General features: G+C 75.1%; 45 protein-coding genes, 2 tRNA genes and 2 pseudogenes (2 of these 49 only partly in view). 22 read left to right on the top strand and 27 right to left on the bottom strand.

Going from position 1 to position 57671, the window contains the following annotated elements; all coding sequences use genetic code 11:
• Both ACWPWW_RS15390 and ACWPWW_RS15385 read right to left on the bottom strand, forming a co-directional pair.
• A protein-coding gene (locus ACWPWW_RS15390) for an efflux RND transporter permease subunit (protein ID WP_454051216.1) crosses the window boundary here: on the bottom strand, positions 1-2000 show its 5' portion. It extends 1162 nt beyond the left edge of the window; 2000 of the gene's 3162 nt are visible here — the first part of the coding sequence; the start codon lies at positions 1998-2000; its stop codon lies off the left edge, out of view.
• Between the two features lie 132 nt (positions 2001-2132).
• On the bottom strand, positions 2133-3365 hold the full coding sequence (locus ACWPWW_RS15385; RefSeq protein ID WP_454051215.1) for an MFS transporter: 1233 nt from the start codon (positions 3363-3365) through the stop codon (positions 2133-2135).
• A gap of 101 nt (positions 3366-3466) precedes the next feature.
• Here ACWPWW_RS15385 and ACWPWW_RS15380 point away from each other — a divergent pair, with 101 nt between their 5' ends.
• Together ACWPWW_RS15380 and ACWPWW_RS15375 are read left to right on the top strand one after the other, a co-directional pair.
• The gene (locus ACWPWW_RS15380) at positions 3467-3925 is read left to right on the top strand and encodes a MarR family winged helix-turn-helix transcriptional regulator (RefSeq protein ID WP_454051214.1); all 459 of its coding nucleotides are present in this window, start codon (positions 3467-3469) and stop codon (positions 3923-3925) included.
• Between the two features lie 152 nt (positions 3926-4077).
• A complete protein-coding gene (locus ACWPWW_RS15375; RefSeq protein ID WP_454051213.1) occupies positions 4078-4980 on the top strand; it encodes a siderophore-interacting protein in 903 nt (300 codons plus the stop codon).
• 120 nt (positions 4981-5100) lie between these two features.
• Here ACWPWW_RS15375 and ACWPWW_RS15370 read toward each other — a convergent pair whose 3' ends face one another.
• From ACWPWW_RS15370 to ACWPWW_RS15360, 3 genes are all read right to left on the bottom strand, one after another.
• Complete coding sequence (locus ACWPWW_RS15370) at positions 5101-5394, bottom strand: sulfurtransferase TusA family protein (protein WP_454051212.1); 294 nt, start codon at positions 5392-5394, stop codon at positions 5101-5103.
• Positions 5395-5446: 52 nt separating this feature from the next.
• Positions 5447-6172, bottom strand: a complete 726-nt coding sequence (locus tag ACWPWW_RS15365; protein ID WP_454051211.1) for an ANTAR domain-containing protein — start codon at positions 6170-6172, stop codon at positions 5447-5449.
• 182 nt (positions 6173-6354) lie between these two features.
• Positions 6355-7506, bottom strand: coding sequence for a glutathione-independent formaldehyde dehydrogenase (locus ACWPWW_RS15360; protein ID WP_454051210.1), 1152 nt, complete (start codon positions 7504-7506; stop codon positions 6355-6357).
• 196 nt (positions 7507-7702) lie between these two features.
• Here ACWPWW_RS15360 and ACWPWW_RS15355 point away from each other — a divergent pair, with 196 nt between their 5' ends.
• The 3 genes from ACWPWW_RS15355 to ACWPWW_RS15345 all read left to right on the top strand — a co-directional run bounded on the left by ACWPWW_RS15355 (position 7703) and on the right by ACWPWW_RS15345 (position 10928).
• Positions 7703-8035, top strand: coding sequence for a DUF3140 domain-containing protein (locus ACWPWW_RS15355; RefSeq protein WP_454051209.1), 333 nt, complete (start codon positions 7703-7705; stop codon positions 8033-8035).
• 114 nt (positions 8036-8149) lie between these two features.
• Positions 8150-10198, top strand: a complete 2049-nt coding sequence (locus tag ACWPWW_RS15350) for a beta-galactosidase (RefSeq protein ID WP_454051208.1) — start codon at positions 8150-8152, stop codon at positions 10196-10198.
• Between the two features lie 79 nt (positions 10199-10277).
• The gene (locus ACWPWW_RS15345; RefSeq protein ID WP_454051207.1) at positions 10278-10928 is read left to right on the top strand and encodes a TetR/AcrR family transcriptional regulator; all 651 of its coding nucleotides are present in this window, start codon (positions 10278-10280) and stop codon (positions 10926-10928) included.
• Between the two features lie 59 nt (positions 10929-10987).
• Here the strand turns inward: ACWPWW_RS15345 and ACWPWW_RS15340 are convergent, their stop codons facing one another.
• On the bottom strand, positions 10988-12496 hold the full coding sequence (locus ACWPWW_RS15340) for an MDR family MFS transporter (RefSeq protein WP_454051206.1): 1509 nt from the start codon (positions 12494-12496) through the stop codon (positions 10988-10990).
• Between the two features lie 188 nt (positions 12497-12684).
• Here ACWPWW_RS15340 and ACWPWW_RS15335 point away from each other — a divergent pair, with 188 nt between their 5' ends.
• Positions 12685-13389, top strand: a complete 705-nt coding sequence (locus ACWPWW_RS15335; protein WP_454051205.1) for a GAF and ANTAR domain-containing protein — start codon at positions 12685-12687, stop codon at positions 13387-13389.
• A gap of 58 nt (positions 13390-13447) precedes the next feature.
• Entirely contained in the window at positions 13448-14188 is a 741-nt protein-coding gene (locus ACWPWW_RS15330) for an ANTAR domain-containing protein (RefSeq protein WP_454051204.1), read from the top strand.
• 10 nt (positions 14189-14198) lie between these two features.
• Here the strand turns inward: ACWPWW_RS15330 and ACWPWW_RS15325 are convergent, their stop codons facing one another.
• The 15 genes from ACWPWW_RS15325 to mfd form a co-directional block, all read right to left on the bottom strand.
• Positions 14199-14846 (bottom strand): ANTAR domain-containing protein, encoded by a 648-nt coding sequence (locus ACWPWW_RS15325; RefSeq protein WP_454051203.1) that lies wholly within the window; start codon positions 14844-14846, stop codon positions 14199-14201.
• A 109-nt stretch (positions 14847-14955) separates the two neighbouring features.
• Positions 14956-15027: transfer RNA gene (locus tag ACWPWW_RS15320), tRNA-Gly, on the bottom strand.
• A 104-nt stretch (positions 15028-15131) separates the two neighbouring features.
• Positions 15132-15205, bottom strand: a tRNA-Leu gene (locus ACWPWW_RS15315).
• A 152-nt stretch (positions 15206-15357) separates the two neighbouring features.
• Complete coding sequence (locus ACWPWW_RS15310) at positions 15358-16869, bottom strand: NAD(P)/FAD-dependent oxidoreductase (protein WP_454051202.1); 1512 nt, start codon at positions 16867-16869, stop codon at positions 15358-15360.
• Between the two features lie 80 nt (positions 16870-16949).
• The gene (locus ACWPWW_RS15305) at positions 16950-18104 is read right to left on the bottom strand and encodes an HAAS signaling domain-containing protein (protein ID WP_454051201.1); all 1155 of its coding nucleotides are present in this window, start codon (positions 18102-18104) and stop codon (positions 16950-16952) included.
• Positions 18101-18427 (bottom strand): PadR family transcriptional regulator, encoded by a 327-nt coding sequence (locus ACWPWW_RS15300; RefSeq protein ID WP_454051200.1) that lies wholly within the window; start codon positions 18425-18427, stop codon positions 18101-18103. Before ACWPWW_RS15300 ends, ACWPWW_RS15305 begins: the two co-directional genes overlap by 4 nt.
• A gap of 339 nt (positions 18428-18766) precedes the next feature.
• Complete coding sequence (locus ACWPWW_RS15295) at positions 18767-19732, bottom strand: Ppx/GppA phosphatase family protein (protein ID WP_454051199.1); 966 nt, start codon at positions 19730-19732, stop codon at positions 18767-18769.
• A 41-nt stretch (positions 19733-19773) separates the two neighbouring features.
• Positions 19774-20307 (bottom strand): DUF501 domain-containing protein, encoded by a 534-nt coding sequence (locus ACWPWW_RS15290; protein WP_454051839.1) that lies wholly within the window; start codon positions 20305-20307, stop codon positions 19774-19776.
• Between the two features lie 64 nt (positions 20308-20371).
• Complete coding sequence (locus tag ACWPWW_RS15285; RefSeq protein WP_454051198.1) at positions 20372-21262, bottom strand: septum formation initiator family protein; 891 nt, start codon at positions 21260-21262, stop codon at positions 20372-20374.
• A 164-nt stretch (positions 21263-21426) separates the two neighbouring features.
• On the bottom strand, positions 21427-22707 hold the full coding sequence (gene eno, locus ACWPWW_RS15280) for a phosphopyruvate hydratase (RefSeq protein WP_454051197.1): 1281 nt from the start codon (positions 22705-22707) through the stop codon (positions 21427-21429).
• Positions 22708-22807: 100 nt separating this feature from the next.
• Positions 22808-24190: a Re/Si-specific NAD(P)(+) transhydrogenase subunit beta gene (gene pntB / locus ACWPWW_RS15275; RefSeq protein WP_454051196.1), complete on the bottom strand. Its 1383-nt coding sequence runs from the start codon at positions 24188-24190 to the stop codon at positions 22808-22810.
• Between the two features lies 1 nt (position 24191).
• Positions 24192-25754, bottom strand: a complete 1563-nt coding sequence (locus ACWPWW_RS15270; RefSeq protein ID WP_454051195.1) for a Re/Si-specific NAD(P)(+) transhydrogenase subunit alpha — start codon at positions 25752-25754, stop codon at positions 24192-24194.
• Positions 25755-25977: 223 nt separating this feature from the next.
• Positions 25978-26691: a nucleoside triphosphate pyrophosphohydrolase gene (gene mazG / locus ACWPWW_RS15265; RefSeq protein WP_454051194.1), complete on the bottom strand. Its 714-nt coding sequence runs from the start codon at positions 26689-26691 to the stop codon at positions 25978-25980.
• Entirely contained in the window at positions 26646-27200 is a 555-nt protein-coding gene (locus ACWPWW_RS15260) for a hypothetical protein (protein ID WP_454051193.1), read from the bottom strand. Before ACWPWW_RS15260 ends, mazG begins: the two co-directional genes overlap by 46 nt.
• Before the next feature lie 58 nt (positions 27201-27258).
• Entirely contained in the window at positions 27259-30894 is a 3636-nt protein-coding gene (mfd, locus tag ACWPWW_RS15255; protein ID WP_454051192.1) for a transcription-repair coupling factor, read from the bottom strand.
• Positions 30895-31119: 225 nt separating this feature from the next.
• Here mfd and ACWPWW_RS15250 point away from each other — a divergent pair, with 225 nt between their 5' ends.
• Entirely contained in the window at positions 31120-32532 is a 1413-nt protein-coding gene (locus ACWPWW_RS15250) for an acyltransferase family protein (protein ID WP_454051191.1), read from the top strand.
• A gap of 15 nt (positions 32533-32547) precedes the next feature.
• On the opposite strand, the gene ACWPWW_RS15245 is transcribed toward ACWPWW_RS15250, so the two are convergent.
• The 4 genes from ACWPWW_RS15245 to ACWPWW_RS15230 form a co-directional block, all read right to left on the bottom strand.
• Positions 32548-33771, bottom strand: a complete 1224-nt coding sequence (locus ACWPWW_RS15245; protein ID WP_454051190.1) for a glycosyltransferase family 2 protein — start codon at positions 33769-33771, stop codon at positions 32548-32550.
• 180 nt (positions 33772-33951) lie between these two features.
• Entirely contained in the window at positions 33952-34470 is a 519-nt protein-coding gene (locus ACWPWW_RS15240) for an acyltransferase (protein WP_454051189.1), read from the bottom strand.
• A 1-nt stretch (position 34471) separates the two neighbouring features.
• The gene (locus ACWPWW_RS15235; protein ID WP_454051188.1) at positions 34472-35641 is read right to left on the bottom strand and encodes a glycosyltransferase family protein; all 1170 of its coding nucleotides are present in this window, start codon (positions 35639-35641) and stop codon (positions 34472-34474) included.
• The gene (locus ACWPWW_RS15230; RefSeq protein ID WP_454051187.1) at positions 35638-36498 is read right to left on the bottom strand and encodes a glycosyltransferase; all 861 of its coding nucleotides are present in this window, start codon (positions 36496-36498) and stop codon (positions 35638-35640) included. The genes ACWPWW_RS15235 and ACWPWW_RS15230 overlap by 4 nt, the downstream gene beginning before the upstream one ends.
• A 163-nt stretch (positions 36499-36661) precedes the next feature.
• Between ACWPWW_RS15230 and lhgO the strand changes: the two are divergent.
• Positions 36662-37783 (top strand): annotated as a pseudogene (gene lhgO / locus ACWPWW_RS15225) (L-2-hydroxyglutarate oxidase); the annotation flags it as partial.
• 696 nt (positions 37784-38479) lie between these two features.
• Here the strand turns inward: lhgO and ACWPWW_RS15220 are convergent.
• Positions 38480-39148: pseudogene (locus ACWPWW_RS15220) on the bottom strand (glycosyltransferase family 2 protein); the annotation flags it as partial.
• On the bottom strand, positions 39145-39993 hold the full coding sequence (locus tag ACWPWW_RS15215) for a polysaccharide deacetylase family protein (protein WP_454051186.1): 849 nt from the start codon (positions 39991-39993) through the stop codon (positions 39145-39147). The pseudogene ACWPWW_RS15220 and the gene ACWPWW_RS15215, both read right to left, overlap by 4 nt.
• Before the next feature lie 444 nt (positions 39994-40437).
• On the opposite strand from ACWPWW_RS15215, the gene rfbF reads away from it, so the two are divergent.
• The 13 genes from rfbF to ACWPWW_RS15150 all read left to right on the top strand — a co-directional run.
• The gene (gene rfbF, locus ACWPWW_RS15210) at positions 40438-41262 is read left to right on the top strand and encodes a glucose-1-phosphate cytidylyltransferase (protein WP_454051185.1); all 825 of its coding nucleotides are present in this window, start codon (positions 40438-40440) and stop codon (positions 41260-41262) included.
• Positions 41263-41266: 4 nt separating this feature from the next.
• Positions 41267-42295 (top strand): NAD-dependent epimerase/dehydratase family protein, encoded by a 1029-nt coding sequence (locus ACWPWW_RS15205; RefSeq protein WP_454051184.1) that lies wholly within the window; start codon positions 41267-41269, stop codon positions 42293-42295.
• Positions 42292-42834, top strand: a complete 543-nt coding sequence (gene rfbC / locus ACWPWW_RS15200) for a dTDP-4-dehydrorhamnose 3,5-epimerase (protein ID WP_454051183.1) — start codon at positions 42292-42294, stop codon at positions 42832-42834. The genes ACWPWW_RS15205 and rfbC overlap by 4 nt, the downstream gene beginning before the upstream one ends.
• Positions 42801-44114: an NAD(P)H-dependent oxidoreductase gene (locus tag ACWPWW_RS15195; RefSeq protein WP_454051182.1), complete on the top strand. Its 1314-nt coding sequence runs from the start codon at positions 42801-42803 to the stop codon at positions 44112-44114. The genes rfbC and ACWPWW_RS15195 overlap by 34 nt, the downstream gene beginning before the upstream one ends.
• 302 nt (positions 44115-44416) lie before the next feature.
• A complete protein-coding gene (locus ACWPWW_RS15190) occupies positions 44417-45586 on the top strand; it encodes a glycosyltransferase WbsX family protein (protein WP_454051181.1) in 1170 nt (389 codons plus the stop codon).
• A complete protein-coding gene (locus ACWPWW_RS15185) occupies positions 45579-46664 on the top strand; it encodes a glycosyltransferase family 4 protein (protein WP_454051180.1) in 1086 nt (361 codons plus the stop codon). Before ACWPWW_RS15190 ends, ACWPWW_RS15185 begins: the two co-directional genes overlap by 8 nt.
• A complete protein-coding gene (locus ACWPWW_RS15180) occupies positions 46661-47869 on the top strand; it encodes an ABC transporter ATP-binding protein (RefSeq protein ID WP_454051179.1) in 1209 nt (402 codons plus the stop codon). Before ACWPWW_RS15185 ends, ACWPWW_RS15180 begins: the two co-directional genes overlap by 4 nt.
• Positions 47870-47872: 3 nt before the next feature.
• Complete coding sequence (locus ACWPWW_RS15175) at positions 47873-48700, top strand: ABC transporter permease (RefSeq protein WP_454051178.1); 828 nt, start codon at positions 47873-47875, stop codon at positions 48698-48700.
• A 1-nt stretch (position 48701) separates the two neighbouring features.
• Positions 48702-51998, top strand: a complete 3297-nt coding sequence (locus ACWPWW_RS15170; RefSeq protein ID WP_454051177.1) for a galactose-binding domain-containing protein — start codon at positions 48702-48704, stop codon at positions 51996-51998.
• 32 nt (positions 51999-52030) lie between these two features.
• On the top strand, positions 52031-52918 hold the full coding sequence (locus tag ACWPWW_RS15165) for a glycosyltransferase family 2 protein (protein ID WP_454051176.1): 888 nt from the start codon (positions 52031-52033) through the stop codon (positions 52916-52918).
• Positions 52915-54117, top strand: coding sequence for a glycosyltransferase family 4 protein (locus ACWPWW_RS15160; protein ID WP_454051175.1), 1203 nt, complete (start codon positions 52915-52917; stop codon positions 54115-54117). Before ACWPWW_RS15165 ends, ACWPWW_RS15160 begins: the two co-directional genes overlap by 4 nt.
• Positions 54118-54169: 52 nt before the next feature.
• Positions 54170-56281 (top strand): glycosyltransferase, encoded by a 2112-nt coding sequence (locus tag ACWPWW_RS15155; protein ID WP_454051174.1) that lies wholly within the window; start codon positions 54170-54172, stop codon positions 56279-56281.
• A protein-coding gene (locus ACWPWW_RS15150) for an O-antigen ligase family protein (RefSeq protein ID WP_454051173.1) crosses the window boundary here: on the top strand, positions 56278-57671 show its 5' portion. It continues 142 nt past the right edge of the window; the window shows 1394 of its 1536 coding nt (coding positions 1-1394); its start codon is at positions 56278-56280; its stop codon lies off the right edge, out of view. The genes ACWPWW_RS15155 and ACWPWW_RS15150 overlap by 4 nt, the downstream gene beginning before the upstream one ends.

Here is a 57671-nt window from a genome sequence, read left to right as displayed (position 1 = left end):
TGCACGACCACGTCGACCGTCGAGCTGCCGTACGCGGCGTCGCCGCCGGACACGCTGAGCGTGCTGTCGTCGCCGGCGGTGACGTCGGAGCGGATCGCGTCCTGGAGGTCCGCGGCGTCCGCGTCGGCGTCGAGCGTGAGCGCGTACGTCGCCGAGGGGGCGCCGCCGCCGCCGAAGAACGCGGCCGCGCCGCCCGCGGACCCGACCGTGGTCTGCACGGTGGCGACGCCGCCGAGGTCGGCGAGCTGCTGCTCGACGCCCCGCGCGGCCTCGTCCTGCGCCGCCAGCGAGGTGCCCGCGGGGAACGTCTGCGTGACGGTGACGGTGTCCTGCCCCGTCGAGTCGAGGAAGTTGGTCTCGAGGCGCGGCGCGAGGGCCAGGGTCCCGCCGAGCACGGCGACCGCGATGCCGAGGGTCCACACCGGGTGCGCCAGCGCCGTGCGCAGGGTGGCCAGGTAGCCGCGCTGCATCCGGTTGCTGCGCTCGGCCTCCTCCGCGCGGGCCCGGTCGGCGCCGCCCTTCGGCGCGCGCAGGAACCAGTACGCCAGCACCGGGACGATCGTGAGGGCGACCAGCAGCGAGGCGGTCATCGCGATGGCCACGGTCAGCGCGAACGGCCGGAAGAGCTCGCCCACCATCCCGCCGACCAGGCCGATCGGCAGGAACACCGCCACGGTCGTGACCGTCGACGCGGTGATCGCGCCGGCCACCTCGCGGACGGCGGTGAGGACGGCCGTCAGCTTGTCCTCGCCGTACGACAGGTGCCGCTTGATGTTCTCGATGACGACGATCGAGTCGTCGACCACACGCCCGATGGCGACGGTCATCGCGCCGAGCGTGAGGATGTTGAGCGAGTAGCCGCTGACCTGCAGGCCGATGAACGTCACCAGCAGCGACAGCGGGATCGAGATCGCCGACACCAGGGTCGAGGCGATCGAGGCGAGGAAGACGAGGATCACGACCACGGCGAACAGCAGGCCGAGCCCGCCCTCGGTCGCCAGGCCCTCGATCGACTCCTCGATGAACGGCGCCTGGTCGAACACCACGGCCACCTGGCCGTCGCCGAGCACGGGCTCCAGCTCGTCCAGCGCCTCGGTCACCCCGTGCGAGACGTCGACCGTGTTGCCGTCCGGCGTCTTGGTGATCGCGATGCCGAGGGCCGCGTCGCCGTCCAGGCGGGAGTAGGACGTGGGCTCGGCGGCGCCCTCGGTCACCGTGGCGACGTCGCCGAGCGCGACCGCGGCACCGGTCGCGGAGGCCAGCGGCAGCGCGCGCAGGTCGTCGACCGAGGTCAGCGCGGCGCCGACCTGGACGGACAGCGTGCGGTCCCCGTCGTCGACGGTGCCGGCGGGCAGCGCCACGCCGTAGTCCTGCAGCAGCGTGGTGACCGCCGCCGGGGACACGCCCGCGGCGGTCGCGGCCGCCAGGTCCAGGTCGACGGTGACGAGGTCCTCGGTCGTGCCGGTGAGGGTGACGTCGCGGACGCCCTCGATCTCCTGCAGGCGCGGCAGCACCTGGTCGTTCAGGGTGGCGACGAACGCGGGGTCGACCGTCGCCCCGTCTCCCCCGGTCACGGCCAGCTGCACCACGGGCAGGTCGTCGATCGACCCGGTCACGACCATCGGCTCGACGTCGGCCGGGAGGGTCGACGCCGCGCGGTCGAGCGCGCGCTGCACGTCCTGCGCCGCGTCGCCGGTGTCCGTGCCGTACGTGAGCATCACCGTGGTCGTCGACAGGCCGGACGAGGCGGTCGACTCGACCTCCTCGACGCCGGCGACGCCGGACAGCGCGGCCTCGAGCGGCTCGGTCACCTGCTGCTCGACCAGGTCCGGCGAGGACCCCGGCGACGCCGCGACCACCGCGACCGTGGGGATCTGCAGCGACGGGATGAGCTCCTGCTTGAGGGAGCCGAGGCTCACGACGCCGAACACGGCGATGGCCGCGGTGACGAGCGCGATGACGGCGCGGTTGGCCAGCGACAGCCGGGTCAGACGGGACATGCGCGCTCCACGGTCGTGCCCGGGACGGCTCCGGGCGGTCAGGCACAGGACGACCGCGCCACCCGGCCGTCGTGGCCTGGAGCGCGGTCGTCGGGTCCAACGGGCGGTGCACCCGCACGGTTCCCAGCGGGCTCACACCTCGCCGACGGCCTCCTCCGGGGTGCCCTCGACGGCGCGTGCGGCGCGGTCCCACTGCCGCCAGGTCAGCCGCTCGCCGACGGCGTGCGCCATGCCCTGGCCCTTCCAGGCGAAGGCCACCACGCCGATCACCAGCACGCCGGCGCCGACCCAGTACGGGGCGGTCGCGCTCACGGGGTGCAGCAGCCCGGCGATGACCGGGGCGGGGGCCGCGAAGCCCCAGCGGACCAGGTTGAACGCCGCGGTGGTGGTGCGGCGCTCGGCGCCGCCGATGCCGAGGGCGAGATCGGTCAGGTTCGCGTTCGCGATGCCCATGCAGACACCGGCGACGACCAGCACGACCACGGCCTCCGCCGTACCCGCGCTGGTGGCGAGCAGCACCAGGGTCACGAGCAGGCCGGCGATCGCGATGCCGACGGTGGCGACGGCGCCGACGCGGTGCGCCAGCCGGTGGCCGACCACGAGGATGCCCACGGCCAGCCCGATGCCCCACGCGGTGAACACCAGGCCGAGCGGGACGACGTCCAGGCCCAGGAACACCGGGGTGTAGCCGAGGATGACGAAGAACACGAAGTTGTACGCGCCGGTGACGACGCACAGCGTGCGGAACGCCGGGCGGCGGTACGGCTGCCACACGTCGCGCAGCGTGAGCGGGGTCGGCGGGACCTCGGGGTCGCGGAGCCGGGTGATCGACATCGCCAGCGCGACGAGCATGAAGACGCCGCAGGCGGCGAACGGGACGCGCCACGAGATCTGGCCGAGCAGGCCGCCGATCAGCGGTCCGACGGCGAACCCGAGGCCGACGCAGGTCTCGAACAGCTCGACGACCCACTCGCGGTCGGAGGCCAGCGCGACCAGCAGCACCATCGCGGTGGCGAAGAACATCGCGTTGCCGAGGCCCCACAGCCCGCGGAGCACGGCGAGCTCGAGGATGGTGCCGGACAGCGCGGCGAGCACCGCGGCGACCGCCACCGTCGTGACGCCCGTGGCGAGCACCTTCCGGTAGCCGAACCGGCCGGTGGCGAGGACGGCGGGGATCATCCCGACCGCCATGACGATCAGGTAGGCCGTGAAGAGCAGCTCGATCTGCCAGGTGGAGGCGCCGATCTCCGCGCCGATCACGGGCAGGATCGGGTCGACGACGGCGATGCCCGCGATCGCGAAGAACGCGGTGAGCGCCGTGGCGTAGATGGCGGTGCGGTGCGGTTCGGGGTGCCGGCTGGCCATTCGGGTCCTTCCCGGGTTCGTGATGGTTTATCTGTATCATACACGCATATCTCCAGCCGGTCGTGGCAGACTGCGCAACCCGGACGAGGACGAGGTGAGGCATGCAGCAGGACGACGCCGTGCGGACGATCGAGGCCCAGGTGGCGATGCTCCTGCGCCTGTCCGACCGGACCCGCCGCTCCGCGAGCCGCGCGCGCGGCGAGCTCGAGCGCTCCGCCTACCTGGTGCTGGGGGTGCTCGCGGAGGAGGGGGCCACCAGCGTCAACGCCATCGCCGACGCGCTGCGGCTCGACCCCTCGACGGTCACCCGCCAGGTGCTCGCGATGGAGCAGGCCGGGCACGTCCTGCGCAGCACCCACCCGGGCGACGGCCGGGTCACCCTGGTGGAGCCGACCGAGGCCGGGATCGCCGCGCTCGCCGAGACCCGGGAGGTCCGCGCGCGGCTGTACGGCGAGATCCTCGACGCGTGGCCCCGCGAGGACCTGCGGCAGCTCGCCCGCCTGCTGACCCGGCTCAACGCCGACGTCGACACCTGGGGCCGGGCCACCACCGGCCGCTGACCCGGCGTGTGAGGACGGTCACGAACCGCGTGACGCGTCCCGCCGCGACCACCTACGCTCGACCCCGGCGCCACCGGCCACGCCCCCAGGGCCGGTCGCCGCTCCACGCCGCTCCGCCCGGCACCTCGTCTCCATCGGAAGGTGCTTCCCGCGTGAACTCGCTCCCCACCACCCCGGCACCGCGCCGCCCGCGCGCGACCGGTCTGCTCGCCACCGTGCTGCGCACGGAGCGCCTGACCCCGGCGATGGTGCGCCTCACCCTCGGCGGGCCCGGCGTCGCCGGCTACGTCCCGTCGCCGCACGCCGACTCCTACGTCAAGCTCGTGCTCCTGCCCGGGGCCGGCGCCACCGCGTCCGGCGCCGACGTGCTCGCCGGCTGGACCACGCCCGACGGCCGGGTCGACCTCGAGGCCGCGCGCGCCGCCCTGCCCGCCGACGCCCAGCCGCGGATGCGCACCTACACCGTGCGGGCGTTCGACGACCTCGAGCTCACCCTGACCGTCGACGTGGTCGTGCACGGCGCGGCCGGCATCGCCGGGCCGTGGGCGGCCGCTGCGCGGCCCGGTGACGAGGTGGTCGTCGTCGGCCCCGGCGGCGGGTACTCCCCCGACCTCACCGCCGACCACCACCTGCTCGTCGGCGACGCGTCCGCCCTGCCCGCCGTCGCCGCGTCGCTCGAGCGGCTCGGCGACGCGGCCTCCGGGTACGCGGTCCTCGAGGTGCACGACCGCGCCGAGGAGGTCGCGCTGCACGTGCCCGACGGCGTCGCGCTGCGCTGGGTGCACGCCGGCGACGCCGCGCCCGGCGCCCGGCTGGTCGAGGCCGTCCGCGCCTGGGCGTGGCCCGCCGGCCGCGTGCACGCGTTCGTCCACGGCGAGGCCGGGTCCGTCCGCGAGCTGCGCCGCTACCTCCGCATCGAGCGGGGGCTGCCCACGGCGGACCTGTCGATCTCCGGCTACTGGCGGCTCGGCGCCGACGACGAGGGCTGGCGCGCGGGCAAGCGCGACTGGCTCCGCGGCATCGAGGACGCCGAGGCCGCCGCCGGCCTGGACTGACCCGCGGCCGGCGGCGCCCCGGCCCCGAGGTCGTCATCCGTGCACCATGTCGTCAGTCCTGCGGGACGACCTCGTGCGGTGATGACGACCTCGCCCGGCGGCGCCGGGTGCGCGGCGGGCTCAGCCCGCGACGTGCCAGGGGCGGTCGGGGTCCGTGGGGCGGGGGTCCGCCGTGACCTCGATCGCGTAGGTGGCCGGTGGCGGGCCGTCGGGCACCGCGCCGAGGTAGCGGTGGCCGGTCATCCGGCACCACGCGGGCAGGTCGATCGGCGCCACGGGGTCGGAGGTCGTCAGGTGCACGACGGTGCCCGCCGGGAGGTCGCGCGCCCGGGCGCGCAGCAGCACCAGCAGCCGCGCGCACCCCAGGTCGCCGCCGTCGACGCGCACCACGGGCGACGGATGCGGGTTCGGCACGAGCCGACAGTAGCCCGTGCCCGCACCCGGCGAACGGGCCCGGCGCGCCCGGTCAGACGACGCCGGTGAGCCCCTCGCGCGCCGAGGGCAGCCCGGGACCCGTCGGGCTCTCCAGCATCGCGCCGGCGATCAGCCCGGAGGCGACCTCCCGCGCGTCCCGGTCGAGCGAGGCGTGCTTGACGTACGCGATCGCCTCCGACGCGTCGCACCCGCGCTGCGCCATGACGACGCCGATGGCCCGGTCGATCAGCGGCTGCGTGCGGCTGCACGCCAGCAGGTCGTCCATGGTCTGCGCCAGCGCGATCACCTCGTCGCGGGCGGCGACCACGGAGGCCAGCCCCTCGGCGAGCCCGGTGGCCCGCACGACGACCTCGTCCCAGGGCTGCGTCGCCGCGGCGTACAGGGCCAGGTAGACGGTGACGTCCCGGTGCGTGCCGGCGACGAACCCGGCGGAGCGGAAGCCCTGGACGGCGCAGGAGTGCGTCCAGACGGGCCACCGGCGCTCGGCCGTCGTGTCCGGCACGACGACCGGGGCCCCGGCCTCGCGCACCAGGTAGCGCGGCCCCTGGCGGTGCCGGTCCTGGGTGCCGTCGCAGCGCGCGACCGCGACGGAGCCGGCGGACAGCCAGCGGTCGACGCCGCGGACCGTGGCGGTCGCGCACGCCTGGGCCTGGACGCCGAGCGTGCGACCGGCGTGCGTGGTGAGGGTGTGGATCAGCGCGTCGAGGGAGGCGTCCGCGTCGATGCGGACGGTCTCGTCGCCGGCCGGCACGTGCATGGGTGGTCCTGACGTCGTGCGGCGCTGCGCGGCCCTGCACAGGCAGGCATCGTCCCCCGCTCCCGGCACGTGCGCCAGGGGTGCGGGGCGACGCCCCGGACGCCGCGCGCGCAGCCGCAGGCCACGCGGCCGGGTCCGGCCCGCGCGGGCCGGACCCCGACCGTGTGCCGAGACGTCGTGTCTCAGGCGGCGGCCGAGCCGGGGCGCAGCAGCACCTTGGTCCAGCCGTCCTCGCGGTTGTCGAACCGCTCGTAGCCCTCGGCGGCCTGCTCCAGGGGCAGCTCGTGCGACACGATGAACGACGGCGTCGCCCGGCCCGCGACGATGAGGTCGCGCAGCTGGCGGTTGTAGCGCATCACCGGTGCCTGGCCGGTGCCCATGCGCTGGCCCTTGGTGAAGAACGTGCCGTAGTCGAACCCGATCCGGCCCTTCTTCGCGCCCTCGTCCGCCGCGCCGGGGTCCTCGGGCATGTAGACGCCGACGACGCCGATGCCCCCGGTCGCCCGGACCACGGCGACCAGGTTGTCGAGCACGAGCTCCGGGTGCTCCTGACCGGACGGGTCGTGCGCCTGGTAGCCGACGGCCTCGACGCCGCAGTCGGTGCCGCGCCCGTCCGTGGCGTCCATGATCTGCTCGACGGGGTCGCCGGCGGAGAAGTCGACGCCGACGGCGCCGATGCTCTCGGCGAGCCGCAGCCGGTCGGGCTCCTTGTCGACGACGAACACGCGCGAGGCGCCCCGGATCAGGGCGCTGTGCGCGGCCATCAGGCCCACGGGGCCGGCGCCGAAGACCGCGACGTCGTCCCCGGGCTGCAGGCCCGCCAGCTCGGTGCCGTGCCAGCCGGTCGGGAAGATGTCGCTGAGCATCGTGAAGTCGTTCTCGTGCTCGGTGCCCTCGGGGAGCTTCAGCAGGTTCACGTCGCCGTACGGGACCCGCAGGTGCTCGGCCTGGCCGCCGTCGTACGGGCCCATGTTCGCGTAGCCGTACGCGGCGCCGACCATGCCCTCGACCGGGTTGGTCCGCAGGCAGAACGACGTCCACCCCTGCAGGCAGTTCCGGCAGGTGCCGCAGGCGATGTTGAACGGCACGCTGACCCGGTCGCCCACCCGGATCCGGGTGACGGCGGGGCCGACCTCCTCGACGACGCCCATGTTCTCGTGGCCGAGGACCTTGCCCTCCTCGACGCTGGTGCGGCCCTCGTACATGTGCAGGTCCGAGCCGCAGATGTTGGTCGTCGTGATGCGGACGAGGACGTCGGTCGGCTCCTCGATCCGCGCGTCCGGGACCTCGGTGACCTCGACCTGGTTCGGTCCGCGGTAGACGACAGCACGCATGGTGACCCTCCTCCGGCGGCGCGGGTGGCCGCCTCCGACGCCGCGGGCTGGGTGCACGGCAGGTGCTGCGATCCTCCGCCGGGCCCGGGTCCCCGGCATCTCGGGCCGGCTGGGGGTGCCGCCGCGCCGGGCCCGTCCTAGCGTGGAGGTCCGGCGTCGGCACCCGGCGCCGGGACGCGATCCCCGAGGAGGCACCGTGGCACACGCCGAGATCGACGACGAGCTGTGGCAGGAGTTCCACGACGTCGTGAACATGACGTCCCGCGAGCTGCAGGACTGGCTGATGACCCGCGACGCGGGCACCGACACCGAGCCGCTGCCCGACGAGGCCGGCCCGGACCGGTCGCAGGGCGTGCTGGCGATCCTGGGCAAGCGGCGGACGGACCTGACGCCGGACGACGCGCAGGTGATGCGGTCCGTCGTCGACACCGTCCGCTCGCTGCGCGGCGAGGAGCCGGAGCCGACCGCGGGCGACGCGGCGTGGCGCCACCGGCTGATGTCGGTGGGGCACGACCCGCTCAAGCCCTGACCCCGGTTCCGCTACCTACCGGACGGTAGGTAGAGTGGCGGCCGGTCCGACGGCGGACCGGCCGGACCCGCGCCGCGCGGCGCCGCCCGGCTTCGCGCGACGAAGGGTGAACCGGTGGACGAGCTGCTGTTCGGTGCGGCGTACTACGACGAGTACATGCCGACCGACCGCATCGAGACCGACGTCGAGATGATGAAGGCGGCGCACATCACCGTCGTCCGCATCGCCGAGTCGACCTGGAGCACGCTGGAGCCGCAGCCCGGCGTCTTCGACTTCACGCACGTGGACCGCGCGCTCGACGCCTTCGAGGCGGCGGGCATCCACGTCATCGTCGGCACCCCGACGTACGCGGTGCCCGCGTGGCTGGTGGCCTCGCACCCCGACGTGCTCGCGACGACGCGCGCGGGCGAGGGGCGCTACGGCGCGCGGCAGATCATGGACATCGCCAACCCGGCGTACCGGTTCTACGGCGAGCGCGTGATCCGGCGGCTGATGGAGCGCACCGCGCACCGCCCGGGCGTCATCGGCTTCCAGGTCGACAACGAGACCAAGTACTACGACGCTGCCTCGCGCGACGTGCAGCGCGCGTTCGTGAAGTACCTGCGCGCCGAGTTCCACGACGACCTCGACGCGATGAACCGCGCGTTCGGGCTGGACTACTGGTCCAACCGCGTGGACGCCTGGGAGGACTTCCCCGACGTCCGCGGCACGATCAACGGCTCGCTCGGCGCGGCGTTCGACACGTTCCGCCGCCGGCTGGTCGAGGAGTTCCTCGGCTGGCAGGCGGGCATCGTGCGCGAGTACGCCCGCGAGGACCAGTTCGTCACGCAGAACTTCGACTTCGACTGGACGCCCGGGTGGTCCTACGGCCTGCAGCCGTCGGTCGACCACTTCCGCGCCGCCGCGACCGTCGACGTCGCCGGCGTGGACATCTACCACCCGACCCAGTCCCGCCTGACGGGCAAGGAGATCGCCTTCGGCGGCGACATGACCCGCTCGATCAAGGGCGGTGCCAACTACCTGGTGCTCGAGACCCAGGCGCAGGGCCAGCTGGCCTGGCTCCCCTACCCCGGCCAGCTGCGCCTGCAGGCGTACAGCCACCTGGCCAGCGGCGCCGACGGCGTCATGTACTGGCACTGGCACTCGATCCACCACTCCTTCGAGACGTACTGGAAGGGCCTGCTCAGCCACGACCTGCAGAGCAACCCCACCTACGAGGAGGCCGGCGTCTTCGGCGGGGAGATCGCGCGGGTCGGCTCGTCGCTGATCCACCTGCGCAAGCAGAACCGCGTCGCGGTCATGGTGAGCAACGAGGCCCTGACGGCGCTGCAGTGGTTCACCCTCGAGACCGGGTTCGTCGACGGCGTGTTCGGCAGCTCCATCGGCTACAACGACGTGCTGCGCTGGGTCTACGACGCCCTGTTCGAGCTGAACGTCGAGGTCGACTTCGTCTCCGCCGAGGACACCGGCCTGGGCCGGTACGACCTGCTGGTCGTCCCCGCGCTGTACGCCGCGCCGCAGGCCACGGTCGACCGGCTCGACGCGTTCGTGCGGGCAGGCGGGCACCTGGTGACGACGTTCCGCACGGCGGTCGCCGACGAGCACGTGCAGGTCTGGCACGACACCGCACCGCACGGTCTGGTCGAGGTCACCGGCGCGTCGTACAACCAGTTCACCGTCCCGGACGGCGTCGGCCTGACCCTGCACGGCGACCTCGCCGACGCCCCCGGGGCGGCTGCCGGTGCCGAGGCCGGCGCGCTCCGGTTCATGGAGCTGCTCACCCCGGACGGCGCCGAGGTGCTGGCCGGGTACGACCACCCCGCGTGGGGGCGGTACGCCGCGATCACCCGGCACCGCACGGGCGACGGCTCGGTGCTGCACATCGGCACGATGACATCGTCCGAGCTGGTCCGGGCCGTGCTCGCCGTCGCCGTGCGCGACGCCGGGCTGGCCGGCTGGCCGCAGGACCTGGCCGGCACGGTCAGCGTCCGCCGCGGCACGAACGCCCGGGGCCACGCCGTGACGTACCTGCTGAACTACTCGGCCGCGCCGGTCACGGTGCCGGCGCCCGTGGCGGGCCGCTCGGTGCTCGACGACCGCGACGTCGCCGCCGGCACGGAGCTGACCGTCGGCCCGTGGGACCTGGTGGTCCTGGAGTCCTGACCGGCCTGCCCCGGCGCGCCACCCGCGGGCGCGCCGGGAGGCTAGGGTCGCCCGAGGACGAGCGACGGAAGCAGGGCACGTGAGCACGACGCAGGGCGGGAGCCCGGCCACCCGCAAGCGGGTGCGGCTGTCCCCGGAGGAGCGCCGGGAGCAGATCATCGAGGCCGCGACGGTGCTGGTGGCGCGGCACGGGTTCTACGGGGTCTCGCTGCAGGACGTGGCGCAGGCGGTCGGCATCACGCAGGCCGGCCTGCTGCACCACGTGGGCAGCAAGGAGGGCCTGCTGCGGCTGCTCGTCGAGCAGGCCTACGACCCGCGCGGCACGCCGGCGGACTACCTCGCGAGCGGCGACCCCGGCGCGACGCACCCGGACGGGCCGTCCCTGCCGGGGTACTTCCGGTACCTCGTGGCCTTCAACGCCGCGCGGCCGCAGCTGATGAAGCTCTACATGGTGCTCGGCGCCGAGGCCGCCTCCCCCGAGCACCCGGCGCACGACTACTTCGCCGACCGCCCGGACCTCACCTGGGGGCTGTACCGGCAGACCGCGTGGCGGCTGCCGCCGGAGGTCGGGCCCTTCGACGGGCTGCGCGACCTGGTCGAGATGAGCATCGAGGCGATGGACGGGGTGCAGGTCCGGTCGTTCCGCCGCCCCGCCGTCGACCTGCGCGACGAGTGGGACCGGTTCGAGCGGATGCTCTTCCCCTCGCCCACCTGGGACGGGTACCGCTAGCCCGGACGCACGACGGCCGGCACCCCGTGCGGGGAACCGGCCGTCGGCGGACGGGGACGTCAGTGCAGCACGACGCCCTCGGCGGGCGCGGCCGCCGGGCGCCGCACCAGCAGCGACGCCGCCAGGGCGACCAGCGAGACGATCCCGCCCCACATGAACGCGCCCTGCACGCCGTCGGCCGTGGCGGTCAGCACGTCGGCGCCGTCGGCCACGCGGGACGCCGTGGTCGTGGACAGCACCGTGATGAACAGCGCGGTGCCGGCGGCACCCGCGAGCTGCTGCAGCGTGTTGACGATGGCGCTGCCGTGGCCGTAGAGCTCGCGCGGCAGCGAGCCCAGCGCCGACGTGAACAGCGGCGTGATCATGAACGCCAGGCCGACGCTCAGCAGCACGTGCACGCCGACGACCGCGACCGTCGGGGTGCCCGGGTGCAGCGTGGACAGCAGCCAGAGCGCGGCGCTCAGCGCCAGGACGCCCGGGGTGACGAGCGGCCGCGGCCCCACCCGGTCGAACAGCCGCCCGACCACCGGGGACAGCGCGCCCATCACCAGGCCGCCCGGCAGCAGCAGCAGCCCCGTCTCCAGCGTGCCGAGCTCGAGCACCTGCTGCAGGAAGATCGGCAGCACGATCAGGGCGCCGAACATGGCCATGAACCCGATGATCAGGACGAGCGCCGAGACCGTGTACGAGCGGTGCGTGAAGACGCGCAGGTCCATCAGCGGGCCGTCGGACGACTCCTGCAGACGGATCTGCCGCAGCGCGAACACCGCCAGCGCGAGCACGCCCACCACGATCGGGATCCACGGCGCGACGAGCACGTGCCCGCCGGCCGACTCGCCGATGCTGGACAGCCCGAAGATCAGCGCGCCGAACCCGACGGCCGACAGCAGCAGCGACACGGCGTCGAGGCGGGAGGGCCGCGGCTCCGTCACGTCGCGGACCTTCCAGGCGCCGAGCCCGAGGGCGATCAGCGCGACGGGCAGCATGACGATGAAGATCCACCGCCACGACAGCTGCGACAGCACCAGGCCGGAGATGGTCGGGCCGATGGCCGGGGCCACCGAGATGACGATCGAGATCGTGCCCATCGTGCGGCCGCGGATGCTCGGCGGCACGAGGGTCAGCGCGGTCGTCATGAGCAGCGGCAGCATGACGGCGGTGCCGCTCGCCTGCACCACGCGGCCCACCAGCAGCACGCCGAAGCCCGGTGCCGCGGCGGCGATCGCGGTGCCCAGCGTGAACAGGGACATCGCCGTGATGAAGATCGGGCGCAGCCGGAACCGGCCCATGATGAAGCCGGTCGCCGGGATGACCACGGCCATCGTCAGCATGAAGCCGGTCGTCAGCCACTGGCCCGTGGCCGCGGAGACGCCGAGGTCCGCCATGAGCACCGGCAGGGCGACGCCCATGACGGTCTCGTTCAGGATCACGGTGAAGCCGGCCACGAGCAGCAGGCCGATCAGGGTCTTGTCGCCGGAGGACAGCCGGTCGGCCGCAGCCGGGCCGGGCTCGACGGCGGCGCTCTGCGGCGTCCTCTCACGCAGGGCGGTGTCGTCGTTCGTGCTCATGGGTCTCCCTCGCGGGTCGGGTGGTCGCCGTGGTGCGCGCGGGGTTGGCAGCCCCCAGGGAGGCGCGCGAGAGGCAGAACCACCCCGGCCTGCGGTTTGATTCCCGCCGACCCGCGCGACGCGCCGCCGGTCGGTAAAGTGCGAGGGGGCGGCACGGGTGAAGTCGCCGGACAGCGAAGGTGGGAACCATGGTGGACCGCTCGACGCTGCTCGCGACGCTGACCTCGGCGGCCGCCTCCCTCCCGGGGGACGCGCCCCTGGTCGGGCGCCTGTGCGAGGCGGCGCGCTCGGTCTCCGACGCGGACGGCGCCTCGCTCGCGCTGACCCCGGACCACCTGAGCTTCGCCACCCGGTCGGTGCTCTGGGCCACGGACGACACGGCCGCCCGCATCGAGCAGATCCAGGACGTCGTCGGGCACGGCCCGTCCGCCGAGGTCCTCAAGTCCGACGCCCCCGTGAGCGCGTCGCTGGCGGACCCGGCGACGCGCTGGCCGGAGTTCGCCGAGATGGCCGCCCGGCAGACCACGGCGCTGTCCCTCACGGCCGTGCCCCTGCACGCGGGACCCGGGGTGCTCGGCGTCCTCACCCTGTACCGCTCCCGGCCCGGCACCCTGGCCCGGAGCCTGGACGACCTCGCGTTCGTCGCCGACGTCATCGCCGTCGCGGTGCTCGACGACACGCAGCCCGGCACGTCGCCCGCCGCCGCGTCCTGGGACGAGCGGTCCCTCACCCACCAGGCGGTCGGCATGGTGATGGCCCAGCTGGCCGTCACCGCCGACGACGCGCTCGCGCTGCTGCGTGCCCACGCGTTCGCCCTGGACCTCACGCTGCCCGCCGTGGCGCGCCAGGTCCTCGACCGCGACCTGCGCTTCCGGCCGGAGGAGGAACCGTGAGCAGCCGCCTCCCCCGCCGCCCCGACACCGTCACCACCCGCACAGCCAGGAGGGCATCATGAGCCGCTCGACTCCCATGTCGGCGCTGGCGACGACGCTGTCCGCCCTCGCCGCCGAGCAGGACGCCCTGAGCGTCCTCACCACGCTGGTCGGCGCGTGTGCGAGCGCCCTCACCGCCGACGTCGGCATCGTCGTCTCCGAGGACCTGCACGCCACCGAGCCCGAGCGGTTCGACCTGCTCGCCGCGTCCTCGCACACCGCCGGCTCGCTCGAGCTCTACCAGCTCCAGGTCGGCAGCGGGCCGTGCCTCGACTCCGTCGCGATGGACGCGGACGTCTCGGTCGTCGGCGACGCCGCGATGGGCGCCCGGTGGCCGCGGCTGCAGCCCGCGCTGCTGCGGTCGGGCTACCACGCGGCGCACGCGCTGCCGATGCGGTGGCGCGGGCGGCCGTTCGGCGCCCTCAACCTGTTCCTCAGCACGCCGCACCCCCTCACGGGCGAGGAGCGCACCACGGCGCGCGGCTTCGCGGACATCGCCGCGGTCACGATCGTGCACGCCGACGACAGCCCCGACCTCGACGCCATCGCGCGGGCCATCAGCGCCACCGCTTCCCACCGGGCCCTGGTCGAGCAGGCCAAGGGCGCGGTGCGCTACCTGATGGACCTCGACGAGGGCGAGGCGTTCGCGCTCCTGCAGCGCCGCGCGCACCTCACCGCCACGCCCATCACGGCCGTCGCGGGCGAGGTCGTGACGGCGGCGGCCGCCGGCGAGCGTCTCGACTGGCTCCGGCGCTGGTGACGGCCGGGCGTCAGGAGCGGCGGTCGCCCCCGCCCGGCGGGGCCACGGCCGCGACCACCCAGTCGCCCACCTCGGCCGTGCTGGCGCCGGTGCGTCCGGCCAGCGCCCGCAGGAACGTCTCCGCCGCCGCCGCGCCGAGGCCCCGGGCCTCCATGAGGACGCCCACGGCGTGTGCGGTCCGCACCCGGTCGTCGTCCTCCGGGCGCAGGCTCCCGCCCTCCAGCTCGGCCAGGACCAGCCGGTCCCGGACGTCGACGGCCACGGCCTCGGCGAGCACCTCGGCGGTCGTCAGGTCGTCCGGGCCCCAGTCCCGCAGGCCGGCCGCGTAGCAGTTGACCGCGATGGCGCTGCGCAGGCCGACCGGCGCCGGCGCCGCGACGAACGAGGCGAACCGCTCCTGGCGCGCCCGCTCCCGCCACGACGGCCAAAGCCCCGCGTCGGCCAGCAGGTCCGGCAGCACGACGGTGTGCAGCTCCCGCATCGCGACGACGCACGGGCCGTCCTGGGAGTCCTCCTCCTCGTCGTCGCACCGGGCCGCGCGCGCGCTGCTGCTGGCAGCACGGACCGTCGCACCGAAGTGCCGGAAGGTGATGCTCACGTGCGCGCCGTCGCCCATGCCGGCGGCCGCGGAGTCGGCATGACGCTGCAGGTAGGTCATGCTCGTGCCCCCAGAGGGCTGGCCGGACGGCGCGAGGCCGCTGGCTCCCACCGTCTCACGGCGGGTCGCGGGGGACGGTGCGCCGGACCCGGAGGTCCCGCACGATGCGAGCGGACGACGGGATTCGAACCCGCGACCCTCACCTTGGCAAGGTGATGCTCTACCACTGAGCCACGTCCGCACGGCCCGGACGACCGGGCCTGCACCCGCGGCCGTGGCCGGGATGCGGGTGTCGAGTCTACCGTCGCGAGGCGCGGCGACGAAATCGCCGCACCGCGCACGCCGTGCCCCCGGCGGGATTCGAACCCGCACTGCGCCGGGTTTAAGCCGGCTGCCTCTGCCGGTTGGGCTACGGGGGCCGGCGCCCATCCTGCCACCGGCGCAGGGCCTTCCCCGCCGCGCCCGCCGCGCGCTCCCCGCCCTCCCTGCCCGCCGCGCCCGCCCCGGCGTGACGACGACGCCCCGCCCACCTGAGACAGGTGGACGGGGCGTCGTCGTGGAGCGGGTGGGATCAGGCCTTCGCCTTCGCCGACGCGCTGTCGGCCGCGGAGGTGTCGGGCGCCGTGCTCGCGCCGGACGGCTTCGCCTCGGAGCTCGGGACCGGGGAGTGGTCCTCGGCGGCGGCCGGGGCCGCGGCGGCCTCGGGCTTCGGCTTCGGCGGCACGGACGCGGCGCGGAACTCCGCACGCGGGTCGTGGATCGAGCCGAGCGCGACCGTCTCGCGGCGCCACAGCAGGCTCGAGGTCCAGCCCGCCATGATGGCGACCTTGCGGTTCAGCGTCGGCATCGCCATGACGTGGTACGAGCGGTGCAGGACCCACGCGAACACGCCGCGGACCTTGATCTTGCCGAGGAACTGCGCGACGCCCTTGTACATGCCGAGCGACGCGACGGCGCCGATGTTCTTGTGCTTGTAGTCCGTCGGCTCGGCGCTGCGCAGGACCCGGGCCAGGTTGTCGGCCAGGTGCGCGCCCTCGCGGATCGCGTGCTGGGCGTTCGGCGGGCAGAACGAGCCCGGGTTGTACAGGTCCGGCACGGCGGCGCAGTCACCCGCGGCGTACGCGTCCGGGACCACGTTGCCGTCGGCGTCGGCGATCTGCAGGGTCGCGAGCGTGATGACGCGGCCCATCTTGTCCAGCGGCAGGTCCGAGTTCTGCAGGACCGGGTTCGCCTTGACGCCCGCGGTCCAGACGATGGTCTCGGAGTCGAACTCGGTCTTGTCCGAGAGCACGACGTGGCCGTCGACGCACGAGTTCAGGAAGGTGGACAGGTACACCTCGATGCCGCGCTTGCGCAGCTGCTCCAGGGTGTAGCCGCCGAGCTCCTCGGAGACCTCGGGGAGGATGCGGCGCGAGCCCTCGACCAGCACGAAGCGCAGGTCGGCGGCGGACAGCGACGGGTACTGCTTGACCGCGTCGCGCGCCATGTCCTCGACCTCGGCGATCGCCTCGACGCCGGCGAACCCGCCGCCGACGAACGTGAACGTCAGCATGCGCCGGCGCAGCTCCGGGTCCCAGGTGGACGACGCGCGGTCGATCCGGCCGAGGACGTGGTTGCGGACCGCGATGGCCTCCTCGACGTTCTTGAAGCCGATGGCCTGCTCCGCGAGGCCCGGGATGGGCAGCGTGCGGGCGACCGAGCCGAGGCCGACGATGAGGTGGTCGTACGTGATCCAGTACGGCTCGCCCTCCTCGGGTGTGATCTGGACCTTGCGCTCGGCGTGCCGGATCTCGGAGACCTTGCCCTGCAGCGAGTCGATGCCCTTGAGCGCGCGGTGGTGCGGCGCGACGACGTAGCGGGCGTCGATGGAGCCGGCGGCGGCCTCGGGGAGGAACGGCGCGTAGGTCATGTAGGGCCGCGGGTCGACGACCACGATGGCCGCCTCGCGGTTGCCCAGGCGACGGCGCAGCCGGCGGGCCGAGTACAGCCCCACGGACCCGCCGCCGAGGATGACGATGCGCGGGACCTTCCGGGCCTTGGCCTCGGTGTTCGGCGCGTGGGTCGTGACGGTGGACTCAGACATGGTTCCGATTTTACGTCCCACGAATTAGTGGTGGCGACCCGAGGGCACGTGATTCTGGGCACAAAGTCCCGGGTTCGGGCTCACGGCGAGGGCGTCGGCTCCGCCGCGGGCGTCCGGGCGGCGTCGGAGCCAGGACCATCGTCCGCGACGTCGACCAGTGCCGGCGCCTTCGCGAACGGTCGCGGCGGGGTCCGCGGGTCCTCCCCCGGCTCCGGGTCGGAGCCGTCCCCGGCGAACGCGAACGTCGACGACGGGGCACCCGCCAGCGGGTAGACGTTCCACCGCTCGCGACCGTCCTCGTCGTGCGACGGCACGAACGTCCACGGCTCGTCGACCCCCGGCAGCGACCAGGACCCGAGGCCCTCGTCGGCGGTCGCCCGCACCGGGCGGCCGCGGTCGTCGTAGACCTGCACGTCCTGCAGCGGGTCGCCGTCGGCGTCGTAGACGAACAGGTTGCTCACCTGCATGCCGTCGACCCACACGCCGTCGTCGGGCTGGATCGTCGCGCCGGGCACCTCCACGTACCGGACGTCGCTCACGGCCGCGCCGTAGTACCGCGCCTCCGAGGTGAACACGGCCACCGGGAGCGCCAGCAGCACGGCCCCGACGGTCAGCGCGCGGGACAGCCGCGGCAGCTGCGCGGCGCCCCACCGGCCGCGGCCCCACTGCACCGACAGGACGACGAGCACGAGCAGCACCGCCCAGTGCAGGGCGCGGCCGGGTACCCCGTCGCGCTCCGGGCGGAGCCGCCACAGCCAGCTGGTCTCGCTGACCAGCCACATCAGCGCCTGGTAGGCGATCCACCCTCGCAGCACCCACCAGATCGCGCGCAGGTCCGTCGCCGCGCGGGCGATCGGTGCTGCCCACGGCTGCCGCCGCACCACCGCCGAGGTCCGGCGCGCGGCCGCGGCCACCGCACCCCCGGCGCGACCGACCCGGTCGGGCCACGGCCGGGCGTGCGCCGCACCCTCGTCCGGCAGGCCCGCGGCGGCGCGGAGCTCCTGCGCGTACGCGTGCGGGTCGCCGAACCGGACCGTCAGGTCCACCGCCGCACCCTCCGCGGCCGCGACCGCCGGGCCGTCCGTCAGCGCGTCGGCCAGGTCGGCCTCCAGCCCGTCGGTCAGGTCGTCGACCTGGTCCGGCGGCAGGTCGCCCAGGTGCCGGCGGACGTCGGCGGCGTACCGCTCGACGGCCACGCGCACCGCTCCGTCCTGCGCGGGTGCGGTCCCGTTCACGCTGCCTCCCCCTCGAGCAGGCGCGTCATCGTCCCGGCGAAGTCGCGCCAGTCCTTGCGCTGGGCGGCGAGCATGGCCCGGCCCTGCGCGTTGATCCCGTAGTACTTGCGGTGGGGGCCCTCGTCGCTCGGCACCACGTAGGACGTCAGCGCGCCCTGGGAGTACAGCCGGCGCAGCGTCCCGTACACCGACGCGTCACCGACCTCGGTCAGCCCCGCGGCGCGCAGCCGCCGGACCACGTCGTAGCCGTACCCGTCCTCGTCCGCGACGACCGCGAGCACCGCGACGTCGAGGACTCCCTTGAGCAGCTGGGTCGTGTCCACCCGGGGCCTCCTGGCCGATGACCGCACGTGGCGGTGCGTCTCGCGGCCGCGGCCGGCCCCCTGTCGGCCGCGGCCCCGCTGTCTGGCGCGGGAGCCGACCCTCCTCGGCTCCCGCAGGACACACGGTAGTACAGATTGCGCAGTACCGGGCGGAACTCGCTACCGATCCTGTGGCGTGTCGGCCCCGGCGGCCGCGGCGTCCGGCCGGGAGCGCGCGAGGTCGTCATCCCCGCACGAGGTCGTCACTCCCGCGGGACGACCTCGTGCACGAGTGACGACCTCGCTGCCCCGGCGCCGTCGCGGCGCGGGGGGCTGGGCCGCGCCGCGGCCGGGTCGCGGTCAGGCGGGGGTGCGGCGCTCGGCGATGCTCCAGGCGATGCCGTCGAGGATGTCGTGCTCGGAGGTCACCACCTGGGTGAGGCTGCCGCCGGCGGCCTCGACCTCGGCCTGCACGCGGCGGACGACCGCGCGCCACACGAGGGCGCCGGCGCCGATCACGTCGACGCGGCCCGGGTGCATGAAGCCGAGCGCGCTGCGGTCGTCGTGGTCGCGGGCCAGCAGGTCGTCGCACGCGGCGAGGACCGTGCCGACGTCCAGCACGGCGCCGTCGATGGCGTCCCGGTCGTAGGCGGGCAGCGCCAGGGCGTGCGCGGTGATCGTCGTGACGGAGCCGGCCAGCCCGACCAGCGTGGCCGTGCGCCCGAGCGGGACGTGCTGCGCGGCGACGTCGAGCGCGGCGGCGACGTCGGCCTCGGCGGCGGCGACCTGGTCGGCGGTCGGCGGGTCGGACAGCAGGTGCCGCTCGGTGATCCGGACGCAGCCGACGTCCATCGAGTACGCCGCCTCGGGGGTGCGCTCGCCGAGGACCACCTCGGTCGAGCCACCGCCCAGGTCGACGACGAGGTACGGGCCGGGGTGCGCCGTGCCGAGGACGCCGGTCGCGCCGCGGAACGACAGCGCGGCCTCCTCGACCCCGCCGATCACCTCGGGCTCGACGCCCAGCGCCTCGCGGACGCCGGCGACGAACTCGTCGCGGTTCTCCGCGTCCCGGGAGGCGCTCGTGGCGACGAACCGGACGGCCTCGACGCCCAGGTCCGCGCAGACCTGCGCGTACCGGCGGGTGGCGTCCAGCGTGCGGGCCAGCGCCTCGGGGGCGATCCGGCCGGTGCGGTCGACGCCCTGGCCGAGCCGCACGACCTCCATCCGCCGGTCGAGGTCGGTCAGGGTCCCCGCGGCCTCGTCGACGTCGGCCACCAGGAGCCGGATCGAGTTGGTCCCGCAGTCGATGGCAGCCACACGCGTCACGCGCACCATCTTCCCATCCCGCGCCGACGGCGCGCGCCGCGTCAGCAGGTGCAGCGGTCCGGGCGCCAGGCGTCGCGCAGCCGGAGCAGCACGTCGTCGCCGACCGGGTTCACGCCCGGGCCGGCTGCCAGCGCGTGCCCGACGACGACGTGCAGGCACTTCACGCGGGTCGGCATGCCGCCGGCGGAGATCCCGGCGATCTCGGGGACGTCGCCCAGCTCGGCGCGGTCGGCGAGGTAGGCCTCGTGCGCGCGCTGGTAGGCGGCCGCGAGGTCCGGCTCCGCCTGGACGCGGGCGGTGAGCTCCTTCATCAGCCCCGTTGCCTCCAGCGTGCTGACCGCGCCCACCGCCTGCGGCGAGGTGAGGTAGTACGTCGTCGGGAACGGCGTGCCGTCGTCGAGCCGAGGCGCGGTGCGGACCACCAGCGGGCGACCGCACGCGCACCGGGCCGCGATGCCGACGACGCCGCGCGCCGGTCGCCCGAGCTGCTCGTGGAGCACCGCCAGGTCGGCCTCGGTGACCTCGGGGGCGTCGTGGCGCGCGCGGGGCACGACGGCGTCGACGTCGCCGGGCAGCGGGCTGGCGGGCAGGTCGGTCACGGTGGTCCCTCGGGGGTTCGGCTCGGGCGGCGGGGCGACGTCAGGGCGCCGTCGACGGCTCCGGCCCGGGCTCGGTGCCCGCGGGCCCGGACCCGTCGGTGCCGTCGTCCGGCACGACCCCATTGTCCCCTGCCGCGCCCGTGCCGGTGGACGTGCCCTCGCTCCCCGTGCCCGCGACGCCGGCCACCTGCACCGAGTCCCAGATCTGCGCGTACCAGGGTCGGGTGGGGTCGTCGGGCTCGACCGGGGTGGGCGTGGTGGCGGCGTCGTCGGCCGGCTGCTCCGGGACGACCTCCGGGTCCGCGACCCGCAGGGCCCGCTCCCCCGGCATGACGAACGCCAGCCGCTCGCGCGCCTGGGCCTCGACGTACGCCGGGTCGGACCACCGGTCGAGCTCGGCCTGCAGGTCCTCGTTGTCCTGCTCGGCACGCGCGACCTCGGCCCGGAGCTGCTCGAGCTGCACCTGCTGGTCCAGGTACTGCCGCAGCGTCGGGAACACCAGCACGAACGCGATCGACAGCACGACGAACATGACCAGCGCGCGCACGGTGAACAGGCGCGGCAGCCGCTGCTGCACGGTCTCCGCGCGCCCCGGACGACGGTCGCCGGACGACCGGGAGCCGCCCGGGCGGGAGCTGCTGGGCCGGGTGGCCGAGGGTCGCGGGGCCGCGGCCGGCCCGGACCGCGCGCGGGAACCGGCGGGGCGCGGCGTCGCGGGACGCGGGACCGACTGCTGCGGGGCACCCGTGCGCGGGGTCGCGGGGACGCCGGTGCGCGGAGTGGCGGGGGCGCCGACGGTCCCCGGCGACGGCGACGGCGAGCGCGGGACGGCCGACGTCCGCGGGGCCGGCGTGCGCGGGGCCGGCGTGCGGGCCCGGTCGTCGTCGGGCGCACCGGACCGGGGCGCGGCGGGGCGACGAGGGGCGGGCATGGCCCCGATTGTGCCCCGCCGCGGCCGCCCGGACCGGCAGGTGCCCCGGCCGTGTCAGCCGATCGCACACGATCCGCACACGGTGCCGGACGCGCCGGAGGCCGGCGACCCGCAGGGGGTCACCGGCCTCCGGTGGAGCGGTCCTCGCGACGAGGAGCCGGTGCTCAGGCCTTCCAGCGCGGGAACGCCGAGGCGCCGGCGTAGCGACCGGCGTCGTCCAGCTCCTCCTCGATCCGGAGCAGCTGGTTGTACTTGTTGATGCGCTCGCCACGGGCCGGCGCACCGGTCTTGATCTGGCCGGCGTTGGTCGCGACGGACAGGTCGGCGATGGTGACGTCCTCGGTCTCGCCGGAGCGGTGCGAGGTCATCGTGGTGAAGCCGTTGCGCTGCGCCAGGGTGACGGCGTCGAGCGTCTCGGTCAGGGTGCCGATCTGGTTCAGCTTGACCAGCAGGGAGTTCGCGGCCTTGAGCTCGATGCCCTTGGCCAGGCGCTCCGGGTTGGTGACGAACAGGTCGTCGCCGACGATCTGGACCTTGTCGCCGACCTTGACCATGAGCTCGGACCAGGTGCCCCACTCGTCCTCGGACAGCGGGTCCTCGATGGAGACCAGCGGGTAGTCCGCGACGAGCTGCTCGTAGAACGCGATCATCTCGGCCGGTGCGAGGGCCTTGCCCTCGAACTGGTAGGCGCCGTCCTTGAAGAACTCGGTGGCGGCGACGTCGAGCGCGAGACCCACGTCCTTGCCCGGGACGAAGCCGGCCTTCTCGATCGCGACGAGGATCAGGTCCAGCGCGGCGCGGTTCGACTCGAGGTTCGGCGCGAAGCCGCCCTCGTCGCCGAGACCGGTCGACAGGCCCTTGCTCTTCAGCACGGACTTGAGGGAGTGGTAGACCTCGGCGCCGGTGCGCAGCGCCTCGCGGAAGGTCGGGGCGCCGATCGGGGCGACCATGAACTCCTGGATGTCCACGTTGGAGTCCGCGTGCGAGCCACCGTTGAGGATGTTCATCATCGGGACCGGCAGGACGTGGGCGTTCGGGCCGCCCACGTAGCGGAACAGCGGCAGGTCGGCCGAGTCGGCCGCGGCCTTCGCGACGGCGAGCGAGACGCCGAGGATCGCGTTGGCGCCGAGCTTGCCCTTGTTCGGGGTGCCGTCGAGCTCGATGAGGGCCTGGTCGACCAGGCGCTGCTCGGTGGCCTCGAAGCCGATGAGCTCGGGGGCGATCTCGTCGATGACGGCGTTGACCGCGTCCTCGACGCCCTTGCCCAGGTAACGGCCCTTGTCGCCGTCACGACGCTCGACGGCCTCGAAGGCGCCGGTGGAGGCACCCGAGGGCACGCCCGCCCGGGCGATCGTGCCGTCGTCGAGAGCGACCTCGACCTCGACAGTGGGGTTGCCGCGCGAATCAAGGATCTCGCGGGCGCCGACGGCCTCGATGCTGGCCATGCGTGCTCCTTCGACAGTTCGGGTGGGTATGCGACCTCAGCCTAGTGCCGTCGGCCGCGTGGGTCGGTGGGACCTTCGGCGACCGGACGGTGAACAGGGTTCAGAGCGCGGCGACGATGCGCTCGACCTGGTCCTTCGCGTCGCCGAACAGCATCGCGGTGTTCTCGCGGAAGAACAGCGGGTTCTGCACACCGGCGTACCCGGTGGCCATGGACCGCTTGAAGACGACGACCTGCTTCGCCCGCCACACCTCGAGGACGGGCATGCCGGCGATCGGCGAGCCCGGGTCGTCCAGCGCGGCGGGGTTGACGGTGTCGTTGGCGCCGATGACCAGGACGACGTCGGTGCCGGGCAGGTCGTCGTTGATCTCGTCCATCTCCAGGACGATGTCGTACGGCACCTTGGCCTCGGCGAGGAGCACGTTCATGTGCCCCGGCAGCCGCCCGGCGACGGGGTGCACGCCGAACCGCACGTCGACCCCGGCGGCCCGCAGCCGGGACACGAGCTCCGCGACCGGGTACTGCGCCTTGGCGACCGCCATGCCGTAGCCCGGCGTGATGACGACGGAGCCGGCCGTCTTGAGCAGCTCGGCGACCTCGGCGGCGTCCACCTCGCGGTGCTCCCCCGTCACCGCGGCGGCGGCCACCGTCCCGCCCTCGGTGCCGAAGCCGCCGAGGATCACGCTGACGAACGACCGGTTCATCGCCCGGCACATCAGGTACGACAGGATCGCACCGGAGGACCCGACGAGGGCGCCGGTGACGATCAGCAGGTCGTTGCCGAGCATGAAGCCGGCGGCTGCGGCGGCCCAGCCGGAGTACGAGTTGAGCATCGACACGACGACCGGCATGTCGCCGCCGCCGATGGCCGCGACCAGGTGCCACCCGAGGGCCAGCGCGACGACGGTCATCAGCACCAGCGGGACCACCGACGGCGCGGCGAGGAACCAGCCCATCAGCCCCCCCGACAGCACGAGCGCACCCAGGTTCAGCCAGTTGCGGCCGGGGAGCGTCAGCGGCGCCGAGCGGATCCGCGCCGACAGCTTGAGGTAGGCGACGACGGACCCGGTGGCCGTCACCGCGCCGATCAGCACGCCCAGGAACACCTCCACCTGGTGCACCGCGTCGGCGCCCGTGTCGGTGAGGTACGAGTTGAAGCCGACCAGCACCGCGGCGACGCCGACGAAGCTGTGCAGCATCGCGATCATCTCGGGCATCTGCGTCATCTCGACGCTGCGGGCCCGCCAGGTGCCGACGGTGATGCCGACGACCAGGACGAGGGCGATGAGCAGCAGCGTGACCAGCGGGTCGCGCTCGCTCTCCTGCAGGGAGAGCACGACGGTCGCGACCAGCGCGAGGCCCATGCCGGCCATGCCCAGCGCGCTGCCGCGGCGGGCGGTCTCCTGCCGGGACAGCCCGGCGAGGCTCAGGACGAACAGGACGGCCGCGACGAGGTACACGGCCTGCACGAGGGAGGTGAGCATCTCAGGCCTCCTCCTTCCGGAACATCCCGATCATGCGGAACGCGACGAGGAACCCACCGAAGATGTTGATGCTCGCCAGGGCGGCGGCGACGACGGCGAGCACGGTCACGGGCCAGCTGTCGCTGCCGATCTGCAGCAGGGCGCCGACCAGGATGATCCCGGAGATGGCGTTGGTCTGGGCCATCAGCGGCGTGTGGAGCGCGTGGCTGACGTTCGAGATCACGTAGTACCCGACGAACACGGCGAGCACGAACACCGTGATGTGCCCGAGGAACGCGGGCGGCGAGAACGTGATCGCCAGCGCGAGCAGCACGGCGCCGAGCGCGAGCCCGACGAGCTGGCGCCGGCCCTTCAGCCGCGCGGCCTCCCGGGCGGCGCGCGCGCGGGCGGCCGGGTCGACCTCGGGCACGGGCGCGACCTCGGCGACCGGCGCCGCCGAGGACACCGCGACGGGCGGCGGCGGCCACAGCACCTCCCCCGTCCGCGTCACGGTCATGCCGCGCTGCACCGGGTCGTCCAGGTCCAGGACCAGCGCCCCGTCCTTGCCCGGCGTGAGCAGCTTCATCAGGTTGACGACGTTCGTGCCGAACAGCTGCGACGTGTGCCGGGCCATCCGGCTGGTCAGGTCGGTGTAACCGAGGATCGTGACGCCGTTCGCGGTCACGACCTTCTCCCCCGGGACGGTGAGCTCGCAGTTGCCGCCGCCGGACGCGGCCAGGTCGACGACCACGCTGCCGGGGCGCATCCCGGCGACCATCTCGGCGCTGATCGTGCGCGGCGCGCGGCCCCGGACCAGGGCGGTCGTGACGACGATGTCGGCCTGGGCGGTCTCGGCGGCGTACATCTCGGCCGTGAGCCGCTCCTGCTCGGCGGTGAGCTCCCGGGCGTAGCCGTCGGCGCTCACCTCCTGCTGGGCCGCGCGCGCCTGCACGAACGTCGCGCCCATCGACTCGATCTGCTCGCCGACCTCGGGCCGGACGTCGTAGGCGCGGACCTGGGCGCCGAGGCTGCCGGCCGCGCCGATGGCCGCGAGGCCCGCGACGCCGGCGCCGATGACGAACACGCTCGCCGGCGGGGTCTTGCCCGCCGCGGTCACCTGGCCGGTGAACATGCCGCCGAACTCCTCGGCGGCCTCGATGACCGCGCGGTAGCCGGCGACGTTCGACATCGTGCTGAGCACGTCGAGCGCCTGGGCCCGGGAGATGCGCGGCACGGCGTCCAGCGCCAGCGCCGTGACCCCGCGCTCCGCGAGGGCGGCGACCCGCTCCGGCGCCGCGGCGGGCGCCAGCATCGCGACCACCGTGGCCCCGGGCGTGAGCGCGGCCACGTCGGCGTCGGCGGGCGGGTTCACCACGGTGACGACGTCGCTCGCCCAGACCTCGGCGGCCTCGCCGAGCGCGGCACCCGCCTCGGCGTAGGCCGCGTCGGGGAAGCTCGCCGCCGTCCCGGCACCGCGCTCGACCACGACCTCGTAGCCCAGCTTCGCGAGCTGGGCGACGGTCGTGGGCGTCGCGGCGACGAGGCGCTCGCCGGGCCGGCTCTCCTTCGGGACGCCGATCCGCATCGACCCCTCCTCCTGTGCGCGGGGACGCGCGGGGGCGCGTCGAGCCGCGGGCAGACCGCGGCCGTGACCATCGTGCCCGCATCCGCCCCGAGACGTGCCGGACTTTCGACCCGGCAGCCGGACGGTCGCGCGTGAGGTCGTCTCGCGCGCACGAGGTCGTCCCGCAGGAAGGACGACCTCGTGCAGGAGTGACGACCTCGCCCGACCGGTGGCTGCCCGGCGGTCAGGGCGTCGCGTCGGGGGTGCGCTCCGCGGCGCGCAGCCGGGTCTCCCACGCGGCGGTGGCGCGGCGCAGCTCGCCCTCGGCGTCGAGGCCGGCCGTCTGGGCCTCGAGCACCAGGGCGAGCAGCCGGGCGCCGAGGTCCGCGCCCTCCGGAGCGGGGACGGCGTCCCGCAGGCCCGAGCGGGCGGCGCGGGCGGCGATCTTCTGCGTCCGGGCGAGCGCCCCGAGCGCGAGCGGCACCCCGTCCAGCACGGAGTCGCGCTGCTTCTCCTCGCTCTTGATCCGGTCCCACTGCCGGTTGACGGCGTCGGCGTCGGTGACCCCGGCCGCGTCCGCGAACACGTGCGGGTGCCGGCGGACCAGCTTGGCGACGAGGCCGTCGGCGACGTCGTCCACGTCGAACGGCTCCGCCGGGTCCTCCTGGGCGACGCGCGCGTGGAAGACCACCTGCAGCAGCAGGTCGCCGAGCTCCTCGCGCAGGTGGTCCCGGTCCCCGCTCTCGACCGCCTCGGCGACCTCGTACGCCTCCTCCAGCACGTACGGCACCAGGCTCGCGTGCGTCTGCTCGGCGTCCCACGGGCAGCCGCCGGGCGACCGCAGCCGGTCCATCACGGCGACCAGGCGGCGCAGCGGGTCCGCGACCGCGAGCGGGTCCGGCGGCGCGTCGGTCACGGCGCGGGGGCCGGGGCGGTCTCCGGGGCGGCGACGAGCCACGGGTAGGTCGTCTCCCCGACCGTGCCGTTCTCCCCCGCCGTGCCGAACCGCGGGTTGACGGTGACGTCGAGGTCCGCGAGGTCCTCCTGGAGGTCCGCGACGACCTGCTGCGCGTCGCCCGCCTGCTGCAGCGCGTCGATCTGCAGCACGTACCGCATGACGGCGACGGACGGCTCGGAGAACTCCTGGCCGGCCGCACCGCCGCTCGCCTCGGCCTGCTGGTCGAGGGCGTCGCGCGCCTGCTGGTCGGAGACGCCGACGCCGGCCTCGGGCGCGTGCGCGGCGATGGTCGGCTCCTGGACCAGCACGCCGAGGACGGTCGCCTGGGTGACGCCCTGCAGCACGTCGGCGAGCTCGCTCGTGGCGGTCTCGACGTCGGACGTCGGGATGGTCCGCCCGTCGACCACCGCCGCCGCGCCGGGCCGGCCACCGCTGCACGCAGCGAGCGCGCTCACCACCACCAGTGCCCCGACGACGGGAACCACCCGCCGGATCGACTTCCGCGTCACCCTGCGTCACCTGGCCTTCTGCTCGTCGCACTCGCCCGACCGGGCCATCGTAGGGGCGTCAGCGCGCCGCGGTGCCCACCCCCGCCGCCGCGGAGACGTCGCCGCGGACGACGGCGTCGATCAGCTCGCGGGCCCAGGACAGGACCGCCTCGCCGTGCAGCGGCTTCCCGCCGATCCGCGCGGTCGTCGGGAACGGCACCAGGACCGTGCGCAGCGCCGGCTTGAGCACCGACCCCGGGTAGAGCCGCTTGAGCCGGAGCTGCGCCGACTCGGGCAGCTCGACCGGCGCGAACCGGACGAACTTGCCCTGGGCCGTGACGTCCGTGAGCCCGGCGGCGCGGGCGTGCAGCCGGAACCGCGCGACGGCGAACAGGTTGGTCACCGGCTCGGGGATCGCCCCGTACCGGTCCACCAGCTCGGCGGAGATCTCCGCCAGCGTCGCCTCGTCCGCCGCGGCGGCGAGCTTGCGGTACGCCTCGAGGCGCAGCCGCTCGTGCGCGATGTAGTCGGGCGGGATGTGGGCGTCGACGGGCAGCTCGACCGTGACGTCGGGCAGCTCCTCGGGCTGGTCGCCCCGGTAGGACGCCACGGCCTCGCCGACCATGCGGATGTACAGGTCGAACCCGACGCCCTCGATGTGCCCGGACTGCTCGCCGCCGAGCATGTTGCCGGCGCCGCGGATCTCGAGGTCCTTCATCGCGACGGCCATGCCCGCGCCGAGGTCGGTGTGCGCGGCGATGGTGGCGAGCCGGTCGTGCGCGGTCTCCGTCAGCGGCTTCTCCGGCGGGTACAGGAAGTACGCGTAGGCGCGCTCGCGGCCGCGCCCGACGCGGCCGCGCAGCTGGTGCAGCTGGGACAGGCCGAGCCGGTCGGCGCGCTCGAGGATCAGGGTGTTGGCGTTGGAGATGTCCAGGCCGGTCTCGACGATCGTCGTGCAGACCAGGACGTCGAACCGCTTCTCCCAGAAGTCGACGATCACCTGCTCGAGCTGGTGCTCGTTCATCTTGCCGTGGGCGACGGCGACGCGGGCCTCGGGGACCAGCTCGTTCAGCCGGGCGGCGGTGCGCTCGATCGACTCGACCTTGTTGTGCACGTAGAACACCTGGCCCTCGCGCAGCAGCTCGCGCCGGATCGCGGCGGAGATCTGCTTCTCCTCCCAGGCGCCGACGAAGGTGAGCACCGGGTGCCGCTCCTCGGGCGGCGTCGCGAGCGTGGACATCTCCCGGATGCCGGTCACGGCCATCTCGAGCGTGCGCGGGATCGGGGTCGCGCTCATCGCCAGGACGTCGACGTTGGTCCGCAGCGCCTTGAGCGTCTCCTTGTGCTCGACGCCGAACCGCTGCTCCTCGTCGATGATCACCAGGCCCAGGTCCTTGAACCGGATCTCCCCGGTGATGAGCCGGTGCGTGCCGATGACGACGTCGACGCTGCCGTCCTTGAGCCCGTCGACGACGGCCTCGGACTCGGCCCTGGTCTGGAACCGGGACAGCGCCTTGACCACGACGGGGAAGCCCGCGTAGCGCTCGGCGAACGTGTCCAGGTGCTGCTGCACCAGCAGCGTGGTGGGCACGAGGACGGCGACCTGCTTGCCGTCCTGCACGGCCTTGAACGCCGCCCGCACCGCGATCTCGGTCTTGCCGTAGCCGACGTCGCCGCAGATGAGCCGGTCCATCGGGATCGGCTTCTCCATGTCCCGCTTGACCTCGTCGATGGTGGCCAGCTGGTCGGGCGTCTCCACGTAGGCGAAGGCGTCCTCGAGCTCGCGCTGCCACGGGGTGTCGGGGCCGAACGCGTGGCCGCTGGTGGCCATCCGCGCGCTGTAGAGGCGGATGAGCTCGCCGGCGATCTCCTTGACCGCCTTGCGCGCGCGGCCCTTGGTCTTGGCCCAGTCGGAGCCGCCCATCTTGTTCAGGCTGGGCGCCTCGCCGCCGACGTACTTGGTCACCTGGTCCAGCTGGTCGGTCGGCACGAACAGCCGGTCGCCGGGCTGGCCGCGCTTGGACGACGCGTACTCGATCACCATGTACTCGCGGGTGGCCGCCGCCGCGCCCGACCCGATGGTCCGCGAGATCAGCTCGACGAACCGGCCGACGCCGTGCTGCTCGTGCACCACGAAGTCGCCGGGCCGCAGCTGCAGCGGGTCGACGACGTTGCGCCGCCGGCTGGGCATCTTGCGCATGTCGCGGGTCGACGAGCCCGGACGGCCGGTGAGGTCGGACTCGGAGAACACCGCGAGCCGCAGACCCTCGGCGACGAATCCGGGGCCGACCTGGGCGGGCGTGACCAGCACGACGCCGCCCTCGGGCTCGCCCTCCAGGGCGGCGACGAGGCGGGCCGGCACGTCGGCGGCGCGCAGCTGCTCGGTCATGCGCTGCGCCGGGCCGTGCCCCTCGGTGGCCAGCACCAGGCGCCAGCCGTCCTGCTGCAGGCGGCGGACGTCCGCGACGGCGCGGTCGACCTCGCCGCGGTAGCGCTCGACGTCCCGGGCGGCGACCACGAGCGTCTCGACGCCGTCGGAGTGCCCCAGGTCGTCGGGGGCGGCGGTCTCGTTCTCGGTGGCGTCGGCGTCGAGGGTGAACGGGCTGAGCGTCCACCAGCCGAGGCCGCGGACGGCGGCGAGGCCGCGCACCTCGGCGAACGACGCGAAGGACGCCGCGGACAGGTCCAGCGGGGTGGCGGCGCCCGCGGCGGCCGAGGTCCAGGCGGCCTGCAGGAACTCCTCGGTCGTCGCGACGAGGTCGTGCGCGCGGCGGCGGACCCGCTCGGGGTCGGACACCACCAGCAGCGCGTCGTCCGGCACCAGGTCCAGGACCGGCACCATGCGCTCGACCAGCACCGGCGCGAGCGACTCCATGCCCTCGACGGCGATGCCCTGGGCCAGCCGGTCGAGCATGTCGACCGCACCGGGCAGCCGCTCGACCAGCGAGGCGGCGCGCTCCTTGACCGCGTCGGTCAGGAGGATCTCGCGGCACGGCGGCGCCCACAGGCCGTGCGTGGCGACCTCGAGGCTGCGCTGGTCGGCGACGGAGAACCAGCGGATCTCCTCGACGTCCTCGCCCCAGAACTCGATGCGCAGCGGGTGGTCCTCCGTCGGCGGGAACACGTCGAGGATGCCGCCGCGGACCGCGAACTCGCCCCGGCGCTCGACCATGTCGACCCGGCTGTACGCGGCGCCCACCAGGCGCTCGGCGACGTCGGTCAGGTCGGCGCGGTCCCCGACGGACAGGGCGACGGGCACGAGCTCGCCCAGGCCGTCGACCACCGGCTGCAGCAGGGCGCGCACGGGCAGCACCAGCACCCGGATCGGCCCGCTGTGCCCGGGCTCGGGGTCGGGGTGCGCGAGCCGGCGGAACACGGCGAGCCGGCGGGCGACGGTGTCGCTGCGGGGGGACAGCCGCTCGTGCGGGAGCGTCTCCCAGGACGGCAGCACGGCGACGTCGTCGTCGGGCAGGTAGCAGCGCAGGGCGGCGGCGGTCTCGTCGGCGTCGCGGCCGGTGGCCGTCACGACCACGAGCGGGCGGCCGGCGCGCCTGGCACCGACCGGCGCCGGCGCACCCGTGAGCGCGGCGAGCAGCGGCGGGCGGATGCCGGCGGGGCCGACGACGTCGACCTCCCCGCGGGCGGTGACGAGGCTGACGGCGCGCGCGACGGCGGGGTCGGTGGCGAGGACGGGGAGCAGTCCGGCGACGTTCATGGGTTCCTTCCGCCACGGGGGGCAGCAGTGGCAGCACGAGAACCCCGGATCGAGGAGATCCGGGGTGCGGGCTCCACTCTACGAGGGGGCACCGACACGCTCATCCGGGGGAACCTCCTTGACACGATCTGCACCGTTTGTCCTAATTTGCCTGGACGTTCGCCGGGTCCCCGGCCGATCGCGACCACCACCGGCCGACGACCGCCGACCTGACCAGGGGGCCCCGTGACGCGAACCGAGCCGATCGCGCCCGCGCCCGCGATCCCCGTGCTGTGGAGCCTGAACGGCCTGCGCGCCGTCGGCGCCGTGCTGGTGATGCTCTACCACGTCAACTCGTGGAACCTGCAGGTGCTGCGGGGGTCGAGCGCCTTCTACACGGGCGTCGGGCTGTTCTTCGTGCTCTCCGGCTTCGTGCTGACCTGGACCGCGCGGCCCGGCACGACGATCGGCGCGTTCGCCACCCGCCGGCTGGCGCGCATCTTCCCCAACCACCTCGTGGCGCTCGCCGTCGGCGTCGCCGTCACGGCCCTCGTCCTCCGCACGCCGACGGACCCCGACGCCGTGCTCCTCGGGACGTTCCTGCTGCAGGCGTGGTCCCCGGACGCCTCGACGGTGTTCGCCGTCAACGGGGTCGCCTGGTCGCTGTCCTGCGAGGTCGCGTTCTACGCCGCCTTCCCCGCGCTGCTGTGGGGCCTGCGCCGGCTCCGCGCCCGGACGCGCACGACGGTCGCCGTCGGGGCGCTGCTGGTGCCGCCGGTCCTGGGCGTGGTCTGGCCGGCGCTGATCCCGCTGCTGTTCCACCTCCCGCCGAGCCGGCTGCCGGAGTTCGTGCTCGGCATGGTGACCGCCATGGCCGTCCAGGACGGCTGGCGCCCGCGGGTCCCGGCACCGGTGCTGCTCGGCGTGCTGGCGGCGGCGATCCTCGGCGCGGCGGCCGTCGACGTGCACCCCACGGCGCTCACCGCGGTGCTCGCGCTGATCTTCGCGCCGCTCGCCGCACGCTGCGCCCGGGGCGACGTCGACGGGCGCAACCGGTGGGCGCGGCACCCGGCCGTGATGCTCGGCGGCGCGCTGTCGTTCTCCTTCTACCTGCTGCACGAGCTGGTCATCAAGGTCGTGGTGGCGACGCCGCTGCGCGGCTGGGTGACCGTGCCCCTGGTGCTGGTGGTGTCCGCGCTGCTCGCCCTCGGGATGTGGCGCGGGGTCGAGCTCCCGGCACGGGCCCGCATCCTCGCGGCCGCCCGTCAGCCGGGCCCGCGCCTGCTCGGTGCGGCACGGACCGCCGGCTCGCGCCGGCCGCGGCACAGCCGGCCGCTGTCGGTGGTCTGGTCGTTCCCGGTGCCGACGCCGGCCACCGGGGTCGGGGCGGTCGCGGCCGGCTCGTCGCCCGCTGCGCCCGCTGCGCCCGCTGTGCCGGCCCAGGACCTGGCCGTGGGCGCCGCCGTCGCCGGCTACGAGCCGGCCCCCGAGGCCGTCAGCGCCTACGTCGCCACGTTCCAGGCGTCCGCGACCGAGGTCGCCGACGCGTGGGCGCCGCCCGAGCAGGTCGGCACGAGCACGTCGGTGACCGCCGCGGGGAGCCCGCGCACGGACGGGTGGACGCCGCCGCGCCCGCCGGCGGCGCTGCCCCGCCGCTGAGGCCGGGGCCGCGCGTCAGGACGCGGTGGACCCGTGCAGCCGGTCGGCCACGGGCGTGGCGGCCGGGTGCAGGCGGGCGACGGCGGCGCGCGAGCCGCCCCGGGCCCAGAACTGGTACACCGACCCGCGGGGACCGTCACCGGCGTCCGCCCGGGGCGCGTCGGCGGCCTCCGGCTCCCCGACCGGCGGCAGGTCCGTGGGCACCACGTCGCTGCGGGACACCAGCGAGACCGGCTCGACCGCCCGCGGCGCGCCGGCACCGCCCGGGACGTCGCCCGCGGCGGACCGCGGGCGCTCCCGGTACGGGGCGCGCAGCAGCCCGAGCATCGCGCGGTGGTAGGCGAGCGCGGCCTGCGCGTCCAGCCGGCGCTCCGCGCGGCCGCGGCCACCACCCAGCAGGGCGACCTGCAGGGCGCGGCCGGTCAGCCGCAGCAGCTCGGCGCCGAGCGCGGGCCGGACGTCGCGCAGGTGCCGGTCGACGTAGGCGGCACCGCGGCCGTGCGCGCGGGCGCGGGCGAGCAGCGCGCGCCGGGTCAGCTCGGCCCGGCCGAACCGCCGCTCGACGGCGGCGCCGCCGACGAGGTGCTCGCGGAAGCCGGCGCCCACGACGTCGCGGCGGAACACCACGTCGCCCCCGTACGGCAGCCGCTCGGTGCCGAGGGCCTCGTCGAAGCCGACGGCCTCGAGCACCGACCGGGTCGCACCCATGCTGACGCCGGAGAACGCCCGCGCCGGCTCCGGCGGGTCCGGGACGACGTCGAGGTACGCCGCGGCGACCGCCGGCGTGAGCCAGGCCCGCGCGTGCGCGTCGGCGAGGCGGACGGCACCGCCGACCAGGTCGGCCTGGCCCGTGCGCAGCGGCTCCGTCATCGCGAGGACCCAGCCGGCCGGCACCCGCACCTCGGGGTCGGTGAAGAGCAGGTAGCGACCCCGGGCCGCGGCCACCGCGAGGTTGCGGCCCCGGCCCTCGCCGACCCCGGGTGCGGCGACGACCCGCACGCGCTCGTCCGCGGTCGGGACGTCCGGACCGAGCAGCGCGACGTCGCGCACCACCAGGAGGACCTCGCCGTGCAGCCGCTCGCCGCGCAGCCACGTGGTGCCCGCGACCCGCCGGCCACCACCGCGCACCGCGTGGTCCAGCGCGGCCAGGACGCTGCGGACCGTGGCGGGCAGGCCGTGCTCGCCACCGTGCGCCACGACGACCACGGAGACGTCGGCGCGGGCCGCGGGGTCGTGCACGGGCACCTCCGGCGTGATGGCCCGGTCGCCCGGGAAGAGTTCACATATGGTCGCAAACCGGACAGGAGGCGTCGAGCCGCGTCACCCGGCTGCCCGTCGTCGAGCGGGACGGCCGGGCCCGGCGGCGCGGACCGTCACCCGACCGGGTGCCCGCGCGCGGGTGGTGCGGGTCAGGGCTCGTCAGTAGCGCTCGGGCCCGTAGTCGATGCGGTAGGTCTGCTCGCGCGGGCGCTCCCCCACGGGCTTGGCGGGCACGCCCCCGACGATCGTCCACGGCGGGACGTCCTGCGTGACGACGGCCCCGGCCGCGACCACGGCGCCCTCGCCGATGGACACCCCCCGGACCACGGTCGACCGGCTGGCCAGCCAGGCGCGGTCCCCGATCGTGATCGGGCCGAGCCGCCCGGCGAACCCGGGGTCGCGCAGGTCGTGGTCCGCCGTCACCAGCAGCACGTGGCTCGCGATCACGACGTCGTAGCCGATGTCGATCCCGCCGCGCGCGTCGACCTGGCAGAACCGGCCCACGTGGCAGCGGCCCGCGATCCGCAGGTTGCCCGGCTCGAGGACCTCGGAGCCGCCGAACAGGTACACGTGCTCGCCCAGCTCCGCGCCGAGCCGGCGCAGCGCGGCGATCCGCAGGCTGTTGCTCGGCACGTGCGTCAGGGCCCGGTTGAACAGGAGCTCGCCCCGTCGTCCCACGTCAGCCGTCCTCTCCGCGGGCCGCGCCCGCGTGCTCGGGCGCCGCGGCGCCTCGCAGCCGCGCGGCGATCGCCGCCGGGCTGTGCTCGCGCCGGACCAGGGCCCGGCCCGCCTCGCCGCGCCGTCGGCGGTCCGCGCCGTCGGTCACGAGCGCCCGCACGGCGGCGAGCAGCTCGGCCTGCCCCGCGGCGCCCTCCCCGACCACGACCACCCCGCCCGGCTCGAACAGGTGGGTGGCGCCGCGGGAGTCGTTGGTGATGACGGCGCAGCCCTGGCCGAGCGCGGCGACCAGCGGCCCGCTGACGGCGTACGCGCCGCCGCCGACCCAGCCGTCGTGGCGCCAGCGGACGACCACGGCCGCGCGGGCGAAGGCGGCGCGGACGTCGACCTCCGCGAGGAACCCGAGCGTCCGCACCCGGTCCGCGGTGCCGTGCTCGGCCGCCGCACGCCGGATCCGCTCCTCGGTCTCGTCGCCGCACGCGCCCACGACGAGCGTCCAGCCCACCGGCAGGTCTCCGGCGGCGCGGACGAGCGGCAGGACGTCCTCGGCGGACGCGACGTACCCGGGCACGAGCACGTCGTACCGGCCCTCCAGGGGCGCGCTCGTCGCGACCCCCACGTGCGGGACGTGCTCGACGGCGCGGTCCAGGTGGTGCGCCCGCTCCAGCGCACGCGCACCGGCCGGCGACAGGCAGAGCACCCGCTCCGCCCGCTGCAGGAGGTCGCGCTCGGCCCGGCGGCCGAGCGTGGCGGACAGGGCCGCCGCCACGCGCCGTCCGCCGCGCCGGTCCAGCGCGGTCGTGAAGAACGCGCCGCCGGACAGCTCGGGCACGTCGTGCACCATCAGCCACACCCGGCGGCCGCGGCGCGCGAGCCACCACGACGCCCAGAACTCGGCGAGGCCGCGACCGGCCTGCTCGACGACGACGACGTCGCGGGTGCTGCGCGGGGTGCCCGGGCGGGTGCGGTCGAGCAGCCGGCGGGTCAGCCGCACGGCGAGCCGGGCCGACTGCGAGGCCGCGGCCTCCGGCGGCAGCTGCTCGGTCTGCACCTCCCCGAGCTCGGCGAGCACCGCCCGGAACGCCAGCGCGTACGCGGCGACGCCGCTGGGGCTGGGCGGGAGGCGGGTGACGTGCAGCAGCCGCAGGCGCGTCGAGGCGGACGCGCTCACCGCCCGCCCCGCACCAGGCGCCGCAGCCCGTCCCGCGCCGCGACCGCCGCGCGCTGGGCGCCGGACGCGGCACCGGCCAGCCGGGTGGTGCGCGGGGGGAGGTCGCGGGTCAGCGTGCCGGCCCGCTCCGCCTCGAGCAGCGAGCCGTACAGGTGCCCGAAGGTGTGCAGGGCGGCGACCGCGAACCCGGCGCGACCGTCCCGCCACGCGCCGCTGAACACCGTCGAGCGCAGGAGCTCGCGGACCAGCAGCACCGGGTCGTCCAGCCGGGTGAACCGGGCCGGGTTGTTGTCGGCGTACCGGACGATCTTCTCCGTCGTCTGCGCCACCGACCGGAAGTTCAGGTGGGCGACCGCGGGCACCGAGGCCGGCGCGTCCACGCCGCGGCCGTCCAGCACCGGCGGGACGTGCGCCAGCGCCGGCTCGGCGTAGTGCGCGCGACCCCGGCGCAGCAGCGCGAACTTGGCGCTGCCCTGGAGCGAGTGCTCCAGCATCCGGCCGAAGGCGACGTTGTCGAACCGGATCCGGACGCCGGCGACGTCGTCGGGGCCGTCGAGCACCGGCTGCAGCGCCGCACGGAACCCGGCCGGCACGTGCTCGTCCGCGTCGACGAACAGCACCCAGTCGGTGGTCGCGGCGTCGAGCCCGCGCTGCCGCACCTGCTCGACGACCGGGGCGTCCGGGACCGCGACGACCCGGGCGCCGTGCGCCTCCGCGACCGCGACCGTGTCGTCGACCGACCCCATGTCGCAGACCAGCACCTCGTCGAAGCCGGCCAGCCGCGGCAGGCAGTCGCGGAGCAGGTCCGCCTCGTTCCGGGAGTACACGACGGCACTCACCGTGCTCGGGGGGGTCATGCGGTCGAGCGTAGATCGGGGGTCGCCCAGCGGGGCACCGCCCGACGGGTGAATTGGGGTGAAATCGGACATACGGGGCAGGTCAAGCGGCTAGCGTTCGAGCCGCGGGCGCCGTGCCCGCCCGGCTCCGGGCCGGTCCTCCCCGCCCCTCCAGGAGCCCGCCATGAGCCACGTCGTCGTCGTCGGGTCCGGGATCGTCGGGCTGGCCGTCGCCGCGCGCCTGGCCGCCCGGGGCGACGAGGTCACGGTGCTGGAGAAGGAGGACGGCCTGGCCCTGCACCAGACCGGCCGCAACTCCGGCGTCATCCACTCCGGCCTGTACTACCCCCCGGGCAGCCTCAAGGCGACGATGGCCGCCGCCGGCGCCCGGTCGATGGCGGAGTACGCCCGGGCGAAGGGCGTCGCGGTCGACATCTGCGGCAAGCTCGTCGTCGCCACCACCGCCGCCGAGGTGCCCGGCCTGGAGAAGCTCGCCGACCGCGCGGTGGCCAACGGCGTCCCCGCCCGGCGGATCTCCCCGGAGGAGGCCCGCGAGCACGAGCCGCACGTCCGCGCGGTCGCGGCCCTGCGCGTGGAGAGCACCGGGATCGTCGACTACCCCGGCGTCTGCCGGGCGCTGGCCGCGGACGTCGAGGCGGCGGGCGGGCGGATCCTGTTCGGCGAGGAGGTGCTCGCCGCGCGCACCGTGCCGGACGCGCCGGGCACCCCCGGCCGCGTCGAGATCCGCACCACCCGCGCCGACCGCGAGGCCGACGCGCTGATCGTGTGCGCCGGCCTGCACGCCGACCGGGTCGCGCGCGCCTGCGGGCTCGAGCCCGAGGCCCGGATCGTGCCGTTCCGCGGCGAGTACTTCGAGCTCACGCCGGAGGCCGGCGAGCTGGTGCGCGGCCTCATCTACCCCGTGCCGGACCCGCGGTTCCCGTTCCTCGGCGTGCACCTGACCCGCGGGGTCGAGGGCCACGTGCACGCGGGCCCGAACGCCGTGCTCGCCCTGGCGCGCGAGGGCTACACCTGGACGGACGTGTCGGTGCGCGACGTCGCGGACAGCCTCGCCTGGCCGGGCCTGTGGCGGCTCGCCGCGAAGAACCTGGTGCCCGGCGCCGCCGAGGTCGGGCGCTCGCTGTCCCGGCACGCGTTCGCCCGCAGCCTGGCGCGGCTCGTGCCCGGCATCACCGCCGGCGACCTGGTGCCGGCGCCGGCCGGGGTGCGCGCGCAGGCGCTGCGCCGCGACGGCGGGCTGGTCGACGACTTCCTGGTGCAGGCCTCGGGCCGCCAGGTGCACGTGCTCAACGCGCCGTCGCCCGCGGCCACCGCGTCGCTGGAGATCGCGCGGCACCTGGTCGACGAGCTCGACGCGGCGCTCCCCACCCCCGCGCCGCCTGACCGCGCCCCTCCCCGGGGGGCGCGCGCGGGCTTCAGGCCGAGGGGGTGCGGGGGCGGGCACGGGGGTGGCCGCCGACGTCGCCGCGGCCGGGTCGAACGCCGCCGGGTCCAGCAGCGCCGGGTCCAGGGCGCCGGCGCGGACGACGACGGGCTCCGGCACGTCGACCCGGCCGAACGCGTAGCCGAGCCCCCAGCCGACGTCCCAGCACCAGCGGCCGAGGTCGCCCGTGGAGCGGACCCGGGCCAGGTCGGCCGCGGTCCCCGTCACCCGCCGGAGCGTGCGGCCCACGGCGCTGCGTCCCCGGGCGCCGGCCAGGCCCGCGCTGGTCAGCGCGGCGCTCGCCGCGAGGTCCCCGGCCACCACCGCGCCCGCGAGCGCCGCGTCCGTCAGCACCAGCCCGAGCGCGGCGCCCGTGAAGGCGGCGCCCGCGAGACCCCCGCCGGCCCGCTGCGGCGCGCCCGGTGCGCCCGCCGCGGCAGGCACTCCGACGGCCGCGACCCGCGTTGCGACGATCTCCCGCAGCCGCTCGTCCTGCTCGCGGTAGCGCAGGGCCAGCCAGCGCTCGCCCGTGCCGTAGTGGTAGCCCTGCCGGGCGGTCGACCAGAGGCTGCCGCGCAGCCGGACGTGCAGCAGCGCGTCGGGGGCCCAGACGAGCGGCACCCCGGCCAGCTGCACGCGCCAGCACAGGTCCGCGTCCTCCAGGTAGAGGCAGCGCGGGTCGAAGCCGCCGACGGCCCGGAAGACGTCGGCGCGGATGCCCATGTTCCCGGCGCCGGCGGCGTGCAGCCCCGGCAGCCGGGCCGACTCCTGCAGGCCGTGCTGCTGCGGCACCGTGCGGCTGCGGAGCACCGCCGGGGAGTTGAGGCGGGTGCCGTCGAACCGGCCGGCGACGAACGCGTGCCGGCCCAGTGCGGCGCGCATCGCGGCGAGCCAGCCGTCGCCGACGACGTCGTCGGCGTCGCAGAACGCGATCAGGGGCGCGCGGGCCACGGACACCCCGACGTTGCGGGCCGCGCCGGCGCCGGGGGTCGCGGAGGCGTCGACCACGCGGATCCGCAGCCGCCCGGCGTAGGACCGCGCGAGGTCGGCCGTGCCGTCGGACGAGCCGTTGTCGGCGACCACGACCTCCCACGCGAACGGCACGCGCTGCGCGACGAGTGCGTCCAGCTGCTCGCCCAGGGTCGTCTCGGCGTCGTAGGCGGCGATGACGACGCTGAGCTCCAGGTCGGTGCCGGGGCGGCCGACCGCGTCCCGCAGTGCGCTCACGACATCAGCTCCCGGATCACGGTCCGCACGCGCGGGTACCGGGCCAGCAGGCCGCCCACGGTGTCGAACGTCCAGCCCTCGGCGGTGAGGGGGTCGATGAGGCCGGCCGAGACGGCGGCCCGGTCGAAGCGCGGCAGCTCCTCCCCGGGGCCGAGGGCCTCCGGGTCGGCGCGGGTGTCGTGCAGCAGCAGGATCCCGCCGGGGTGCACCGAGCGCCGGGCGCGGGCGGTGACGGCCTCGGCGGTGTCGTCGACCCAGTCGGCGGCCCAGCCGGACCAGATGACGACGTCGAGCCCGAGGGCGCGCCAGCCGCGCAGCGCGCCGGGCGTGTGCGCGCCGTAGGCCGGGCGGAACAGGTGGACCGGGACGCCGGCGACGGCCTCGACGCGGCGGCGGGCGTCCGCGACGACGGCGACCACCTCCCGGTCGGGCAGCGTGCTGAGCCGGGTGTGGTCGGCGCCGTGCAGGGCGAGCTCGTGCCCCTCGGCGACGATCCGCCGCACCAGGCCGGGGTGCGCGTCGGCCGCGTCGGCCAGCACGAAGAACGTGGCGCGCACCCCGCGTGCCGCGAGCAGGTCGAGCAGGCCGGGCGTGTGCGCGGGGTCCGGGCCGTCGTCGTAGGTGAGCGCCACGACGGGGTCGGCGGTCTCGACGCACACGGTGCAGCTGAACGGGCGCAGCAGCGGTGCGGCGAGGGAGAGGACGGCACGGTGCCGCACGGGGCGCTCGGCGGGGGCGCCGAAGTCGCCGAGGTCACGGCGCAGGACGTGGACCTCGCGGGGCGGGCGGCTTCGGCGGGAGGGCCGCGCGTCGCCCGTCTCGGTCGACGTCTGCTGGGCGGCCATCCGCTCCCCCTCGCTGCTCCGTGCGGCCGCTGGAGGCGACCTGCGCTCAGAAGTGTGCCGCCCCCTGTCCTGCAGGGATGTCCGTTTTGCCGGTTTTCACCCGATTGACCGACAGGGCGCTGCGACGACCGCCGCGAGCGCCACCGGGGCGCGGGCCCCGGACCAGCGCGCGCACGGCCCGACGCCGTCCGCGCAGCCCGGCCGGGCACCTCGGGCGGCGTCACCCGAACGGCGCAGGACTCATCCGCGACAGGCGAGGCCGCCACCCGTCCGGGCGAACGGGAGCCACCGACCGGGTGGCCCGCCCAGCCCGACTCCTGCGCGTTCGGGCGGTATGTCCGGTTTTCACCCGTTCATACCTGTCTGGCCTGAAATGCCCCGACTAGCCTCGGACCAGAGCCGCGGATCGCGGAGCCCCCACCCACCCCCTCCCGAGGAGGAGCCATGACCGCAGGCGACCTGACGCCGGCCGACATCCCGGTGGTGATCCTCTGCGGCGGCATGGGGACGCGCCTCCGCGAGGCCAGCGAGAAGCTCCCGAAGCCGCTGGTGGACATCGGCGGCCGGCCGATCCTCTGGCACATCATGAAGACCTACAGCGAGCACGGCTTCCGCAAGTTCGTGCTGGCCCTCGGGTACAAGAGCGACCTGATCAAGCAGTACTTCCTGGACTACCGCCACCTGACGTCGGACTTCACGCTGCACCTCGGCGCAGACGGCGCCGGGTCGGAGCCCGTCTTCCACGGCACCGCGGCCACGGAGGACTGGGAGATCACGTTCGTCGAGACGGGGCTGACCACCGCGACCGCCGCGCGCATCCGCCGGGTCGCGGACCACCTGGACGCCGACCGGTTCGCGCTCACCTACGGCGACGGCATCGGCGACGTCGACATCACCGGCGCCCTGCGGCACCACGTCGACCAGGGGCTGCTCGGCACGCTCACCGGCGTGCACCCCTCCAGCCGGTACGGCGAGATGCGGGTCGAGGGCGACACGGTCGTCGAGTTCAACGAGAAGCCGACCCTGGCCGACGGCTGGGTGAACGGCGGCTTCTTCGTGTTCGAGCGGGAGTTCGTCGACAAGTACCTCGACGACGACCCGTCGGTGATGCTCGAGAGCGCACCGCTGCAGCAGCTCGCCCGGGACCGGCAGCTGTCGGTCTACGAGCACGAGGGCTTCTGGATGGGCATGGACACGTTCCGTGACTGGACGGAGCTGAACGGACTGTGGGACGCAGGTCGCGCCCCCTGGAAGATCTGGGAGGACTGAGCGCGTGCGCATCCTGGTCACCGGCACCGAGGGCTACCTCGGCAGCCTGCTCGCACCGACGCTGCTCGGCCGCGGCGACGAGGTCACCGGCCTCGACACCGGCTACTACAAGAACGGCTGGCTCTACAACGGCGTCCACGAGACCCCGCACACGCTCGTCAAGGACATCCGGCACGTCACGCCGGACGACCTGACCGGGTACGACGCGGTGGTGCACATGGCCGAGCTGTCCAACGACCCCATCGGGGACCGGATCGGCGACGTCACCTACGACATCAACCACCACGGCTCGGTGGCCCTGGCGTCCGCGGCCAAGCGCGCCGGGGTGAGCCGGTTCGTCTACATGTCGTCCTGCTCCGTCTACGGCGTGGCCGACGGCACGGTCGACGAGACCAGCCCCACCGACCCGCAGACGGCGTACGCACGGTGCAAGGCCCTGGTGGAGCGGGACGTCACGGCGCTGGCCGACGACGACTTCTCCCCCACGTTCCTGCGCAACGCGACGGCGTTCGGCGCCTCGCCGCGGCAGCGGTTCGACATCGTGCTGAACAACCTGGCCGGCCTGGCCTGGACGACGCACCGGATCGCGATGACGTCGGACGGCACGCCCTGGCGCCCGCTGGTGCACGGCCTGGACATCGCCAAGGCGATCCGCGCGGTGCTCGACGCCGACCGCGAGCGCGTGCACGCCCAGGTGCTGAACGTCGGCGCCGACTCCAACAACTACACGGTCCGCGAGATCGCGGAGACCGTGGGCGCGGAGTTCCCGGGCTGCGAGGTGTCGTTCGGCGAGCCGAGCGCCGACAACCGGTCCTACCGGGTGTCGTTCGCGAAGATCCGCGAGGTGCTCCCCGGCTTCGACACCGACTGGGACGCCGCCGCCGGCGCCGCCCAGCTGCACCGCGTGTTCGAGCAGATCCAGCTCGACACCGAGACCTTCACCGGGCGCGGGCACACCCGCCTGGCGCAGATCGAGCACCTGCTGAAGACCAACCAGGTGGACCCGCAGCTCTTCTGGACGGTGGCCCCGTGAAGTACACCCCGACCGCCGTCGACGGCGTGATGATCGTCGACCTGGAGCTGCGCGGCGACGACCGCGGCTTCTTCGCGCGCACCTTCGACACCACCGAGTTCGAGGCCCACGGCCTGGACGTCGCCGTCGCGCAGTGCAACCTCTCGTTCAACCACCGGGCGGGCACCCTGCGCGGCCTGCACCGCCAGGTGCCGCCGTACGCCGAGGGCAAGCTGGTGCGCTGCACCGCGGGCGCCATCGTGGACGTGGCCGTGGACGTCCGCCCGGACTCGCCGACCTACGGGCAGCACGTCATGGTCGAGCTGACGGCCGCGAACCGGCGGGCGCTGTTCATCCCGCCGTACGTGGCGCACGGCTACCAGACGCTGGCCGACGACACCGAGGTGACCTACCAGGTCAGCGGGCCGTACGCCCCCGAGGGCGAGCAGGGCTTCCGGTACGACGACGCCGCCTTCGGCATCACCTGGCCGGTGCCCGTGACGGTGATCTCGGACAAGGACGCGGCGTGGCCGCTGGTCCCCACGGAGGTCGCCCGGTGATCGTCGTCGACTCGCTGCTGAAGGCGCGCCAGGCCGACGGCAAGCCGATCCGGGTGGCCCTGGTCGGCGCCGGGTTCATGGGCCGCGGCCTGGTGAACCAGATCGTCAACTCCGTGCCCGGCATGGACGTCGTCGCGATCGCCGCCCGCCGGCCCGAGCAGGGTGTGCGCGCGTACACCGAGGCGGGGCTCACGGGCGTGGTCGAGGTGGACTCCCCCGCCGCGCTGACCCGGGCCGTCGCCGCCGGCACCCCGGCCGTCACCCCCGACTACCGCGTGGCGGTCGAGTCGGACGCGGTGGACGTGGTGGTCGACGTGACCGGCGCGGTCGAGCTCGGCGCGCACGTGGCGCTCGCCTGCTTCGAGCACGGCAAGCACCTGGTGCTGATGAACGCCGAGGTCGACGCCACCGTCGGCCCCGAGCTCGCCCGCCTGGCCGACAAGGCCGGCGTCGTCTACACCGGCTGCGACGGCGACCAGCCCGGCGTGCAGATGAACCTGCACCGGTTCGTCACCGGCCTGGGCCTCACCCCGCTCGTCGCGGGCAACATCAAGGGCCTGCAGGACGAGTACCGCACCCCCACCACCCAGAAGGCGTTCGCGGAGCGCTGGGGCCAGGACCCGCACATGGTGACGTCGTTCGCCGACGGCACCAAGGTGTCCGTCGAGCAGGCGCTGGTCGCCAACGCCACCGGGATGTCCGTGCACCGGCGCGGCATGCTCGGCATGGACCACGACGGGCACGTCGACGAGCTGACCACGCGCTACGACGTGGACGAGCTGCGCGCCCTCGGCGGCGCGGTGGACTACGTGGTCGGGGCGCGCCCCGGGCCGGGCGTGTACATCCTCGCGACGCACGACGACCCGAAGCAGCGGCACTACCTCGAGCTCTACAAGCTCGGGACCGGGCCGCTCTACTCGTTCTACCAGCCGTACCACCTGTGCCACTTCGAGGTGCCGACGACGATCGCCCGGGCCGCGCTGCTCGGCGACGCGACGATCCGGCCGCTCGGGGCGCCCCGCGTCGAGGTCGTCACCACGGCGAAGACCGACCTCGCGGCCGGCACCGTGCTCGACGCGCTCGGCGGGTACCACTACTACGGCCAGGCCGAGAAGGCCGCGGTCACCCGCACCGAGCGCCTGCTCCCGGTCGGCGTCGCCGAGGGCTGCACCCTGGTCCGCGACGTCCCGAAGGACACCACGCTGACCTACGACGACGTGGTGCTCCCCGAGGGCCGCCTGGTCGACCAGCTCCGCGAGGCCCAGTCCGCCCTGGCCTGACCGCCGCGCCCGCGCGCCGCACCCCGCGCAGCCTCGCGCACCCCCAGCCGATTCTCGCGGGACCAGCCGATCTTCCGGCTGGTCCGGCGAGGAACGGCCGGGACCGGGCGCGCGCTGGGCGGAACGGGGGCGACGAGGGCCGGGCGCGAGCCCGTCGGGAGCATCACCCGGATGCCCGCCAGTTCACCCGGGGATGCCGGACAAACCGGACAAATGGGCTCATAGACTCGAAAGCAGGAACGGGCCTGGGGTGGATCACCCGTCCCCCCGGGCCGCACCCACGACCTTGGAGAGGGGGACCCGTGCCGCCGACCGACGCACGCACGGACCTGAGCGCCCGCGCCGTCTCGTTCTACCTGCCGCAGTTCCACCCCGTGCCGGAGAACGACGCGTGGTGGGGCCCGGGCTTCACGGAGTGGACGAACGCCGCTAAGGCCCGGCCCCTGTTCCGCGGGCACGTCCAGCCGCACATCCCCGCCGACCTCGGCTTCTACGACCTGCGGATGCCCGAGGCCCGCGAGGCGCAGAGCGACCTCGCCCAGCGCTACGGCGTCGAGGCGTTCGTGTACTGGCACTACTGGTTCGGCGGCGGCCGGACCATCCTCGAGCGGCCCTTCCAGGAGGTGCTCGCCACGGGTGCCCCGTCGGTGAAGTTCTGCCTCGCGTGGGCCAACCAGACCTGGAGCGGCATCTGGCACGGCGCCAGCGACCGCGTCCTGATGGAGCAGACCTACCCCGGGCCCGAGGACGAGCAGGCGCACTTCGACTCGCTGCTGCCGGCGTTCCGCGACGAGCGCTACCTGCGCGTCGACGACCGGCCCGTGTTCTACGTGTTCCGCCCCGAGGACCTGCCGGACGCCGCGGCGTTCGTCGACCGCTGGCAGGCGATGGCCCGCGCGGCCGGCCTGCCCGGGCTGTACCTGGTCGCCGAGGTGTCGGACCTGCTCGGCCGCGGGCCCAAGTACACGGACGTGGACGCCGCCGGGTTCGACTCCGGCGTGTACATGCGGATCCCCGCCCGGCAGACCCGCGCGGACGTGCTGCGGATGCGGGTCGGGCGCAAGCTCGGCCGCCCCGAGATCTACCCGCACGCCGCCGACTTCCAGCCCGCGCCCGCGGGCATCTCGGAGAACCTGCAGCCGTGCGTGTACCCGAGCTGGGACAACACGCCCCGGTCCGGCGCCCGCGGGCTGGCGATCACCGGCTCGTCGCCGGAGGTCTTCGGCCGGCACGTGCGGCAGGCCGTCGAGACGCTGCAGGACCGCCGCCCGGCGGAGCGGCTGCTGTGGGTCAAGTCGTGGAACGAGTGGGCCGAGGGCAACTACCTGGAGCCCGACCTGGCGCACGGCCACGGCTGGCTCGAGGCCCTGCGCGACGGCCTGACCCCCGCGAGCCGGCTCGCCACCGAGCCCGCCCGGGTCCTCACGCCGACGGCCGGGCTCGCCCGCACGGACGGCGTCGCGCATGGCTGACGGCACCACGACGGCCGGGCCGCTCCGGATCGCCATGCTGTCGTACTACCTGCCCTCGGGCAGCAAGATCGGCGTCGGCTTCCAGGCGCACGAGCTGGCGACCGAGCTGTCCCGCCGCGGGCACCACGTCGACATGTTCAGCGACTGCCCGCCCGTGACCGGCGCCACGTACGGCCACCGGCACGTGGCGATGTCCGGCTCGCTGCGGACCTTCCGGTTCGCGAGCGCGCTGCGCCGCCAGGACTACACCGGCTACGACGTCGTGCACGCGCACGGCGACGACTACTGGATGTGGCGCCGCCGGGCGCCGCTGCACCTGCGCACCGTGCACGGCTCGTGCTTCGAGGAGGCGCGGCACATCCGCGGCGCCAAGGAGAAGCTGCGGATGCTGCTGCTCGGGATGACCGAGGTGCTGGCGTCCGTCGTCGCCGACCGGGTCGTCGTGGTCTCGCCGCAGACCCGGCGCTGGGTGCCGCGCTCGCACGACGTGATCCCGAACGGCGTCGACACGTCCCGGTTCACGCCGGGCGACGACGCCGGGCGGGCGGACCACCCCGTGATCCTGTTCGTCGGGACCTGGCACGGCCGCAAGCGCGGCGCCGACCTCGCGGCGGCGTTCCTGCGCGACGTCCGGCCGCACGTCCCCGACGCCGAGCTGTGGATGGTCACCCGCGACGCACCCGTCGACCCCGGCCCCGGCATCCGCGTGCTCGGGCGGCTGTCCGACGAGGACCTCGCGGACGCCTACCGCCGGGCCTGGGTGTTCTGCCTGCCGTCGTCCTACGAGGGCTTCGGCATCCCGTACGCCGAGGCGATGGCCAGCGGCCTGCCGGTGGTCGCCACCCCGAACGTCGGCGCCCGGTACGTCAGCGACGAGGGCCGCGCCGCGGTGCTCGCCGAGCTGGACGACCTCGGCCCCGCCCTGGCCGGCCTGCTGCGGGACGCCCCGCGCCGGGCCGCCCTGTCCGCCGCCGGTCTCGACCGGTCCCGCAGCTTCTCGCTCACCGCGGTCGCCGACGCCTACGAGCGCCTGTACCGCCGTCCCTCCGCCGTCCAGCAGCACGGAGTCCAGTCATGACCGATGTCGCCATCCGCGCCGCCGGGGTCGGCAAGTCCTACAAGATCGCCACCTCGGACGACTCGCCGTCGACCGCCGCCGAGGCGCTGCTGCAGCGCGTGCGGCACCCGCTGCAGCGCCCGCAGTTCGAGGAGTTCCGGGCGCTCGACGAGGTGAGCTTCGAGATCCCCCGCGGCGAGGCCGTCGGCATCCTGGGCCGCAACGGCGCCGGCAAGTCGACCCTGCTCAAGCTGCTGACCCGCGTCGCCGCGCCCACCCGCGGCCGCATCGAGCTGGCCGGCCGCGTCGGCTCGCTGCTCGAGGTCGGCACCGGGTTCCACCCCGAGCTCACCGGACGCGAGAACGTGTTCCTCAACGGGACGCTGCTCGGGATGCGCAAGAGCGAGATCAAGCAGCGGTTCGACGAGATCGTGGCGTTCTCCGGCGTCGAGAAGTTCCTCGACACCCCCGTGAAGCGCTACTCGTCCGGCATGTACGTCCGGCTCGCGTTCGCCGTCGCGGCGCACCTCGACACCGAGATCCTCGCGGTCGACGAGGTGCTGGCGGTCGGCGACGCCGAGTTCCAGGCCAAGTGCCTCGACCGGATGCGCTCGGTCGCCGCCGAGGGCCGCACGGTGCTGTACGTGTCGCACCAGGTGCAGACCGTGAAGTCGCTCTGCACGTCGGCGATCTTCCTGGAGCACGGCCGGCTCGTCATGCACGGCGGCGTCGACGACGCGATCGAGCTCTACCAGACCAGCCGCGACCGGGTCGCCATCAGCGAGACCGACATCGAGCGCCGGCCCGGCACGGGCGAGGTCCGGATCACCTCCGCGACCGTCACCAGCCCGCTGTACAAGACGACCGAGCCGAAGACGATCGAGTTCCTCGTGTCGGCGAACCCGGACTACATCGGCAAGTACTTCGTGTCCTGCCACATCAACGACCGGCACGGCAGCACGATCCTGCAGTGCGACTCCCGGGTGACCGGCCTCTGGCTGGACCCCGCGCAGGAGCAGAAGATCGCGCTGACGATCAAGGAGCCGTGGCTCAAGCCCGGCGAGTACACGGTCGACCTGTTCGTCTGCTCCTCCGGGGTGCTCGACTCGTTCGAGGGCGCCGGCCGGTTCGAGATCCACCCGGTGCTGCCCTACCCGCAGGCCGTCTCCGACGAGGGCCTCGACGCGGGGCTCGTGCTCGCCGACTTCGACTACGAGAGGCGCTGACCCGTGGCCGCCACGCGCACGACTGTCATCAACCCGCCCGGCCGCCTGCCGCTGCCGGCGTGGCGCGAGATGTGGGAGGCCCGCGAGGTCTTCACCCGGTTCGGCATCCGCGACCTCAAGCTCCGCTACCGCCAGACGGCCCTCGGCGTCATCTGGGTGGTCCTGCAGCCGCTGCTGAGCGCGGGCATCTTCTCCGTCGTGTTCGGCGAGATCGCGAACCTCGGGAGCGACGGCGTCCCGTACTTCGTGTTCTCGTTCGCCGGGATGCTGGCGTGGACGCTGTTCAACGGCATCGTCAGCCGCGCCGCCCCGTCCCTGGTGAACAACCAGGCGCTGGTGTCCAAGGTGTTCTTCCCGCGCCTGCTGGTGCCGCTGTCGTCGGTGCTGTCCGTGCTCGTCGACTTCCTGGTGGCGTCGGCGCTCATGGTGGTGCTGCTGGTCGTCTACGGCATCACCCCGGGCTGGGCGATCCTCACGCTGCCGCTGTGGATCCTCGCGGTGATCCTGCTCGCCTCCGGGCTCGGCATGGCCTGCTCGGCGCTGATGGTGAAGTTCCGCGACGTGGCCTACGTGGTGCCGTTCGCGCTGCAGACCCTGCTGTACGCCTCCCCGCTCGCGTACTCGCTCTCCGAGGTGGGCAGCAACGTGCGCTGGCTGTTCGACATCAACCCGCTCACGTGGATTCTCGAGGGCTTCCGCTGGGCGCTGCTCGACCTGGCCCAGCCCGCTGCCTGGCAGATGGCTGCCACGGCGGGCGTCAGCGTCGTGGTGTTCGTCGGGGGCGCCCTGATCTTCTCGAAGATGGAACGCGGCTTCGCGGACGTGATCTGACATGAGCGCGCCGACGCCCGCCCCCCGCCCGCGCCGCCTGCCCGCGCGCCGCGGTGTCGTCCTCGGCCTGGCCGCCGTCCTCGCCGTCTCCGGCGGCGTGGGCGTCTGGCAGCTCACGACGGCCGACGACGACCCCGGCGCCGGTGCGGCCGCCGCCGTGCCCGCCGCCGGGACCCCCGCCGCGCGCGTGTGCGGCGTGGCGGACCCGGACCGGTACTCGGCCCTGGCCGTGGACGCGCCGGTCGCCGAGGTCGAGGCCCTGGTCCCCGACGCGGGCGCCGGCGTGCCGACGCAGCTGGCGGCCGTCGAGGGGCACGTCGCCGCGCTCCGCCAGGACGGCAGCACCACGACGATCTCCCGGTGGACCGCGGACGGCCGCGAGGAGGACCCCGTCACCGTCGAGGCGGACTCCGACGCCGCCGCGGCGGGCAGCTTCGCGCTGACGGCGGACGGCGGCGTGCTCGCCCCCGACGGCTCGGCCGGCGGGACCACGGTCGCGCTGTGGGCCGACGGCGGGGAGCCGTCGGCCACCTGGGACCTCGGCGACCTCGACCGCGGCCGCGTCGCGGCGGTGCTCGGCTGGTCGGCGGGGCAGGACGACGTCCTGGCCGCCGTCGTGATGTCGGACTCCGAGCAGCTGGCGCTCCTGCGCGCGGACGGGCAGGTCGACCCCGACGGGCCGGAGCTGACCTGGGGCCTCTACCCCCGGTTCTACCCGCAGGACGACGGCAGCCTCGTGGTGATGAGCGACTCCGACGAGCAGGAGCCGACCATCACGATCACGCGGTACGCCGCGGACGGCACGCCCGGGCTCAGCATCGAGGGCCCGCTGTCCGGCGCCGCGAACGGCCGGGCGTCCTCGCTGGACCACCCGACCGGCGTCGCCACCACGGCCGACGGCGGCCTGCTGCTCGCCGGCCCGACGTGGCGGCTGGTCGAGGTCGGCCCGGACGGGGTCTGGGAGCGCATGGCGCTGTCCGGCGAGGGCCAGGGCTCGACCTTCCGGTTCGCCGACCTGACGCCGTTCGTCCGGCAGGGCGACGCGGTGTACTTCTTCTCCCCGCGCGAGGACGGCGACGGCGTGCAGCTCTCCCGCGTCGGCGACGCGGACCTGGACCTGCTGCTCGACGCCCCGGTCATCTGGGACGTGAACCACGGCTCGACGCTGGACCTGCTCGGCTACGGCGCCGGCCTCGCGACGGACGCCGAGACCGACTACTTCGGCCCCGGCGACACCCCGGCGGTGCACGCCGAGTTCGCGCCGTGGTTCGGCGCCCTCGGCGAGACCTACGAGCTGCGCTACGAGGTGACCGGCGACCCGTGGCTCGACCCGCCCGTCGAGCCGGTGTCGGGCACGGTCGCGATCCCGGCCGGCGGGGGCGAGGTCCCGTTCGACCTGCCCGCGACCCGGCCCGGCCCGTACCAGGTGCACGCCGAGCTGGTCGAGAAGGACACCGGCGCGGTGCGCACCGCGACCTGCCTCCGGTACGCGGTCGGCGCGCCGGGCTCCACCTACGACCCGGCCTCGCTGGCCGAGGGCTCGGACTGGGGCGGCGCCGGCCCGCTGCGCGGCGTCCAGCTCGCGGCCCAGCTCGGCGTCGGCAGCCACCGCGTCCAGCTCGACTTCGGCCGCCTGGTCCCGGACGTCACCGCGACGCCGTCGGCCGCCGGCCTGGACCTGTCCAGCCTGCCCGGCGCGGAGGACGGCGACCCGTTCGCGGGCGTCGCCGCCGCGGCCGAACTCGCAGCCGACTCCGACGTGCAGCTCTACGTGCAGGTGGGCCAGGGCGGCGAGGCCGAGCTCCAGGCGGTCGACGACGGCACCTGGGGCGCGTGGGTCGCGGTCATCGCGGAGGCGCTGCGGACCGGCGCGCCCGACCTGCACCAGTGGGCGCCGTGGAACGAGCCGAACAACACCGGGTTCGGCGACGGCGGCGACTACGCGACGCGGGTGCTGGCGCCGTTCGCGGCGGCGGTGCGCGGCGTGGACCCGGAGGCCGTGGTGATCGGCGGCAACGCGCTCAACGTCGTCGTGCCCTGGTACCAGCAGATGGTGGACGCGGGCGGCTGCGCCTCGGTGGACGTCGTCGGCATCCACCCGTACAGCGGCTTCAACCGGTCGTGGGACGAGGAGGGCGCCGACGGCCCGATCGGCCAGATCACCGCGCTGGACGCCGTCCTCGACGCGTGCGGCGCGGACCGCCCGGCCGTCTGGGACACCGAGTCGGGCTGGTGGTCCGACGGCCCCGCCAACGAGTGGGCGCAGGCGTACGACGTCGGGCGCACCCTGGTGCGGCTGTCCGAGCTGGGCGTCGACGAGTGGATGTACTTCTTCAGCGAGGGCGGCTGGGGCGAGGGCGGCTTCACCTGGTCGCTCGTGCAGGTCGGCTCGTTCGTGAAGCCGGGCGCCCTCGCCATGGCCACCGCCTCCGGCCTGCTGCACGGCCGCGACGACCCCACGGTGCTCGACACCGGGGACGCCGCGGTGCACGCCACCGCGTTCGGTCCCGCGACGGGCGGCGACGCCTCCAGCGGCATCGGCACGGCCGTGGCGGACGCCGCCCTGGTCGCCGTGTGGACGCAGGACGAGGTCACCAGCGCCGAGGTGACCGTCGAGCAGGACGCCACCGTCACGGTGACCGACCTGTACGGCGGCACCCGCGAGCTGCCCGTGACCGCGGGCGCGCCCGTGGAGCTGGCCGTCTCCGGCGCGCCGGTGTTCGTCACCGCGCCGCCCGCCGCCGGGCTGGCGGTCACGGCCGCGGCCCCCACGGGGGAGAACCTGCTCGAGGGCGGCACCGTCACCGCGAGTTCGACCACGGACGGCACCGACCCGCAGCTGCTCGTCGAGGCCGCCGGAGCGGGCGGGAACCCCTGGCGCGCCGGCGCGCGCACGGCCGACGGCCCGGACACGTCGCCGTGGGTCGAGGTCGAGCTGGCGCGGCCCGCCGTGCTGGACCGCGTGCTGGTCGAGAGCGCGGGCGTCCGGTGCTGCACCTCCGGGGTGCGGGCGTACGCGGTGAGCGTGCAGGACGAGGACGGCACCTGGCACGACGTCGGCAGCCAGTCCGACCTGTTCCTCGCGCGGACGTCCTCGGTCGCCTTCGAGCCGATGACGGCGACCGCCGTGCGGGTCCAGGTGCCGACCACCGTCAGCCGCGGCGTGACCATCCCCGACCTCGTGTACTCCGGGCAGAACGGCGGCCTGCTCCCCGCGTGGGAGCCCGTCACGCCCGAGCCCACCTGGCCGCTGTCGCTGGTGCGGCTCGCCGCCTACGGCCCGGCCACCGCCGGATGACCCCCCTCCCGATCGGAAAGGACGGACGGACGATGACACCCAGGGCCACCGTGGGCATGCCCGTCTACAACGGCGAGAAGTACCTGCCGGCCGCCCTCGACTCCGTGCGCGAGCAGGACGAGGCGGACATCGAGATCGTCATCTCGGACAACGGGTCCACCGACGCCACCGAGGAGATCTGCCGGGCGGCGGCCGCGGAGGACCCGCGCATCCGCTACCTCCGGCACGAGCAGAACCGCGGCGGCCGGTGGAACTTCATGCAGGTGCTGGACCAGGCCCGCGCGCCGTACTTCACGTGGGCCGCGGCCGACGACGTGCGGCGGCCCGCGTTCGTCCGGCGCTGCCTCGAGACGTTCGCCGACTCCGACCCCGCGACGGTGCTGGTCTACCCGCGCACGCAGATCATCGACTCGGGCGGCGTCATCACCGAGGACCTGAACGACGCCGACCTCGCGTGCGACGAGCCCACCCCGCACGAGCGCATCGGGCACTTCCTGCGCGCCCAGGCGGCGCACCTGTTCTACGGGCTGCACCGGACCGAGGCGCTGCGCAGCACCCGCGGCATCCGGCCGACCGTCGGCAACGACCTCGTGCTCCTCGCGGAGCTCGCGTGCCGCGGGCCGTTCCAGCTGGTGCCCGAGCAGCTGTTCCTGCAGCGCCGGCACGCCGAGCAGTTCTCGGCGCAGGGCCAGGCGCAGATCCAGTGGCACGCGCCGTCGGCGTCGGTCCGGTTCGCGTTCCCGCACACCAAGGTGAGCGTCGAGCTGGTGCGCGGCGTGCTGTCCTCCGGGCTGCCCCCGGCGGAATCCGCCCGCACCCTGGCCACGATCCCCGCGGCGTGGACCTTCCCCCGGTGGCGCGGTCCTGCGGCGGACGTGTGGGCGGCGCTCGGGCTGCGGCCGCGGAGCCAGCGGTCGTGACCGCCGGACCCGGGGCAGGACCGGCCCCGGCGCCGCGCGTGCCCGAGGTGCACGTGCTGACGCCGGGCGACCACTTCTCCCCGCGCACCGGCTCGGCCATCCCGACGGTCGTCGACGGCCTGTGCGCGGCGCTCCCGGCGGGCACCGTCCCGCGGCCGCGCGTGGTGGTCGCCGACGGCACGTACCCCGACCGCTACCCCTCCGCCGACCCGGTCGGCTACCCCCTGGCGACGGCGCGGCCCGCCGACCGGTACGTCGACGCGCTGGCCGGCCGGCTGGGGCTGCCGCGCCCCGGGGTGCGGCGCACGCTGCGCCCGACGCTGTCCGCGCAGGACGACTGGGCGCCGGGCGTCGTCCTGGCGCACAACGCCCCCCAGCTGGTCCCGCTGGTGCATGCGCAGCACGCCGCCGTGCTCTACGCCCACAACCTGCTGCTGCGCACCTACTCCGCCCGCGAGGCGGAACGGGTGCTGGGCCCGGCCGCCGCGGTCGTCTGCGTGAGCGGCGCGCTGGCCGAGCAGACCGCGTCCCACCTGCCGCCCTCCCTGCGGGACCGGCTGCGGGTCGTGCCCAACGGCGTCGACACCGTGCGGTTCGCGCCGCGCGCCGACCCCGCGCGCGGCGACCGGCTGCGCGTGGTGTTCGTCGGCCGGATGATCCCGGACAAGGGCGCGGACGTGGTGCTGGACGCCGTCGCCCGCCTGGACCGGGACGACGTCGAGCTGACGCTGGTCGGCTCGCAGAACTTCGACGCCGGCGCGACGCCGTCCCCGTTCGAGCGGGACCTGCGCACCCGGGCGGCGGCGCTCGGCGACCGGGTCCGGCTGCTGCCGTTCACCCCGCGCGCCGAGGTGGCGGAGGTCTACCGGCAGGCCGACGTCGTGGTGGTGCCGTCCCGCTGGGCGGAGCCGTTCGCGCTCACCGTGATGGAGGGCATGGCCAGCGGCGTGCCGGTCGTCGCCTCCGCGGTGGGCGGCATCCCCGAGGTGATGGGCGACGCGAGCGTGCTGGTGCGCCCGGACGACGCCGGCGAGCTGGCCGCCGCGCTCGAGGCCCTCGCGGACGACGAGCCGCTGCGCCGGCGGATCGGCTCCGCGTGCCGCGCGTGGGCCCTCACGCACGACTGGTCCTGGTCCCGCAGCCGGCTCGACGCCGTGCTGGCGGAGGTCGCCGGCGTTTCACCCACGCCGGTCGGGTGAACCTTTTGCACCAGTTGTCCGAATTGTGATGGTTACCGGCACGATGGTCCCCATGCGCGTCCTGCGGATCTCCCACAGCGCCGTCGTCACGGCGTGGCGGGGGCGGGAGACCGCCCTGCGCGACCGCGGCCTCACCGTGCGGACGCTCAGCGCCCGCACGTGGGAGGAGGGCGGCCGGGACGTCGACCTGGAGCCGCAGCCGGGCGAGGACGTGGTCGGGGTGCGCACGTTCGGCCGCCACCCGAACGTGTTCCTCTACGACCCGCGCCCGATCTGGCGCGCGCTGGGCGAGCCGTGGGACGTGCTCGACCTGCACGAGGAGCCCGCGGCGCTGGCGACGGCCGAGGTCCTGCTGCTCCGGGCGCTGCACCGGGTGCGCACCCCGTACGTGCTCTACTCCGCGCAGAACCTCGCCAAGCGCTACCCGCCGCCGTTCCGGTGGTGGGAGCGCCGTGCCCTGCGCGGCGCGGGCGCGGTGAGCGTGTGCAACGCCGAGGCCGGCGACGTCCTGCGCGGCAAGGGGCTCACCGCCCCGGCGCACGTCATCGGGCTCGGGGTCGAGGCTCCCTCGGCCGGCCTCCCTGCCACGGCCGTCGAGCAGCAGGCGGCGCACGCAGGGCCGGGCGCTCAGGACGAGGGCGCCCCCACGGACGCCGGCGTAGTCGGTGCGGCAGCCCCCGCACGCACCGGCTACGTCGGCCGCCTGCTCCACCCGCACAAGGGCCTGGACGTGCTGCTCGACGCCGCCGAGGCCGACCCGCGGCTGCACGTCGCGATCGCCGGCGCCGGGCCGTACGAGGGCGGGCTCCGCCGCCGCGCCGCGACCCCGGCGCTGGCCGGGCGGGTCGCGTTCCACGGTCACCTGGCGGGCGACGCGCTCGCCGCCTTCTACCGCGAGCTGGACGTGCTCGCCGTGCCCTCCGTGGCCGCGCCGGGCTGGCTCGAGCAGTTCGGCCGCGTCGCGGTCGAGGCGATGGCCTCCGGCGTCCCCGTCGTGGCCTCCGACAGCGGCGCCCTGCGCGACGTCGTCGGGGGCGCCGGGGTGCTGGTGCCGCCGGGCGACGCCCCGGCGCTCGCCGCCGCCCTGGCGTCCGTCGCCCTCGACCCGGACCGCGCGGCGGGTCTGCGGGCCGCGGGCCTGGCCCGCGCAGCCGAGTACACCTGGCCCGCGATCGCGGAGCGGTACGAGGCGATGTACCGCGAGGTCGTCGGGCCGGGACCCGCCCCGGCCGCCGGCGTGGACGCCGGCGGCGACCCCGTCGTGGTCGTCGTCGCCTACGGCGCCGCCGGGCTGCTGGAGCGGGCGCTCGCGCCGGTCGCCGGCACGCTGCCCGTGGTCGTCGTCGACAACTCCGGCGACGAGGCCGTGCGCCGCGTCGCCCTCGCCGCGGGCGCCCGGTACCTGGATCCCGGCGCCAACCTCGGGTTCGGCGCGGCCGTGAACCTCGGCGTCCGCACCGCCCACGCCGACCACCCCGGCGCCGACGTGCTGCTGCTCAACCCCGACGCCCGCGTGGACGTCGACGGCGTGCGCGCCCTGCACCGCCGGCTCCGCGCCGAGGGCGACGCCGCCGCGGTCGGCCCCGCGCAGGTCGACGAGGACGGCGTGCCCGCGCGGGTGCGCTGGCCGTTCCCGACCCCCGCCGGGGCGTGGCGGCAGGCCGCCGGCCTCGGCCTGCCCGAGCCCGCCGCGCACGTCGACGGCTTCGTCATCGGCTCCGTCCTGCTGCTGCGCGCCGCCGCGCTCGCCCAGGTCGGCGGGTTCGACGAGGCCTACTTCCTCTACTCCGAGGAGACCGACTGGCAGCGGCGCGCGCACGACGCGGGCTGGCGGTCGGTCGTCGCGCAGGACGTCCTCGCCGAGCACGTCGGCGGCGGCACCAGCTCGGACCCCACGCGCCGCGAGACGCACTTCCACGCCTCGCAGGAGCGCTACTTCCGCCGCCACCACGGGCCGGCCGGCTGGGCCTCGGTCCGCGCGGCGGTCGCCCTCGGCGCCGTCCCCCGCGCGGCCCTGCCCGGCGAGCGCGGCGCGTCCGCCCGCCGCCGGCTGCGCCTGTACCTGCGCGGGCCGCTGCGGGCCGAGGCCGCGCTGGGCGACCCGCGCGCGCCGCGACCCGTCACCACCGCCTCCGACCCCGTCGACCGGGAGGCCGCCGCATGACGACCACCACCACGCCCGCCGTCGTCCCCGCCCCGTCGGGCGCCCCGCCGGCCGGCCTCGCGCCGGGCGTCGCCCCGCACCGCACGACGCTCGCCCCCGGCGTGCTCGAGCGCGTCCCGTCCACGTCGCCCTGGCGCCGGGTGCTGCTGGCCGCCGGCCTCGTCGCGCTCGGCGTGGTGCTGGCGCTGCTGACCTCGGTCGAGCCGTGGCTGACCGTCGGCGTCGGCGCCGCGGTGCTGGTCGTCGGGCTCACGCTGCGCGAGCCGCTGGCGCTGCCGATCCTCGGGATGCCTGCCCTGCTGCTGGTCAACCGCGTGGGCGGCGCGCTGTCGGTCTCCGACTTCGTGCTGTTCATCGGGTTCTGGCCCGCCCTGCTGTTCTGCCGCCGGCCCCTGTCCCGGCCGATGCGCGGGGTGCTGTGGGCGTCGGCGTTCTACCAGGCGACCGTGCTGTTCACCGTCATCGCGAACCCCTACGTGGCCAACGTCGTCGAGTGGTTCCACTCCTGGCTGCTCGTCGGCGGCGCGCTGCTGGTCGGCTGGGCCATCGGCGCCGCGGGGTACGCGCGGCTCGCGCTCGGCCTGTACGTCGGCGGCTCGACCGTCGTCGCGATCGCGGCGCTCGGCCAGTTCGCCGTCAACCTCAGCCAGGGGAACACCGGCGCGGTGTACCTCAACGAGCCGCTGCTGATGCACAAGAACTACATCGGCTGCGTGCTCGCGTTCGCCGCGATGATCGTCTACGCCCGGCCCCGGTGGCTGCGGTGGAACGACCTGGTGTGCCTCGCGCTGTTCGGGCTGTTCCTGGCCGGCACGCTGGTGGCGCAGTCCCGGCAGGCGCTGATCGGCCTGGCCATCGCGATCGCCGTCGTGGCGCTGCGGCCGGACCCGCACCGGCACCGCTCCAAGGTCGTGCTCCTGGCCGTCGCGGGTGCCGCGCTGGTGATCGGGTCGCTGGTCCAGGACCAGCTGGAGTCCGGCGACCAGTACAACTCCGCCTACCAGCGGCTGGTCTGGTTCCGGCAGTCGCTGCTGATCTGGCAGGAGTACCCCTGGTTCGGCGCGGGCCTGCGCTGGTGGTACACCGACCGGTTCGACGAGTCGTTCCAGCCGCCGAACGCCGAGTTCGAGGTGCTGTCCTCCGGCGGCGTCGTCGGGCTGATCGGCTTCCTGCTGATGTTCGCGGTGATCCTGGTCATCCTGTGGCGGGTCGACCCGCGCTACGGCACCCTCGCGTTCGTCATGGTCGCCATGCGGTTCGTGCAGGGGCAGTTCGACCTGTTCTGGGTCGCCGCCCAGGTGTCGATCCCGTTCGTCATCGCGGGCATCTGCCTCGGCGCCCAGGCGCACGCGGACCGGTCCGGGGCGGGCGACGACGGCCTGCCCGTCGG

This window comes from Cellulomonas sp. Marseille-Q8402, assembly GCF_965119525.1.
The sequence above is the reverse complement of the archived record's forward strand: the minus strand, read 5'-3'. Positions and strand labels throughout refer to the sequence as shown.

Bases quoted from the DNA above. Each gene is read 5' to 3' on its own strand.
- ACWPWW_RS15230 (WP_454051187.1), bottom strand. From the start codon at position 36,498: ATGACCCCCCCGAGCACGGTGAGTGCCGTCGTGTACTCCCGGAACGAG.
- ACWPWW_RS15335 (WP_454051205.1), top strand. From the start codon at position 12,685: ATGGTGGACCGCTCGACGCTGCTCGCGACGCTGACCTCGGCGGCCGCC.
- eno (WP_454051197.1), bottom strand. From the start codon at position 22,707: ATGGCCAGCATCGAGGCCGTCGGCGCCCGCGAGATCCTTGATTCGCGC.
- ACWPWW_RS15155 (WP_454051174.1), top strand. From the start codon at position 54,170: ATGCGCGTCCTGCGGATCTCCCACAGCGCCGTCGTCACGGCGTGGCGG.
- ACWPWW_RS15330 (WP_454051204.1), top strand. From the start codon at position 13,448: ATGAGCCGCTCGACTCCCATGTCGGCGCTGGCGACGACGCTGTCCGCC.
- ACWPWW_RS15285 (WP_454051198.1), bottom strand. From the start codon at position 21,262: ATGCCCGCCCCTCGTCGCCCCGCCGCGCCCCGGTCCGGTGCGCCCGAC.
- ACWPWW_RS15385 (WP_454051215.1), bottom strand. From the start codon at position 3,365: ATGGCCAGCCGGCACCCCGAACCGCACCGCACCGCCATCTACGCCACG.
- ACWPWW_RS15360 (WP_454051210.1), bottom strand. From the start codon at position 7,506: ATGCGTGCTGTCGTCTACCGCGGACCGAACCAGGTCGAGGTCACCGAG.
- ACWPWW_RS15270 (WP_454051195.1), bottom strand. From the start codon at position 25,754: ATGCGGATCGGCGTCCCGAAGGAGAGCCGGCCCGGCGAGCGCCTCGTC.
- ACWPWW_RS15170 (WP_454051177.1), top strand. From the start codon at position 48,702: ATGAGCGCGCCGACGCCCGCCCCCCGCCCGCGCCGCCTGCCCGCGCGC.
- ACWPWW_RS15185 (WP_454051180.1), top strand. From the start codon at position 45,579: ATGGCTGACGGCACCACGACGGCCGGGCCGCTCCGGATCGCCATGCTG.
- ACWPWW_RS15325 (WP_454051203.1), bottom strand. From the start codon at position 14,846: ATGACCTACCTGCAGCGTCATGCCGACTCCGCGGCCGCCGGCATGGGC.
- ACWPWW_RS15180 (WP_454051179.1), top strand. From the start codon at position 46,661: ATGACCGATGTCGCCATCCGCGCCGCCGGGGTCGGCAAGTCCTACAAG.
- rfbF (WP_454051185.1), top strand. From the start codon at position 40,438: ATGACCGCAGGCGACCTGACGCCGGCCGACATCCCGGTGGTGATCCTC.
- ACWPWW_RS15165 (WP_454051176.1), top strand. From the start codon at position 52,031: ATGACACCCAGGGCCACCGTGGGCATGCCCGTCTACAACGGCGAGAAG.
- mfd (WP_454051192.1), bottom strand. From the start codon at position 30,894: ATGAACGTCGCCGGACTGCTCCCCGTCCTCGCCACCGACCCCGCCGTC.
- ACWPWW_RS15380 (WP_454051214.1), top strand. From the start codon at position 3,467: ATGCAGCAGGACGACGCCGTGCGGACGATCGAGGCCCAGGTGGCGATG.
- pntB (WP_454051196.1), bottom strand. From the start codon at position 24,190: ATGCTCACCTCCCTCGTGCAGGCCGTGTACCTCGTCGCGGCCGTCCTG.
- ACWPWW_RS15310 (WP_454051202.1), bottom strand. From the start codon at position 16,869: ATGTCTGAGTCCACCGTCACGACCCACGCGCCGAACACCGAGGCCAAG.
- ACWPWW_RS15340 (WP_454051206.1), bottom strand. From the start codon at position 12,496: ATGAGCACGAACGACGACACCGCCCTGCGTGAGAGGACGCCGCAGAGC.
- ACWPWW_RS15215 (WP_454051186.1), bottom strand. From the start codon at position 39,993: ATGGCCGCCCAGCAGACGTCGACCGAGACGGGCGACGCGCGGCCCTCC.
- ACWPWW_RS15365 (WP_454051211.1), bottom strand. From the start codon at position 6,172: ATGCACGTGCCGGCCGGCGACGAGACCGTCCGCATCGACGCGGACGCC.